The sequence below is a fragment of the Dyella amyloliquefaciens genome (assembly GCF_004296575.1).
In the GTDB taxonomy this organism is placed as follows: domain Bacteria; phylum Pseudomonadota; class Gammaproteobacteria; order Xanthomonadales; family Rhodanobacteraceae; genus Dyella; species Dyella amyloliquefaciens.
Genome location: NZ_SAYT01000007.1, coordinates 454,957 through 510,458 on the forward strand (window position 1 = coordinate 454,957; position 55,502 = coordinate 510,458).

General features: G+C 64.9%; 55 protein-coding genes, 2 tRNA genes and 1 pseudogene (2 of these 58 only partly in view). 22 read left to right on the top strand and 36 right to left on the bottom strand.

Going from position 1 to position 55,502, the window contains the following annotated elements; translation table 11 throughout:
- Positions 1–1,522 carry the 5' portion of a GGDEF domain-containing protein gene (locus EPB08_RS17900; protein WP_229238399.1) on the bottom strand. Its footprint begins 173 nt before the window's first position, so only the first 1,522 of its 1,695 coding nucleotides appear in the window; the start codon lies at positions 1,520–1,522; its stop codon lies off the left edge, out of view.
- A 333-nt stretch (positions 1,523–1,855) separates the two neighbouring features.
- Here EPB08_RS17900 and EPB08_RS17905 point away from each other — a divergent pair, with 333 nt between their 5' ends.
- A complete protein-coding gene (locus EPB08_RS17905) occupies positions 1,856–2,410 on the top strand; it encodes an NADPH-dependent FMN reductase (protein WP_130620456.1) in 555 nt (184 codons plus the stop codon).
- Positions 2,411–2,476: 66 nt separating this feature from the next.
- Here the strand turns inward: EPB08_RS17905 and EPB08_RS17910 are convergent, their stop codons facing one another.
- The 3 genes from EPB08_RS17910 to EPB08_RS17920 all read right to left on the bottom strand — a co-directional run bounded on the left by EPB08_RS17910 (position 2,477) and on the right by EPB08_RS17920 (position 6,250).
- Positions 2,477–2,797 (bottom strand): hypothetical protein, encoded by a 321-nt coding sequence (locus EPB08_RS17910; protein WP_130620457.1) that lies wholly within the window; start codon positions 2,795–2,797, stop codon positions 2,477–2,479.
- A gap of 154 nt (positions 2,798–2,951) precedes the next feature.
- Complete coding sequence (gene ppk1, locus EPB08_RS17915; RefSeq protein ID WP_130620458.1) at positions 2,952–5,144, bottom strand: polyphosphate kinase 1; 2,193 nt, start codon at positions 5,142–5,144, stop codon at positions 2,952–2,954.
- A 329-nt stretch (positions 5,145–5,473) separates the two neighbouring features.
- Complete coding sequence (locus EPB08_RS17920; RefSeq protein WP_130620459.1) at positions 5,474–6,250, bottom strand: AraC family transcriptional regulator; 777 nt, start codon at positions 6,248–6,250, stop codon at positions 5,474–5,476.
- 127 nt (positions 6,251–6,377) lie between these two features.
- Between EPB08_RS17920 and EPB08_RS17925 the strand changes: the two genes are divergently transcribed.
- Positions 6,378–7,604 carry an MFS transporter gene (locus EPB08_RS17925; RefSeq protein WP_130620460.1) on the top strand — a complete coding sequence of 409 codons (1,227 nt, stop codon included), beginning with the start codon at positions 6,378–6,380 and terminating at the stop codon, positions 7,602–7,604.
- Positions 7,605–7,620: 16 nt separating this feature from the next.
- Here the strand turns inward: EPB08_RS17925 and EPB08_RS17930 are convergent, their stop codons facing one another.
- The 7 genes from EPB08_RS17930 to amaB form a co-directional block, all read right to left on the bottom strand.
- A complete protein-coding gene (locus EPB08_RS17930) occupies positions 7,621–8,589 on the bottom strand; it encodes a glycoside hydrolase family 43 protein (RefSeq protein ID WP_130620461.1) in 969 nt (322 codons plus the stop codon).
- Between the two features lie 324 nt (positions 8,590–8,913).
- Positions 8,914–9,933: a UDP-N-acetylmuramate dehydrogenase gene (murB, locus tag EPB08_RS17935; RefSeq protein ID WP_130620636.1), complete on the bottom strand. Its 1,020-nt coding sequence runs from the start codon at positions 9,931–9,933 to the stop codon at positions 8,914–8,916.
- Between the two features lie 10 nt (positions 9,934–9,943).
- Complete coding sequence (locus EPB08_RS17940; protein ID WP_130620462.1) at positions 9,944–10,981, bottom strand: quinone-dependent dihydroorotate dehydrogenase; 1,038 nt, start codon at positions 10,979–10,981, stop codon at positions 9,944–9,946.
- Positions 10,982–10,983: 2 nt separating this feature from the next.
- On the bottom strand, positions 10,984–11,751 hold the full coding sequence (locus tag EPB08_RS17945) for a class I SAM-dependent methyltransferase (RefSeq protein ID WP_130620463.1): 768 nt from the start codon (positions 11,749–11,751) through the stop codon (positions 10,984–10,986).
- 5 nt (positions 11,752–11,756) lie between these two features.
- Positions 11,757–12,539, bottom strand: coding sequence for an SDR family NAD(P)-dependent oxidoreductase (locus EPB08_RS17950; RefSeq protein WP_229238400.1), 783 nt, complete (start codon positions 12,537–12,539; stop codon positions 11,757–11,759).
- A gap of 4 nt (positions 12,540–12,543) precedes the next feature.
- Positions 12,544–12,846 (bottom strand): DUF4190 domain-containing protein, encoded by a 303-nt coding sequence (locus tag EPB08_RS17955; protein ID WP_130620464.1) that lies wholly within the window; start codon positions 12,844–12,846, stop codon positions 12,544–12,546.
- Between the two features lie 60 nt (positions 12,847–12,906).
- The gene (gene amaB / locus EPB08_RS17960) at positions 12,907–14,442 is read right to left on the bottom strand and encodes an L-piperidine-6-carboxylate dehydrogenase (protein ID WP_130620465.1); all 1,536 of its coding nucleotides are present in this window, start codon (positions 14,440–14,442) and stop codon (positions 12,907–12,909) included.
- A gap of 114 nt (positions 14,443–14,556) precedes the next feature.
- Here amaB and EPB08_RS17965 point away from each other — a divergent pair.
- Positions 14,557–14,633: transfer RNA gene (locus EPB08_RS17965), tRNA-Arg, on the top strand.
- Positions 14,634–14,884: 251 nt separating this feature from the next.
- Here EPB08_RS17965 and EPB08_RS17970 read toward each other — a convergent pair.
- On the bottom strand, positions 14,885–15,526 hold the full coding sequence (locus tag EPB08_RS17970) for a response regulator (protein WP_130620466.1): 642 nt from the start codon (positions 15,524–15,526) through the stop codon (positions 14,885–14,887).
- 175 nt (positions 15,527–15,701) lie between these two features.
- Here EPB08_RS17970 and EPB08_RS17975 point away from each other — a divergent pair, with 175 nt between their 5' ends.
- Both EPB08_RS17975 and EPB08_RS17980 read left to right on the top strand, forming a co-directional pair.
- Positions 15,702–20,141 (top strand): ATP-binding protein, encoded by a 4,440-nt coding sequence (locus tag EPB08_RS17975; protein ID WP_130620467.1) that lies wholly within the window; start codon positions 15,702–15,704, stop codon positions 20,139–20,141.
- Between the two features lie 189 nt (positions 20,142–20,330).
- Positions 20,331–20,660, top strand: a complete 330-nt coding sequence (locus EPB08_RS17980; protein WP_130620468.1) for a hypothetical protein — start codon at positions 20,331–20,333, stop codon at positions 20,658–20,660.
- Positions 20,661–20,758: 98 nt separating this feature from the next.
- Here the strand turns inward: EPB08_RS17980 and EPB08_RS17985 are convergent.
- The 21 genes and pseudogenes from EPB08_RS17985 to EPB08_RS18085 form a co-directional block, all read right to left on the bottom strand.
- Positions 20,759–20,844: transfer RNA gene (locus EPB08_RS17985), tRNA-Leu, on the bottom strand.
- A 25-nt stretch (positions 20,845–20,869) separates the two neighbouring features.
- Positions 20,870–21,448: a cysteine dioxygenase family protein gene (locus tag EPB08_RS17990; RefSeq protein WP_130620469.1), complete on the bottom strand. Its 579-nt coding sequence runs from the start codon at positions 21,446–21,448 to the stop codon at positions 20,870–20,872.
- 67 nt (positions 21,449–21,515) lie between these two features.
- Positions 21,516–22,616 carry a homoserine O-acetyltransferase MetX gene (gene metX / locus EPB08_RS17995; RefSeq protein WP_130620470.1) on the bottom strand — a complete coding sequence of 367 codons (1,101 nt, stop codon included), beginning with the start codon at positions 22,614–22,616 and terminating at the stop codon, positions 21,516–21,518.
- Entirely contained in the window at positions 22,616–23,671 is a 1,056-nt protein-coding gene (locus EPB08_RS18000) for a tetratricopeptide repeat protein (protein WP_130620471.1), read from the bottom strand. Before EPB08_RS18000 ends, metX begins: the two co-directional genes overlap by 1 nt.
- Positions 23,668–24,153 (bottom strand): cytochrome c-type biogenesis protein, encoded by a 486-nt coding sequence (locus EPB08_RS18005; protein ID WP_229238401.1) that lies wholly within the window; start codon positions 24,151–24,153, stop codon positions 23,668–23,670. The genes EPB08_RS18000 and EPB08_RS18005 overlap by 4 nt, the downstream gene beginning before the upstream one ends.
- 29 nt (positions 24,154–24,182) lie before the next feature.
- Entirely contained in the window at positions 24,183–24,728 is a 546-nt protein-coding gene (locus EPB08_RS18010; RefSeq protein ID WP_130620472.1) for a DsbE family thiol:disulfide interchange protein, read from the bottom strand.
- Positions 24,725–26,698 carry a heme lyase CcmF/NrfE family subunit gene (locus tag EPB08_RS18015; RefSeq protein ID WP_130620473.1) on the bottom strand — a complete coding sequence of 658 codons (1,974 nt, stop codon included), beginning with the start codon at positions 26,696–26,698 and terminating at the stop codon, positions 24,725–24,727. The genes EPB08_RS18010 and EPB08_RS18015 overlap by 4 nt, the downstream gene beginning before the upstream one ends.
- Complete coding sequence (gene ccmE, locus EPB08_RS18020; protein WP_130620474.1) at positions 26,695–27,162, bottom strand: cytochrome c maturation protein CcmE; 468 nt, start codon at positions 27,160–27,162, stop codon at positions 26,695–26,697. The genes EPB08_RS18015 and ccmE overlap by 4 nt, the downstream gene beginning before the upstream one ends.
- A 19-nt stretch (positions 27,163–27,181) precedes the next feature.
- Positions 27,182–27,382, bottom strand: coding sequence for a heme exporter protein CcmD (ccmD, locus tag EPB08_RS18025; RefSeq protein ID WP_130620475.1), 201 nt, complete (start codon positions 27,380–27,382; stop codon positions 27,182–27,184).
- Entirely contained in the window at positions 27,379–28,137 is a 759-nt protein-coding gene (locus EPB08_RS18030) for a heme ABC transporter permease (protein ID WP_130620476.1), read from the bottom strand. Before EPB08_RS18030 ends, ccmD begins: the two co-directional genes overlap by 4 nt.
- Positions 28,138–28,141: 4 nt before the next feature.
- Positions 28,142–28,828, bottom strand: a complete 687-nt coding sequence (gene ccmB, locus EPB08_RS18035) for a heme exporter protein CcmB (protein WP_130620477.1) — start codon at positions 28,826–28,828, stop codon at positions 28,142–28,144.
- Complete coding sequence (gene ccmA / locus EPB08_RS18040; protein WP_130620478.1) at positions 28,825–29,463, bottom strand: cytochrome c biogenesis heme-transporting ATPase CcmA; 639 nt, start codon at positions 29,461–29,463, stop codon at positions 28,825–28,827. The genes ccmB and ccmA overlap by 4 nt, the downstream gene beginning before the upstream one ends.
- A gap of 83 nt (positions 29,464–29,546) precedes the next feature.
- A complete protein-coding gene (locus tag EPB08_RS18045) occupies positions 29,547–29,957 on the bottom strand; it encodes a DUF3293 domain-containing protein (protein ID WP_130620479.1) in 411 nt (136 codons plus the stop codon).
- Positions 29,950–31,347 (bottom strand): FAD-dependent oxidoreductase, encoded by a 1,398-nt coding sequence (locus EPB08_RS18050; RefSeq protein WP_130620480.1) that lies wholly within the window; start codon positions 31,345–31,347, stop codon positions 29,950–29,952. The genes EPB08_RS18045 and EPB08_RS18050 overlap by 8 nt, the downstream gene beginning before the upstream one ends.
- Before the next feature lie 150 nt (positions 31,348–31,497).
- The gene (gene phbB / locus EPB08_RS18055; RefSeq protein WP_130620481.1) at positions 31,498–32,259 is read right to left on the bottom strand and encodes an acetoacetyl-CoA reductase; all 762 of its coding nucleotides are present in this window, start codon (positions 32,257–32,259) and stop codon (positions 31,498–31,500) included.
- Positions 32,260–32,352: 93 nt separating this feature from the next.
- Positions 32,353–32,833 (bottom strand): annotated as a pseudogene (gene phaR / locus EPB08_RS18060) (polyhydroxyalkanoate synthesis repressor PhaR).
- A gap of 88 nt (positions 32,834–32,921) precedes the next feature.
- On the bottom strand, positions 32,922–34,484 hold the full coding sequence (locus EPB08_RS18065; RefSeq protein WP_130620483.1) for a DHA2 family efflux MFS transporter permease subunit: 1,563 nt from the start codon (positions 34,482–34,484) through the stop codon (positions 32,922–32,924).
- An 18-nt stretch (positions 34,485–34,502) separates the two neighbouring features.
- Positions 34,503–35,705: an HlyD/EmrA/EmrK family protein gene (locus tag EPB08_RS18070; protein ID WP_130620484.1), complete on the bottom strand. Its 1,203-nt coding sequence runs from the start codon at positions 35,703–35,705 to the stop codon at positions 34,503–34,505.
- Entirely contained in the window at positions 35,692–37,197 is a 1,506-nt protein-coding gene (locus EPB08_RS18075; protein ID WP_130620485.1) for an efflux transporter outer membrane subunit, read from the bottom strand. Before EPB08_RS18075 ends, EPB08_RS18070 begins: the two co-directional genes overlap by 14 nt.
- Positions 37,194–37,718 carry a MarR family winged helix-turn-helix transcriptional regulator gene (locus tag EPB08_RS18080; protein ID WP_130620486.1) on the bottom strand — a complete coding sequence of 175 codons (525 nt, stop codon included), beginning with the start codon at positions 37,716–37,718 and terminating at the stop codon, positions 37,194–37,196. Before EPB08_RS18080 ends, EPB08_RS18075 begins: the two co-directional genes overlap by 4 nt.
- 113 nt (positions 37,719–37,831) lie before the next feature.
- Entirely contained in the window at positions 37,832–38,605 is a 774-nt protein-coding gene (locus tag EPB08_RS18085) for a TatD family hydrolase (RefSeq protein ID WP_130620487.1), read from the bottom strand.
- Between the two features lie 139 nt (positions 38,606–38,744).
- On the opposite strand from EPB08_RS18085, the gene EPB08_RS18090 reads away from it, so the two are divergent.
- Together EPB08_RS18090 and EPB08_RS18095 are read left to right on the top strand one after the other, a co-directional pair.
- Complete coding sequence (locus EPB08_RS18090; RefSeq protein WP_130620488.1) at positions 38,745–39,329, top strand: glycine zipper 2TM domain-containing protein; 585 nt, start codon at positions 38,745–38,747, stop codon at positions 39,327–39,329.
- Between the two features lie 146 nt (positions 39,330–39,475).
- Positions 39,476–39,793, top strand: coding sequence for a glycine zipper 2TM domain-containing protein (locus tag EPB08_RS18095; RefSeq protein ID WP_229238402.1), 318 nt, complete (start codon positions 39,476–39,478; stop codon positions 39,791–39,793).
- Between the two features lie 75 nt (positions 39,794–39,868).
- On the opposite strand, the gene EPB08_RS18100 is transcribed toward EPB08_RS18095, so the two are convergent.
- Positions 39,869–40,291, bottom strand: a complete 423-nt coding sequence (locus EPB08_RS18100; protein WP_130620490.1) for a cell wall hydrolase — start codon at positions 40,289–40,291, stop codon at positions 39,869–39,871.
- A 473-nt stretch (positions 40,292–40,764) separates the two neighbouring features.
- Entirely contained in the window at positions 40,765–41,598 is an 834-nt protein-coding gene (gene ygfZ, locus EPB08_RS18105) for a CAF17-like 4Fe-4S cluster assembly/insertion protein YgfZ (RefSeq protein ID WP_229238403.1), read from the bottom strand.
- 94 nt (positions 41,599–41,692) lie between these two features.
- Between ygfZ and EPB08_RS18110 the strand changes: the two genes are divergently transcribed.
- The 14 genes from EPB08_RS18110 to lpxK all read left to right on the top strand — a co-directional run bounded on the left by EPB08_RS18110 (position 41,693) and on the right by lpxK (position 54,626).
- On the top strand, positions 41,693–41,860 hold the full coding sequence (locus EPB08_RS18110) for a DUF1674 domain-containing protein (protein ID WP_130620491.1): 168 nt from the start codon (positions 41,693–41,695) through the stop codon (positions 41,858–41,860).
- An 87-nt stretch (positions 41,861–41,947) separates the two neighbouring features.
- A complete protein-coding gene (sdhC, locus tag EPB08_RS18115) occupies positions 41,948–42,343 on the top strand; it encodes a succinate dehydrogenase, cytochrome b556 subunit (protein WP_130620492.1) in 396 nt (131 codons plus the stop codon).
- Entirely contained in the window at positions 42,340–42,753 is a 414-nt protein-coding gene (sdhD, locus tag EPB08_RS18120; RefSeq protein WP_130620493.1) for a succinate dehydrogenase, hydrophobic membrane anchor protein, read from the top strand. The genes sdhC and sdhD overlap by 4 nt, the downstream gene beginning before the upstream one ends.
- A 4-nt stretch (positions 42,754–42,757) precedes the next feature.
- Entirely contained in the window at positions 42,758–44,545 is a 1,788-nt protein-coding gene (sdhA, locus tag EPB08_RS18125) for a succinate dehydrogenase flavoprotein subunit (RefSeq protein ID WP_130620494.1), read from the top strand.
- Positions 44,546–44,566: 21 nt separating this feature from the next.
- The gene (locus tag EPB08_RS18130; protein WP_130620495.1) at positions 44,567–45,346 is read left to right on the top strand and encodes a succinate dehydrogenase iron-sulfur subunit; all 780 of its coding nucleotides are present in this window, start codon (positions 44,567–44,569) and stop codon (positions 45,344–45,346) included.
- Between the two features lie 202 nt (positions 45,347–45,548).
- Positions 45,549–45,797 (top strand): FAD assembly factor SdhE, encoded by a 249-nt coding sequence (locus tag EPB08_RS18135; protein ID WP_130620496.1) that lies wholly within the window; start codon positions 45,549–45,551, stop codon positions 45,795–45,797.
- A complete protein-coding gene (locus EPB08_RS18140) occupies positions 45,769–46,239 on the top strand; it encodes a hypothetical protein (RefSeq protein ID WP_205746387.1) in 471 nt (156 codons plus the stop codon). Before EPB08_RS18135 ends, EPB08_RS18140 begins: the two co-directional genes overlap by 29 nt.
- 69 nt (positions 46,240–46,308) lie before the next feature.
- Positions 46,309–47,556 (top strand): lipoprotein-releasing ABC transporter permease subunit, encoded by a 1,248-nt coding sequence (locus EPB08_RS18145; RefSeq protein WP_130620497.1) that lies wholly within the window; start codon positions 46,309–46,311, stop codon positions 47,554–47,556.
- Between the two features lie 4 nt (positions 47,557–47,560).
- Entirely contained in the window at positions 47,561–48,253 is a 693-nt protein-coding gene (gene lolD, locus EPB08_RS18150) for a lipoprotein-releasing ABC transporter ATP-binding protein LolD (protein ID WP_130620498.1), read from the top strand.
- Between the two features lie 110 nt (positions 48,254–48,363).
- Entirely contained in the window at positions 48,364–50,661 is a 2,298-nt protein-coding gene (locus tag EPB08_RS18155) for a DNA internalization-related competence protein ComEC/Rec2 (RefSeq protein ID WP_130620499.1), read from the top strand.
- A gap of 125 nt (positions 50,662–50,786) precedes the next feature.
- Positions 50,787–51,425, top strand: a complete 639-nt coding sequence (locus tag EPB08_RS18160; protein ID WP_130620640.1) for a MotA/TolQ/ExbB proton channel family protein — start codon at positions 50,787–50,789, stop codon at positions 51,423–51,425.
- Between the two features lie 3 nt (positions 51,426–51,428).
- A complete protein-coding gene (locus EPB08_RS18165; RefSeq protein WP_130620500.1) occupies positions 51,429–51,860 on the top strand; it encodes an ExbD/TolR family protein in 432 nt (143 codons plus the stop codon).
- Positions 51,857–53,632: a lipid A export permease/ATP-binding protein MsbA gene (gene msbA, locus EPB08_RS18170; RefSeq protein ID WP_130620501.1), complete on the top strand. Its 1,776-nt coding sequence runs from the start codon at positions 51,857–51,859 to the stop codon at positions 53,630–53,632. The genes EPB08_RS18165 and msbA overlap by 4 nt, the downstream gene beginning before the upstream one ends.
- Before the next feature lie 10 nt (positions 53,633–53,642).
- Positions 53,643–54,626, top strand: coding sequence for a tetraacyldisaccharide 4'-kinase (gene lpxK, locus EPB08_RS18175; protein WP_130620502.1), 984 nt, complete (start codon positions 53,643–53,645; stop codon positions 54,624–54,626).
- Between the two features lie 68 nt (positions 54,627–54,694).
- On the opposite strand, the gene EPB08_RS18180 is transcribed toward lpxK, so the two are convergent.
- On the bottom strand, positions 54,695–55,168 hold the full coding sequence (locus tag EPB08_RS18180) for a glycine zipper 2TM domain-containing protein (protein WP_130620503.1): 474 nt from the start codon (positions 55,166–55,168) through the stop codon (positions 54,695–54,697).
- Positions 55,169–55,313: 145 nt separating this feature from the next.
- Between EPB08_RS18180 and EPB08_RS18185 the strand changes: the two genes are divergently transcribed.
- Positions 55,314–55,502, top strand: the 5' portion of a protein-coding gene (locus EPB08_RS18185; protein WP_130620504.1) for a DUF6165 family protein. 210 nt of this gene lie beyond the right edge of the window; only the first 189 of its 399 coding nucleotides appear in the window; the start codon lies at positions 55,314–55,316; the stop codon falls past the right edge of the window.

The following is a 55,502-nucleotide window of genomic DNA, read 5'->3' on the forward strand; positions in this document are numbered from 1 at the left end:
CGATGCTCACGCTGAGCACCAGGCCGTCGTCGTTGACGGGAATGTCCAGGCGGTGCACGCGCCGGCAGAGCCGCGTGGCCACCTGCATGGCCTGCGCCTGCTCCACGCCATAAAGCATCGCCACGAACTCTTCGCCGCCATAGCGCCCCAGCAGGTCGTGCGGACGCAGTTCGTGGCGAAGCGCATCCGCGACGGCGATCAGGGCGCGATCGCCGGCGGCGTGCCCCTGGCGATCGTTGAGCATCTTGAAGTGATCCAGGTCCAGGAACAGCAAAGCCACCGGTTGGGTGGTGCCGCTGTCCAGCAGGCGGGAAACGCTTTCGGCCCATGCGCGACGATTGAGCACGTTGGTCAGTGCGTCGTTGTCGGCCAGTCCCTGCACCAGGTCGCGGTCGCGGCGCATGATGAGGGCGCGATCGGCCAGGCCCAGCGACAACACCACGGCCTCGAACGCGCCGGCGGCGAGGCAGGCGTCGCTCAGCCAGATCACGTCGGCCAGCGTGCCGCCGGCCTGGCTGTTGGAGAGGGCGGTCAAGGCGAGCAGCGGCGTCCATCCGGCCAGGAAGAACCATGCGGGCCGCGCGCCCCGTACGGCCGCCATCACGGCAGCCAACAGAAGCAGTACGGTGCCAATGATCAGCAGCGGACTGATCAAGGCCTGCGCCGTCTCTTGCAGCAGCGGAATCTGGCAACTGCGCAACAGCGCCACCAGCGGCATGCCCACGGCCAGTGCCAGCGTGGGGGTATGCAGCCATGGGGCGAAACGCGGTAGCTCGCAGAAGCGCGCCATGAACATGGCGGCAAACGCGAGCGACAGCGCCATGGCCGACGAACTGACCAGGGCGGCGCTGCCGGCCAGCCAGGTCACTTCCAGCGGATGGAACAGGTAACCGGTCTGCAGGCCCTGGATCAGGGCGTAGCAAAGCACGTAGCCCGCGTACCAGGCGAAGGTGGCATCGCGCAGCATCATGGCCAGGCAAAGCGCCATCAGCGACATGGCAAGCATGACCGCGAAGCATGCGCTGGCAAACACCAGCCAGTGTGCATCCTGCTGCAGGTATTCCTGCCACGACTGCAGCTGGAAACTCACCGGCATGGTGCGCACCGGTGCCGGGTCGAAGCGCACCAGGATGGGCGCGGACGCGGGCACGTCGGGACCGATGCGATAGGCCAGGCGACCGTTGCCGTGTGCCATGGGAGAGAAGTCGTCCAGCGACTGCGTGACCGTCTTGCCGCGTGCGTCGAACAGGGTCACGGACGAAAGCGGGGGCGGGTAGATGGTGAGTACGCGCTCCTCGCTCACCAGCGGCGGTTGCGGCTGCAGCACCACCCACGTGCCTTTGTCGTCATCGGAAAAGCGCTGCAGCAGCCTGGGGTCGAATGCCTGCAGCTCTCCTCGCCGAAACGCATCGAGCAGGATCTGCGGCGTGTCGCCCGCGTGCACTTCGCGCGAGGCGCCTTGCAACGGGGTGTCCGCGTGGGCTGCAGACGCGAGCAGGCCCATGGCGAGGATGCACAGCATCCACCATTGGCAACGCCTCGCTAATGCTGCGACCAGCCCTCCCATCCGCCGTACCCCTGTGTCGGCGCCTTGCTCCGTCGTGGAACGTGCGCGTGCGTCCGTGGCGTTTGCGGCCATCCCTGATGATGATCCCCGGTCGCGCGACGGCGCGTGGGGTAGCCAGCCTGTAGCGTACCTTGCACGGGGTGGCCTGCGGGGCAGCGACGGCTACGCCAAAAGGCATAGTCGAGGCCGGCCTTTGGGCCGGTTGCCGGTGCTCACGGTGGATTAACCCCTCGGGCTGCCATGCTTCCTTCCGCTTTCCCATTCCCCATGGCGACGGAGCAGACAAGCATGAGCAAGATCCGTGTGGCCGTATTGGTAGGCAGCCTGCGCAAGGAGTCCTTCAACCGGCATCTGGCCCGGGCCGTCGAGCGGCTGGCGCCCGGCGACTTCAGTTTCGAACACCTGCGCATCGACAACCTGCCGCTGTACGACCAGGATTTCGATGGCAACTACCCGGCCGAGTGCAAGCGGCTGAAGGACGAGGTATCCGCGGCGGATGCGCTGCTGTTCGTTACCCCGGAATACAACCGCTCGATTCCCGGCGTGCTGAAGAACGCCATCGATATCGCCTCTCGCCCCTGGGGCACGAACTCGTTTGCCGGAAAGCCCGGCGCGGTGATCGGCGTCTCGGTGGGGGCTACCGGCACGGCGTTGTCGCAACAACATCTGCGCAACGTGCTGGCTTACCTGGACGTGCCGACGCTGGGTCAGCCCGAAGTGTTCATCCAGAACAAGGAAGGCCTGTTCGACGCCGAAGGCCATATCGGCAACGAAGGCACGCAGAAATTCCTGCAAGGCTTCGTGGATCGCTACGTGGCGTGGGTGCGCCGCTTCGCGAAGTAGGCCAATGCACGAAGGCGCGCTACGAAATGCAGCGCGCCTTCGGCAGGCGACTGGAAAGCAGGATGCTCAGTGGGTGCCGGTGGTCCCGGTCGTTCCGGTCGTGCCCCCGGTACCGCTGGTGCCATCGTGACTGCCGCCACCGGAGAGCGCACCGGCAACGACGGCAACCCCCGCCACGGCGGCACCTACGTACACCGGCGTGAGATTGCCTTCGGCGGCGCCCGCCGCGCCGGCCCCCGGGATGATGCCGTCTTGCTTTTGCTGGTCGGAGGAAGCCTGCTCAGCAGCGGGAGCCTTCGCCTGACCCTGAGCGGCGGCGGTCGGTGTTTCAGCGTATGCGTGCGCGATCAGGCCGGCCATGACGATGGCGGCGACTAGCTTTTTCATGGGAGCTCCCTGTGGTGACCCGGATGGTCGAAACCGAACTCCGGGAACCTTAGGGAGCGAGCGACGAAGCCGAAGTCAGCCGCGAGATGCGGCGCGGCTGAGGGAACAGCCTGTGCGGCCGTAGGTCAACGACGGCGTGTTGTCAGCCGACCACTCAGACTTCGATGGCGGCGCCTGACCCGCAAAGCTTGTCCAGCAACTGCGCCTGCACGTTGCGCGTGGCCTGGTTCGGGCCCGGTTGCATGCGCGTGTAGCGGCCATCGGGGCGTAGCAGCCAGGTGCTGGAGTTGTCGGACAGATACAGCTCGAGTTCCTTTTTCAACCGGTTCTGCAGCTTCTTGCCCTCGATGGGGAAGCCGGTTTCCACGCGGCGGTCCAGGTTGCGTTCCATGAGGTCCGCGCTGGCGAGGTAGAACTTCTCTTCGCCGTTGTTGAGGAACCAGTACACGCGACTGTGTTCCAGGAAGCGACCGACGATCGAGCGCACGCGGATGTTGCTCGACACACCGGTTACGCCAGGGCGCAGGCAGCACATGCCACGCACGATCAGGTCGACCTTTACGCCCGCCATGCTGGCCTTGTACAGCGCGCGGATCATCTTGGCGTCGGTCACCGCGTTCGCCTTGATGATGATCTGCGCCGGCTTGCCTGCTGCCGCGTGCACAGTTTCCTTTGCGATCAACTCAAGCAGGGTCTTCTTCAGCGTGAACGGCGCATGCAGCAGCTTCTTCATCTGCAGCAGCTTGCCCATGCCGGTGAGCTGGCTGAACAGCTTGTGCACGTCCTCGCACAGCGCGTGATCGGAAGTGAGCAGGCTGTAGTCGGTGTACAGGCGCGCATTGCCAGTGTGGTAGTTGCCGGTGCCCAGATGCGCGTAGCGCACCAGCTCTTCGCCTTCGCGACGCTGGATCAGCATCAGCTTGGCATGCGTCTTCACGCCCACCACGCCATAGATCACCATGGCGCCGGCCTGCTGCAGGCGCGAAGCCAACGACAGGTTCGACTCTTCATCGAAACGCGCACGCAGCTCCACCACTACGGTCACTTCCTTGCCCGCGCGCGCGGCATCCACCAGCGCGTCGACGATCTCGGAATTGGCGCCGCTGCGATACAGCGTCTGCTTGATCGCCAGCACGTTCGGATCCTTCGCGGCCTGATGCAACAGATCCACCACGGGCGCGAACGACTCGTAGGGGTGCAGCAACAGCACGTCCTGGCGGCTGATCACCGCGAACAGGTCCTCGGCTTTCTTGAGCGCCTTGGGGATGGACGGCGTGAACGGCGGATACTCGAGGTTCGGATGATGCGTTTTGGTGATCAGGCCGAACAGGCGCGAAAGATTGACCGGACCGTTGACCTCGTACATCTCCGCAGCGGTGAGGCCGAACTGGCGCAGCAGGTAGTCGGTGAGTTCCGGCGGGCAGTTGTCCGCCACCTCCAGGCGCACGGCATCGCCGAAGCGTCGCGAATAGAGCTCGCCGCGCAGCGCGCGCGCCAGGTCTTCGACGTCTTCCGGATCGATGGTGAGGTCGGCGTTGCGGGTCAGGCGGAACTGGTAGCAGCCACGCACCGACATGCCCGGGAACAATTCCTCGGCATGCGCGTGGATGATCGAGGAAAGCAGTACGAAGTTCTCGCCGCCTTCGCTCACGTCGTCGGGGAGGCGGATCAGGCGCGGCAGCACGCGCGGCGCGGGTACGATAGCGAGGCCGGAGTCGCGCCCGAACGCGTCGGTGCCTTCCAACTGCACGATGAAGTTGAGGCTCTTGTTGACCAGCAGCGGGAACGGATGGGTGGGGTCCAGTCCGATCGGCGTGACCAGCGGCGCCACTTCATGCCTGAAATAGCGGCGCACCCACATCTTCTGTTTGTGCGACCACTCGTTGCGGCGCACGATGCGGATGCCCTGGCGTGCCAGCTCCGGCAGGATGCGGTCGTTGAGGATCGCGTACTGCCGCTCGATCTGCTTGTGCGTGATCTCGCTGATCTCGGTGAGCGCCTTGCGTGGCGCAATGCCGTCGGAGCCGACGATCTCGTGGTCGAAGGCGATCTGGCTCTTCAGGCCGGCCACGCGGATCTCGAAGAACTCGTCCAGGTTGCTGGAGAAGATCAGCAGAAACTTCAGCCGCTCCAGGATCGGCTTGCTCTCGTCCAGCGCCTGGTCGAGCACGCGGATGTTGAACTGCAACTGCGACAGCTCGCGGTTGATATAGAGATTGGGGTCGTTCAAGTCCGGTGTGGGAACGGGGGGAGCCGCTGCCGTAGTGTCATTGGCGGGCAGCACCTGCGTGGAGGGCGCGGAGCTGTCCTCACGAACTGCACTGGGTTGGACGACATCGTTACTCATCGGCTCACCGTTCGACGGGCGGATGCGCGGCAGGCGCGCGGGTCCGCAAAGGGGCATAGTACGGCGCCGAATAAGACCGGGCCATGGCAGCGCAGCAAGCACTCACGCGCTGTCACGCGACCGACATGTTGCGGATTGCATTTGACACATTCGTGACAATGCCGATGGCGATGTCATGGGTTCGTGACGTTGACCTTCACGATTCCCCTGGATTGCGCGTAGCCCTGTAGGAGCGCACCCAGTGCGCGACCGCAGAGTTTCGTCAAAGTCGCTCCGTAGGCTTTTCGCGCACTGGGTGCGCTCCTACATAAAAACGAAGAGGCGCGGCATCAGGACATGCCGAGGTAACGACTCGGCGCCACGCCAAGCACGCGCCGGAATGCTGCCGTGAACGCACTCGGATTTCCGTAGCCCAGATCCATCGCCACCTGCGTGATGGCTTCCCCGTTGCCCAGCCGCGTGAGCGCGGCGAGCAGGCAGGCCTGTTGGCGCCATGCGGTGAAACTCATCCCGGTCTCTTCGCGGAAGGTACGGGTGAAGTGTCGGCGGCTCATGCCGGCGCGTCGCGCCATGTCGTCGATCCTGGTCTCCTGCGAAGGATGGTCGAGTAGCTCGCGGCACAGCGCGGCCAGCCGTTTTTCGTGTGGCAGCGGCGTGCTGAGCGGAAGTGCGGGCATGCGCCGGATCTCGTCCAGCAGCAGCGCCATGACCCGGCCATCGCGGCTGTCGAGGTCGTATTCGGCCGGCAGGTCCACGGCTTCCATCAGCAGCTCGTGGAGCAGGGGAGACACGGCGATCACCTGGCAGCGTTCCGGCAGGCTGGCCGCCCGGGCCGCTTCGGGGGTCACGTAGACGCTGCGCGTGGCGACCGGTCCGCCCATGTGCACCTCGTGGGAAACCCCCGGCGGAATCCACAACGCGCGTCGTGGCGGTACCACCCAACTGCCCTCGCTGGTGATGGTGGTGAGTACCCCGGTGGAGGCGTAGAGCAGCTGGCCGCGCCGGTGCGAATGGGCGGGAAGCACGTAGTGGGGTGGGTACTCGTTGCCCGTCGCGATCACGTCGCGCGGGGTGTTCTCGTAGGCATCGGCACGGGTGTTGCGCACGGGGATGGCCCAAATTCATAAGTAGTTGACCCGTTGATGAATGCGGGCCGGCTTTGGCCACTCTAAGGTGACGACCCTGGCCATGCAACCTGCGGCGGCTTGCCGCAGACCACCGATCCGAGTCCCTATGCAAACCCGCGTCGAAGAGATTTCCCCCACCGCCGTGCTGCCTGCCCGCACGGAGCACGGCACCGAATTCCGCATCCTGGGCGCGATCAGCTTCTCGCACCTGCTCAACGACATGATCCAGTCGTTGATCCTGGCGATCTATCCGATCCTCAAGGATGGCTTCCATCTGAGCTTCGCCCAGGTGGGCCTGATCACGCTGACCTACCAGCTCACCGCGTCGTTGCTGCAGCCGGCGGTGGGCATGATCACCGACAAGAAGCCGATGCCGTATTCGTTGCCGATAGGCATGGGCTTCACCCTGTGCGGGCTTCTGTTGCTCGCCACCGCCCCGAACTTCGCGGTGCTACTGGTGGCCGCGGCGTTGGTGGGCACGGGTTCCTCGGTGTTCCATCCGGAATCTTCACGCGTCGCGCGCATGGCGTCGGGCGGACGTCACGGTCTCGCCCAGTCACTGTTCCAGGTGGGCGGCAATACCGGTGCCTCTCTCGGCCCGCTGCTCGCGGCATGGATCATCGTGCCGCATGGTCGTGGCAGCGTCGCCTGGTTCTCGCTCGCGGCATTGCTGGCCATGGTGGTGCTGATGCAGGTGAGCCGCTGGTATCGCGACCACCATGCGGAGCGGGGCAAGCCCAAGGCGCGGCATGCTTCGGCGGTGTCGCTGACGCGCTCGCAGGTCGGCGCATCGCTGTTCGTTCTCGGCGTGCTGATCTTCTCCAAGTATTTCTACCTGGCCAGCATCAGCAGCTATTACACGTTCTACCTGATGCACAAGTTCGGCGTGTCGGTGCCCAACGCGCAGACGCACCTGTTCGTGTTCCTGTTCGCCGTGGCCGCGGGTTCGCTGATCGGCGGCCCGGTGGGTGACCGCATCGGGCGCAAGTGGGTGATCTGGGCGTCGATCCTCGGCGTGGCGCCGTTCTCGTTGCTGCTGCCGCACGTCGACCTGTTCTGGACCGGCGTGCTGACGGTGATCATCGGACTGATCCTGTCGTCCGCGTTCTCGGCGATCCTGGTCTATGCGCAGGAGTTGATCCCGGGCCGCGTGGGCATGATCTCGGGCCTGTTCTTCGGCTTCGCCTTCGGCATGGGCGGCATTGGTGCCGCCGTGCTGGGCCATATCGCCGATGCGCGTGGCATCGAGTACGTCTATGGACTGTGCGCCTACCTGCCGTTGATCGGCATCATCACGGCGTTCCTGCCCAACCTGGAACGCCGCCACGCCTGATCCCGTCGCACGCGCCTCACAGCGCGTGCGGTGGCACGCCTTCGTTGGTCATGGTGACCGGCAGGATGTGGCCCTGCGCATCGAAGTCCATGCGGTCGATGCTGACCTCGCGATGGTTCCCGTTGGTGTCGCCCAGCGGGTGGCGGTGATAGACGATGAACCAGCTGTCGTCGCGCGCCACATGGAACAGCGAATGGTGCCCCGCGCCGGTGGCGATCTTCGGATCCTGCTGCAGGATCTTGCCAATGCGCTTGAACGGACCCAGCGGTGAGTCGCCGATGGCGTAGGCCACCGAATAGTCCGGACCGGTCCAGCCGCCTTCGGACCACATGAAGTAGTACTTGCCGTTGCGCTTGAACATCAGCGGGCCTTCGACGTACTTCTCCGGTGTGATCTCGTGCCAGGTCTTGCCGTCCGCGGCCGGCTCCACGCCGCTGAAATCGGGCTTGAGCTTCACCACGTTGGCGTGCTTCCAGCCGCCGTAGATCAGGTACCAGCTGCCGTCATCATCGTGGAACACGAACGGATCGATCGGTTGCGCGCCATTGTGGAAGGCGTCGACCAGCGGTTTGCCAATCAGGTCCTTGAAGGGACCTTCGGGATGATCCGCCACCGCCACGCCGATGCCGCCCACTTCCTTGTCGCTCTGGATGTCGTTGGCGGAGAAGAAGAAGTAGTACTTGCCGTCCTTCTCCACCATGGCCGGCGCCCACATCGCCTTCTTCGCCCACGGCACGTCGGCCATGCGCAGCACGCCTTCGTGCCTGGTCCAATGGACGAGGTCGTTCGAGGAGAACGCGTCGAAGCGCGTCTGCAGGCTGTAGCGCTCGGACGTCGTCGGATAGATCCAGTACTGGCCCTGGAAGATCGCCGCTTCCGGATCGGCGTACCAGCCCGGAAATACCGGATTGCCGGCGTGCGCGAACGGGGTGAAGGCCAGACAGGCGGCGAGGGTGGCTTGGATCAGGGACGTGCGAAGGCGCATGCAACGAGCTCCGGCAACGAGGGGAGCCTGCAAGGCTAACGCATCGCGTCGCGCATCCGACCTGCCAGAAGTCTCATCCGCGCGCTCGGTTTTGTGTGGGAGCGCACCCTGTGCGCGACCTCAGACTGCCGGCGCTCCGCTCCGTGAGGTCGTCGCGCACAGGGTGCGCTCCCACAAGGGAGCCGTGAGTCCTGAAGATTAACGGGCCGAGGGCTCTCGTGTAGGAGCGCACCCAGTGCGCGATCACCCGACGAAGCGGTGCGCCGAAAGTCTGCAGTCGCCCACAGGGTGGGCTCCCACACGGGGCGATGGCCGTCCCCCGCATCAAACCACGATGGGTTCGGGCTCCAGCACCACGCCGAATTTCTCGTGGACGCCCTCGATCACCCTCTGCGCGAAGGACCACAGATCGGCCCCCGTGGCGCGCCCATGGTTCACCAGCACCAGGGCATGGCGATTGGAAATGCCCGCGTCGCCGTCGCGCTCGCCCTTGAAGCCGCTTTGCTCGATCAGCCACGCCGCAGAGAGTTTCCAGCGACCATCGGCCCCGACCCACGACACCAGCTCAGGATGCTCGCGCTTGACGGCCTCGCCGAGCGACGCCTCCACGATCGGATTCTTGAAGAAACTGCCCGCGTTACCGATCACGGCGGGGTCGGGGAGTTTCTTCGTGCGCAGATGCACCACGGCCTCGGCCACATGGAACGGCGCGGGCTTGTCCACGCCCATGCGCGCCAGCTCCTCGCGGATACCGGCATAGTCCAGCCTCAGCTCGCGCGAACGGGGCAGGGCAAAGCGCACGGCGGTAACGATGTATCGGTCCGGCTCGTGCTTGAACACGGAGTCGCGATAGGCGAACGCGCAGGCCGCGCGATCCAGTATCGCCACGCGCTGTTCCTGCGTGTCCCAGGCCTCCACGCTTTCGATGAACTCGGCGACTTCCGTGCCGTACGCGCCGATGTTCTGGATCGGTGCAGCGCCGACGGTGCCGGGAATCAGGATCAGATTTTCCAGCCCGGCAAAGCCCCGGCCCAGCGTCCAGCGCACGAAATCGTCCCAGCGCTCGCCGGCGGCCACGGCGATACGCGCGACGTCGCCATCCTGCTCCACCTGCACACCGTGCGTGGCCATGGCCAGCACGGTGCCGTCGAAGTCACCGGTGAACAGCATGTTGCTGCCTTCGCCCAGCACCAGCAGCTTGCCCTGGCTTACCGCGGGAAAGGCCAGCAGTTCAGGCAGCTTGGAGGCGTCACGGATCTCGGCCAGCAGCCTTGCGCGTGCATTGACGCGCAGCGTGTTGCGCGTACCCAGCGGGGCGCTCTCGATCAGCGTGTAGCCGCCCATATCGATGCGTTCAACCGCCATGGGTGTCCTCGCGCTGGCGGCGGATCTCATCCACGCATTCGGCGATCAGCGCCGGACCGCGGAAGACCATGCCGGAATAGATCTGCACCAGCGAAGCGCCGGCATCGAGCTTCTCGACCGCGTCGCTGCCATCAAGGATGCCGCCCACGCCGATGATGTCGAGCTTGTCGCCGACACGCTTGCGCATGCCGCGAAGCACCGCCGTGGAGCGCGCGAACAACGGCTTGCCGGACAGGCCGCCCGTTTCGTTGCCATGCGGGTCGCTGGCAACGGCCGAATGGTCGATGGTGGTGTTGGTGCAGATGACACCGTCGACCTTGGCGACCAGCAACACTTCGGCCATGGCGTCGAGCTCGGTTTCGCTGAGGTCGGGCGCGATCTTCAGCAGCATCGGCTTGCGCTTGCCGGTCTGCGATCCCAGGCGCTCCTGTGCCTCGCGCAGCGTCTCGATGAAGCGGCGCAGCGTGGCTTCTTCCTGCAGGTCACGCAGGCCCTGCGTGTTCGGCGAAGAAATGTTGACCGTGATGTAGCTGGCGAGTGCGTACACGCGCTCCAGGCAGAACAGGTAGTCGTCCACCGCCTTTTCGTTCGGCGTGTCCTTGTTCTTGCCGATATTGATACCGAGCACGCCCTGGTATCTGGATCGCTGCACGTTGCGCACCAGCGCATCCACGCCCGCGTTGTTGAAGCCCAGGCGGTTGATTACCGCCTCGTGGCGCGGCAGGCGGAACATGCGCGGCTTGTCGTTGCCCGGCTGCGGGCGCGGCGTGGTGGTTCCGACCTCGACGAAACCGAAGCCCAGCGCCCCCAGCCCATCGAGATGATCGGCGTTCTTGTCCAGGCCGGCCGCGAGACCGACCGGATTGGGAAAGCGGATGCCGAATGCCGTGGTCGGCAGGTCGGCCGGCGGCTTGGCAACGAGGTGCGAAAAGTTGCTGCGCTGGGCCACGTCCAGGCCATACAGCGTCAGGCCATGCGCCGTTTCCGCGTCGAGCGCGAACAGCAGGGGGCGGATCAGGTTGTACATGCTCAAGGCAGCGTGCCCACGTAGATGACGGTGTCGTAGTCGAAACTGATGTGGCCGTCGACGGCGCAGCTGTCGAACAGCTCGCGCAAGGCGCGCATCATCGGTTCGTGTTGCGGGTGACCTTCGCGAGGCGCGTAGGAGGAGGACATCAGCCGTCCGCGCACGCCATCGAAATCGAGCAGCTGGCCGTGGTCGAAACGCCCCATGCCCAAGTAGCCGATGCCGAACCACGCGCGCATCTGTGGCTCGTCGCCATAGCGTTCGGCCACGCTGGTGTAGTCGGTGCCGTACTCCCGCAACAGCGCCTCGTAACCTTCGAGGAACGGCGTGCCCACCAGCCGACGCGAGTTCCAGACGATGGCCACCAGTCCGGACGGCTTGAGGATGCGCTGAAATTCCTCGCGTGTCGCCGCCTGGTCGAACCAGTGGAACGCCTGCGCGACCGTCACCAGGTCGACGCTGGCATCATCCAGCCGCGTGGCGGTCGCATGGCCTTCGATGGTGCGGAAGCGCTCGTTGTCGCCCAGCCACTGCTCCGCGGCCTTGCGCATCGGCTCGTTCGGCTCCACCGCGATTACGCGATAGCCACCATCCAGGAACAGCTTGCTGGAGATGCCGGTACCCGCGCCCACATCGGCCACCAGCCAATGCGGGTTCACGCCGTAGGTGCGCTGCAGCCACTCCAGCATCGCCACGGGATAGTCGGGGCGATAGCGCACATAGTCGGCGACGCGATCACTGAAACGTCCGGTGGAGTTCAGGTCAGTCATGGTCATCAACCCGACAGCAGCTGGCCGCCGTCCACGCAGAGCGTCTGGCCGGTGATCCAGTTGGCGAATGGAGAGGCGAGGAACAAGGCGACGTTCGCGATCTCCTCCGGCTTGCCGTAGCGGCCGAACGGAATCTTCGCCAGCGTCTGCTGGTAAAGCTCCGGAGCTTCCGCCTTGCGGCGATCCCACAGGCCTTCCGGAAACTCGATGGAACCCGGCGCGATGGCATTCACGCGAATGCGGTGCCTGGCCAGGGTCATGGCCTGCGAGGTGGTGTACTGGTTCAGCGCGGCCTTGGCGGCGGCGTACGGCGCGCTGCGCGTGCTGGGGTGGAACGCGGCAATCGACGACGTATGCAGGATGCATGCATGCGGCGACGCCTTGAGATGGGGCAGGGCCGCATGCGACGCACGCACCGCCGCCATGATGTCGACGTTGAAGCCGGCCAGCCAGCTGGCGTCATCGTTGGTGAAGCCGTAGCCGCTGGCATTGTTCACCAGCACGTCGATGCCGCCGAGCACTTCCGAGGCTTCGCGGATGTAACCGTCGATGGCTTCCGCATCAGCGAGATCGCAGCGTCGCGTATGTGCGGTCACGCCGTAGGCGGCGATGGCATGGCGCACTTCGTCCAGTGCTGTTTCGCCGCGCGCGCACACCGACACCGAGGCACCGGATTGCGCGAAAGCGAGCGCGATGCTGCGGCCGATGCCCTTGCTGCCGCCCGCCACCACGACGCGATAACCGCGGAAGTCGAAGGGCGAGGGCATCGTGGCGTCTTGCGCGTTCATGCCGTCACCAATGCAGTGAGTGGATGCCGACGCCAAAGCCAAGCACGAGGATGGCGATGACGACCGCGGCGGCAAGCAGGGCGATGGCGAGGTGTACGTAGCCGAGCACCAGTCCGGTGACGGCCAGGCCATCACCCTCCATGGTGCCGGGTTCGGCACGCCGGATTTCACCCCGTGCCAGATGCCCGCAGACGATGGCCACGATGGCGCCGATGAAGGGCAGCACGAGCCAGCAGACAATGCCGAAGATCAGGCTGACGACCGCCAAAGAGTTGGTGCTTCGATAAGTGGGCGACTGATAGCTCATGACGATGCACGCTTGGCGGTGGATAGCGGCAACCGGCAGCTGCCGGTCGCCGGTGCTTTCTTACAGGTCGAACTTGATGCCCTGCGCCAACGGCAGCGAGTTCGAGTAGTTGATGGTATTGGTCTGGCGGCGCATGTAGACCTTCCACGCATCCGAGCCCGACTCGCGACCACCGCCGGTTTCCTTTTCGCCACCGAAGGCGCCGCCGATTTCCGCGCCCGAAGTGCCGATGTTGACGTTCGCGATGCCGCAGTCCGAACCGGCTGCCGACAGATACTGCTCGGCCGACTTCAGGTTCTGCGTGAAGATGGCCGAGGACAGACCCTGCGGCACGCTGTTCTGCAGGTCGATCGCCTCATCCAGCGTCTTGAACGGCATCACGTAGAGGATCGGGGCGAAGGTTTCGGTCTGCACGACCTCGTCGCTGTTCTTCACGCCGGTAATGATGGTCGGCAGCACGAAGTTGCCCTTGCGGTCGGTCAGCGCGGTGCCGCCGGTGCGCACCGTGCCGCCGGAGGCCTTGGCCTTCTCCACGGAGGCAAGGTAGGCCTTCACGGCCTCCGGGCTGTTGAGCGGGCCCATCAGCGTGGTGGCCAGCGTGGGATCGCCGATCTTGCCTTCCACCTGCTTGTAGGCGGTGATCAGCTTGTCCGTCACTTCGTCCACGATCGACTCGTGCACGAACAGGCGGCGCGTGGTGGTGCAACGCTGGCCGGCCGTGCCGACGGCGCCGAACACGATGGCGGGGATAGCCAGCTTCAGGTCCGCGCTTTCGTCGAGGATGATGGCGTTGTTGCCGCCCAGCTCCAGCAGCGAACGTCCCATGCGCTTGGCGACGCGCTCACCCACGTGACGGCCCACCTTGGTGGAACCGGTGAAGCTGATCAGCGGAATGCGATGATCATCCACGAAGGCCTGCGACAGATCGGTGCCGGCATCGTTGAACAGGAAGAAGATGTCCGGGAAGCCGGCTTCCTTCAGCGCTTCGTTGACGATCTTCATCGTGGCGATGGCCGACAGCGGTGTCTTCGGCGACGGCTTCCAGATGCAGATGTCGCCGCAGATGCCGGCGAGGAACGCGTTCCACGCCCACACCGCGACAGGGAAGTTGAACGCACTGATGATGCCGACCAGGCCCAGCGGCTGGTACTGCTCGTACATGCGGTGGCCCGGACGCTCCGAGTGCATGGTGTAGCCGTAGAGCATGCGGCTCTGGCCCACCGCGAAGTCGGCGATGTCGATCATCTCCTGCACTTCGCCGTCGCCTTCGGGCTTGATCTTGCCCATTTCCAGCGCGACCAGCGAACCCAGCGCGTCCTTGTGCTTGCGCAGCGCTTCGCCGCACAGGCGGATCGCTTCACCGCGGCGCGGTGCCGGCGTGGTACGCCACACCTTGAACGCTTCCTGCGCGCGCTTGACGATGATGTCGTAGTCGGCGGCGCTGGAGGCATGTACGGCGGCGATCACTTCGCCGGTGGCCGGGTTGACCGGCTGCAGCGTGCCGGCGTCGGTCGTCTTGGACCACTCGCCTTGACCCAGGTACGTGCCCGAGTGAGAGGCGCCGAGACCAAGTGCGGTGAGGATTTCGTGGGACATGCTTGACTCCGGACCGTGGCGCTGAGGAAGGCGCCGGGATGAAAACCGTCATTCTAGCAGGCCCCCTGCCACGGATCGCCTTGGCTGCCGATCCATGCCAAAATCCGCGCTGTTGCCCCCGTAGCTCAGTTGGATAGAGCGTCCCCCTCCTAAGGGGAAGGTCGTACGTTCGAATCGTATCGGGGGCACCATTCGAAGCATCTGCAAAGGGCCGGCTCATGCCGGCTCTTTGCTTTTCGCCATGGCGTGGCCGCATGAACGAGGATTCATGCTGCAGCAGCACATTGAGCCTCGCTGTCATGCCGCGCGAGCTACCAGCAAGCACTTCGCCACCGGGCGGACCGGCGTTCCTCGGGAGAGGCTGCCGAAGGCTTGGATATGCCGCCGGGGAGCGACAGCCATTCAGGCCATGGATGTGGCTTGTCTACGAACCGCTCGCGGCTTACGTCAGCATCCCGTGCTCGCGCGCATAGGCGTAAACGTCCAGGTCGCTCTTCAGGCCAAGCTTCGCCATCGCATCCATTTTCTGGCGGCTGATGGTCTTCACACTGCGGCTGAGCTGGCTTGCGATTTCGGAAACCGTGAAACCGGAAGCGAACAGGCGCAGCACTTCGGTCTCACGCTTGGAAAGCACCGGCTGCATTGAGAGATTGCTTCCGGAACGCGCCATGTCCAGCGCCTTGCGAATGCCTGCACTCAAGTAGTCACGCCCGTGGGAAACCGCCTGTACGGCCAGCGTCAGTTCGGTCAGTGCATCGGACTTGCCGAGCAGGCCACGCACACCGGTCGCGAGGATGGAATTCAGCACGCCAGCGTTGTTGACCATGGTGAGCACGATCACCGGCAGCGTGGGCCAGCGCCGGTGGATGAGTCCGAGCATGTGCAGACCATCGGCGACTTGTCCGCCAGGCATGCTGAAATCGGTGAGGACGATATCGCAGGCATGCGCGTGGATCGCCTCGACCAACTCCGCGGGCGAGCTGACATCCGCTACCACGGCGGCCTGTGCCTGGCTCTCCAGCAGCGTACGGACTCCGCTGCGGACAATGGGGTGGTCATCGGCCAGAATGATGCGCAAAGTCATGGCTGTTCAGGTCGCACGCCGGTGAGGGCTGTAGGTTAGCCGATTGCGCATGGCATGCAGAGGCGATAAAGCCCTACTCGTTGCCGGGCCATCTTCAGACAATTCTTATAGAGCATGATGTAGTCGGGTCACTAAGCTCCATCCCTCCTTGGCTGGCTGGAATCCGGGCGCACCCATGGACGTCAACGACGTTTTTCACAGTGACGCGACATCTGATCGCCCTCGATATCGCTGGTTCAGCACCAGCACTCCGCTATGGCGTTGGCTTATCGGGCTCACCCTGGTTTGCTGGCTGGCAGCATCGGCCCCAGCCTTCGCGGCACAGGAAGGCCGCGGACAGGACGGTACGACTTCAACCGTCAAGGAATCGAACGCCAGCGGGCTGTCGCTGACACCGGAAGAAGACGCCTGGCGTCGTCAGCATCCGGTCGTCGAGGTAGGTGTTTACGCGGGCGATCATCTGCCGGCGGAGACGTGGGTGGCGGGCCGTCCCGAAGGCTTCGGCGTGGACTATGCCCGGCTGCTGGCAGGCAAGATCGGCCTTCGACTGTCGTTCCACCCCTATACCGATACCAACATCGCGTCTGCCGCGCATCCGGTCGCTGCTTACGACCTGCTCACGGCGATGTCGACGCTGCAGGCCGAGACCGTCGGCTTCGACATGCTCAGGCCGTATGGCTCGGGTCCGTTGATCCTCGTCGGCCGCAAGGATGACGAGCGCATCAGGACCGAAAGCGACCTGGAGCATTCACGCATTGCCATCGAGCGTGATTTTCGCCGCGTTGCCGATCTGCTGGCCAGGCGGTTTCCGGGGGCCACGCTCGTGTTTGCCGATGATGGTCGGCAGGCCTTGAATCTGGTTGCGACAGGCAGAGCAGATGCCTACGTGGGGGCCACGTCATCGCGCACGCAGATGTTGCTGCTCGAGCGTAGTGACGATGACCTGGTTGCCCTCGGGCCACTGGATCTTCCGTCAATCAGTATCGGACTGGCCGTGCCGCACGACCGCGCCATGCTGTTGCAACTGTTGCGCAAGGCCGAAGCCGCCGTAACGGTCGAGGAAATCGCGCGACTGCGCATGCGCTGGGGCCTGAACAACGACAGCACCACGCCATTGGTTCGCGAGCCGACCACATCGGAACGTGACTGGCTGCGTGCCTTGCCGCCGCTGCGCGTGGGTTACGAAATCGATCGCTATCCGTACACGTTCCGGAACAGCCGCGGACAGTTCGACGGCCTGGCGGCGGACTATGTCGTGCTCCTGCAGAAGCAGCTCGGTCTGCAGATCGAGCCCGTGCCGGCCAGGGACTGGAGCGAGCTCCAGCGCATGGTGCGTTCGGGAGAGATCGACATGGTGGCCGCTGCCATGCCGGACGACTTCGGCGCGCAGTACATGGTGTTCAGCCGCAGCTACGAACATTTTCCCGCCGTGATCGTGGCCCGGGTCCATGGTCCAACCCTGCTGGGGCCGGAGGATCTCGCCGGGCACAAGGTGGCCGTGCGCGATGAGGCCGGCTTGCTGTCGCACCTGCGAGCGCTCTCGCCGGGCACGCACTGGCTTTCCGTGGGCAGCAACGAGGAAGGACTGGCCATGGTGGCCTCGGGTCGCGCCGACGCCTATGTGGGCACCTTGCCCGCACTGGACGCGCTGATACGCGACCGCTACGCGGCGACCCTGCGCGTCGTGGGACCCGCTGGCGTGGACCAGGACTTCACCGTAGGTGTCGCCAACCGCTATGAGCGCCTGGCGCCCATGCTCAATCGCGTGCTGGCCAGTGTGAAGGACAGCGAGCGGCAATCGACCCGTGGCCGATGGTTGACGGCGCAATACCACTACGGCGTGCCGTGGGCATGGGTGCTGGCGGGGATGGGCGTGGCCTTGCTGGTTGTCGGCCTCGTGAGTGTCTCCTATCTGCGGCAGCATCGCGCCATGCGTGCACAACGCCTGGCTGAGCAGGCGCTTGCTGCGCAGCTCAAGTTCCAGCAGGCGCTGCTCGAGACGATTCCCTATCCGGTCTTTGTGAAAGACGAAGGTGGGCGCTACATCGCTGTCAATCGCGCCTACGAAGAAATGTTCGGCTGCTCGCGCGATACGCTGCTGGGTCACACCATCGTGGAAACGCGGCATGCCTCCGGCATGGATGCCAAGGCGTTGCACGAGGCCGACATGCAAGTGATTGCGCACAATCAGGGCGGTCATCGTGAGCTCTACATCGGGCCCAAGGAGGAGTGCGGGGCCGCGCGAGACGCGTTGCTGTGGAGGCATACCTTCGAACGAGGGCCGGGCCAGGGCATGGGCCTGCTCGGCACCCTGGTGGACGTGAGCGATCTGCGCCGGGCCGAAGCCCGCGCACTGGCCTCCGAACAGAAGCTCATCGATACGAACGAAAGCCTGCCTGGCGTCGTCATGCGCGTGCGCTATGCACCGGATGGATTGAGCAGCTTCGACTATGTCGGCGGTGAAACCGTAGCGTTGTTTGGCCTGACCCACGACGAATTGCTGCAAGGCCTGCGTCGCCCCTTCGACGTGATGATCGAGGAAGACAAGCCCCGCGTACGCGCGGCGATCGAACAGGTGCAGGCGGGGCAGGGCGCGCACAGCGTGGAATACCGCGTGATGTCACCAGCGGGCACTCGCTGGGTCCGAGCGTCATTCGGTCCGCCGCGCAATGAAGCGGATGGCGTGGTCAGTTGTAGCGTCTTCTGCATCGACGTCACTACCGAGAAAGCGCAGGCCCAGGCCTTGATCGAGGCCAAGGCAGCGGCCGAAGCGGCCGTGGTGGCCAAGAGTGCATTTCTCGCCATGATGAGCCACGAAATCCGCACGCCGATGGCGGGCGTGCTCAGCCTGGTCGAACTGCTTGGCAAGACGCGGCTCGATGGCGAGCAGGCGCATATGCTCGAAATGGTGCATGACTCGGCCGATGCACTGTTGCAGATCCTGGACGACATTCTCGATTTCTCGCGGATCGAGGCGGGTCGCCTGCAATTGCATGAACATGCCTTCGACCTGCGCCTGATGACGGACGGCGTGCTTGGCTTGTTCGCTTCCCTGTCGCGCGAGAAGGGCGTGCGGCTTTACGCCAGCCTCGACTGGCGCCTGGCGGCCGAATATCGGGGCGACATGACCCGTGTACGGCAGATCATCACCAACCTGTTGAGCAACGCACTGAAGTTCACCGCCAAAGGGCGCGTCGAACTGCACATGGAGCTGCTGGAAGACTCCCTCGAAGGCCATCGTCTTGGCATCACTGTTTCGGACACTGGCATTGGCATGTCGCAGGATCAGCTGGACCGCCTGTTCCAGCCTTTCGCGCAGGCGGAAGCCTCCACGTCCCGCCGTTATGGCGGCACAGGGCTTGGCTTGACCATATGCCGTCGCCTGGCGCACATGATGGGTGGTGAAATCCGGCTCGCCAGCACGCCTGGCTTCGGCACCCAGTCGACCTTCGAAGTTCGACTTCCGGTGGAGCAGTCACTCCGGCCTCAACCAGGGCTGGCTGGAAAAAGAGCGCTGCTGTGCACCGGCGACATCCTGTTGGAGCGTGAACTGTCGAACACCATGTCGGCACTCGGCATGTCCATCGTGGGGGCGGACCCGAAGGACCTTGCCGAATACGATCCGGAGGACATCGACCTCTATGTGGTCGACCTGGACGTAGCGGCACGCGGGGAGTTCCCCGAAGGAGCGCATGCCATCCGCCTGCTGGATGTTCCCGACCCGCGTGGCTTCTACCTCGAACACGGTGACGTGATGCTGGGTGGCCAGCCACTGCTATGGCGTTCTGCCATCGATGCCTGCCATGTTGCGCTGGGCCTGCCCCTGCCGCCTCACGCCAACGTCGAGGCTGGTACTCCACGACGCCACGATGCGCGCATCCTGGTGGCGGAAGATCATCCCATCAACCGTGCCGTCATCAGTCGTCAGCTGGATCGCCTGGGTTATCCGCACACCATTGTTGATAACGGCCAGGAGGCATTGCGAGCGTTGGCGACGTCGCGCTACGACCTGCTGATCACGGACTGCCATATGCCGGTCCTCGACGGCTACATGCTGGCGCGGAGGATTCGCGACATCGAGAAGGGAAGTGGCACCCATCTGCCCATCGTGGCGCTTTCCGCCAGCGCCTTACCGGAGGAAGTCTCCCGTTGCCGCGAGGCGGGCATGGATGAGTTCCTCGCCAAGCCCGTGCAATTGGCCGAACTCGCGGCGATGATGTCGGCGTCCCTCGCGGGCAAGGAGCGCGATGCATCCCGTGCCGATAACCGCACGCCGGCTGCAGAGACGGGACAATGGCGGCTGCTGCTGGAAGCCTATGGCTCGCCGGCGCGGGTGCGCGACGTGTTGCGCAGCTTGATCGACGCTACCCGGCGTGACTTCGTGGAACTCGATCGCGCCATCGAGCGCGGCAGCTCCTATCGGCAAGGCGAACTGCTTCACCGCATTCGCGGTGCACTGCGCCTTGTCGGTGAGGGCGCCCCCGATGATGTGGGGGACAATAAGCACCAACGCGACGAGCTGAAGCGTTACCTCGGCGAGCTCGAAGCGCTGCTCGATCGGTCCGAACATTGGCTTGAGAACGGGCATGGTGCTGACAGGACGCCGGTGCGGTGAACGTGACGCCGCGCGGCGGGCATCGCAAGATATAACGATCGCACCCGTGACCTTTGCCACGTTCCGTGACTTGTAAGTCATGCGTAAGCTTCTGGTGTCATTGCCTTCCGCGCCCTTGATGGCCGTGTCCCCACACGACCATAGTTTCCCCCTGACACGCGTGGCGAGGCCCGGAAATGGAGTCCGCGCATGGCCATGCTCGTCGGTATCTATCTTCTGCAAGTCGAGTCCGTTGAAGTCCCTCGCGATGGCGCGAGTTCATGGACGGCTACATGGACACTTCTGCGCTCCCCGTCAGGCAATCATCTCGACTGGGAGTTGCTGGTGCAGCGCGATACGCCGCGCACTTTTCCTCGTGAAGCAGACGCCTTGCGCGCCGGTCAGGACGAAGGCACGACATTCGCGAGAATGCTGCAGGGAGACGATGGTCTCGAGCCGATGATCGCCGAAGAACTTCAAGTGAAAGCTCCCTTGCGGGAGACAGTGGCTCCCGCAAGGCGATCATTCGCGCTCCACTGATGGCGCCTTGCGCGTTCCTCTCGTTGAGGAAGCGTGGTGGGCATTCAGAGCACGCATGAAAAAGCCCGCATGAAGCGGGCTTTTTTCATCGAGCTATTTGGTACCGGTGATAGGACTCGAACCTACACTCTGTCGCCAGAAGCGGATTTTGAGTCCGCCGCGTCTACCATTCCGCCACACCGGCATTGCAGCGAGGCATTATGCCGGGTTCAGTGCACCGGGTCGAGACCCAGTTGACGATCGCTGCGCTGGTAGTGGTCCTGGCCGAGCGGCTGGAACACGGCGCAGTGGGTCATCTGGCCTGAATAGATGTGGAGGCTGACGGCCACGGCATCATCGCTGGGGTTGCGGATGGTGTGGTACTCGTGCGGCGGGATCAGGCTGCCGGCGGAACCGGGGCCTGCCTGGATGGAACCTACCGGCTGGAAGCGGTAGTGGCCATCTTCGTCGGCCAGGCGTTCGTACTGCACCACCTCGAGCGCGCCACTCCAGACACCTTCCACGCACCACATGCCGCAATGATCGTGAATGGGCGTGCCCTGGCCCGGGCCCCAGGTCATCGCTACCACGCAATAGCCATGCTCTTCGCTGCGGTACAGCTCGCGGCGCGCGTAGCGGCCTTCCGCGGTCTCGAACACGCAGTCGGGCAACTTCACTTCCTTGCCGCGAATGAGCTTGCACAGGCTGTTGCGCAGGCTGTCGGTAACAGCGCGGGTGGAATCCTCAGCGACGGCGGCGTCGATGGCGTCGATTAGTTGGCGGGAGCCAGGAAAATCCAGGGTGAGCATGTCGTTCTCGGATGATGGTGCTGCCCATCCATCTTAGCAGCGCCGGCAGGTGCTCGCAGGCGCCCGCTCAGAGGCGCCCCAGGAAACCGCCAATGGCGCGGCTGTAGTTGGGGATGTCGACCAGGAAGGCGTCGTGCCCCTGCGGCGAATTGAGGGCCACGAAGTCGACCTCGGCGCCTGCGGCGCGCAGGCCATCGGCGATCTGCTCTTGCTGCTCCAGCGGGAACAGGATGTCCGTGCTGACGCCGATCACCATCGCCTGCTCGATACGGATGCGCTTGAGGCCTTCCATCACGCTGCCATTGCCGTACTCGGCGATATCGAACCAGTCACTGGCGCGCGAGAGGTAGAGATAGCTGTTGGGATCGAAGGTATGCACGAAGCGTTGTGCATGGCCTTCCAGGTACGACTCGACTTCGAATTCCATGCCGAACGGGTTGTCGTCACGCTGCTCGGGATCGAGACGGATGCGCGCGAAGCGGCCATTCCACTCCATGGCCGAGCGGTAGGTGATCACGCCCAGCTTGCGCGCGATGCTCATGCCCGCTTCGGGGTAGTGTGCGTGGTCGTAGCGGCCGTTGTCCCAATCGGGATCGAGGCGGATGGCCTCGCGTTGCAGCGAGCGGATGGCGATGGCGAACGGCTGCGCCTGGGGCGCCGTATCCACGCTGATATGCGCGCGCACGCTGCCCGGGTGCAACACCATGTAGGCCAGCGCGCTCATGCCGCCCATCGAGCAGCCGATGAGGCAGGCCAACTGGTCGATGCCCAGGCTGGTGACGGCGGCGTGCGCCGCATTGGCGACGTCTTCCAGCGACAGCTCGGGGAAGTCGAGGCGGTAGGCTTCGCCCGTGGCCGGGTTGATCGAAGCGGCGCAGGTAGAGCCTTTGTCGCTGCCCAGCGAGTTGACGCAGATGACGTACCAGCGTGAGGTATCGATGGCCTTGCCGGGACCGATCATCGCCTCCCACCAGCCGGGCGAGGGGTCTTCGGCGTTGGAGGTGGCGTGGGCGCTGGGCGAGAGGCCGGTGAGGATCAGTACGGCGTTGTCGCGCGCCGGGCTCAACTCGCCCCAGGCTTCATAGGCGACGCGCGCGCCGTGGAGTTCGCCGCCGCGCTTCATCGCGAATGGCGAGGGCAGGGCAAAGTAACGGCGCGCGTCGTTCATCAATGAACCTTGTCGATGGTGATCCTGATCGGGTTGCGCGTAGTGACGTCGACCACGCCGGCGTCGCCTTCGAGGTCGCCCGCCTGCGGCATGGCCTGCCCGTGCTTGCTGATACGGGCACCGACGAACACGCGCGATGCCGAGGATAGTTTGAACTGGGGCGTCATGCCCATCGCATCGGTGAGCGTCACCGTGGCAGGCAGCGCTGCGGCATCCAGCTTCGCCACGGCCAGCGGCATGGGCGGTCCTTGCTCGGCCCGGGCATAGACGAACAGCGTGTCGCCAGGGCTCAGCTTGTCCTTGAGGGTCGGCGACAGGCTCACCTGCACCTGCAGCGCGGGGCCTTGTGCTTCGTCGGCTGCAGCGGCGGGTGCTTCCGGGGCAGTCTTGCCGCCATTGCCTGCACGTGCGTCGGCCACGGCAATCTGCTCGGTGACGGCTTTGGCCACGCTGGAGCCGGGATCAAGTTGGGGCTGCAGCTGACGCCAGGTGGCGGCCGCTTCGGCGTAGTGGTCGCGCTGGAACTGGCTGATGCCCAGCAGCCAAAGTCCGCGTTGGCTTTGCGGGTCCAGCTTCACCGCGCGCTCCAACAGCTCGACGGCGCGCCCCTCGATGCGATGGTCTTCGCGTTGCAGCGAGTCGGCTTCGGCCCAGCCGACCATGGCGGCACTGTTGTTGGCGTCGAGGTGCAGCACCTGGTCGTAGGCATCACGCGCTTCGCTGGCGCGGTGCATCACGCTGTAGGTCTGCGCCAGCAGCATCCAGCCCTGCAGATCGTCCGGCTGCTGCGCGAGGTGATCCTTCAGCTCGGCGACGGCCTGATCGATATTCATGCTCTTGGGTTGCTGCTGCACGCCATTGAGCGCGACCGGCGTGCCCACCGCGAGATACAGCCCGATGGCTGCGATCGGCAGGACGAAGGCCAACGCCAAAGCGAGCGCAAAGACCCGGCGGGAGCGACCATGCTGGCGGCCATGGCGCATCAGGGGCCAAAGCAGCAGCAACAGCGCCGCGGCGATCATCGCTGCGGCGATCAGGAAAAAAGCCAGCTTCACCAATCGTCCCCTTCGTCGTTCGGCTTGTCGTCCGTGACTGCGACCGGCGCAGCGCGGCCACGGCGACGTATCGTCACCACCACCACCACGGCGCCGGCCAGCAGGATCGCCAGCGGGCCGAACCACAGCAGCACCGTGCTGGACTTCACCGGCGGGTCGTACAGCACGAAATCGGAGTAGCGATCGACGAGGTATTGCTTGATCTCGTCGTCGCTCTTGCCTTGTTGCATCAGGTCGAACACTTCGTGGCGCAGATCGCGCGCGAGATCCGCGTTGGAGTCGGCAAGGTTTTCGTTCTGGCAGACCAGGCAGCGCAGCTCGCGCGTGAGCGCCTGGAAGCGGACTTCCTGGGCATGGTCCTTGAACGGGAGGGGGTCGATGGCCTGGGCCAGCGACGTGCTCGCGAACAGCAGCAGCCCCAACTGCAGGAGCGCACCCAGTGCGCGATTACGGAGTCGCCGCTGCGTAGGCTTTTCGCGCACTGGGTGCGCTCCTACAAAAGCAGGTTTGCTCACGGGGCAGGCTCCTTCGCCAGTGCCGCGATCGCGGGCTTCAGTTCCTTCTCGATGGCTTCGGGCGTCAGAGGGCCGATGCGCTTGTAGCGGATCACGCCTTTGCCATCGACGAGGAAACTCTCGGGAGCGCCATACACGCCGAAGTCGATCGCCGTGCGACCTTCCTGGTCGACGATGACCATGTCATACGGATTGCCATGCTTCGCCAGCCACGCCTTGGCGTCTTCCGGCGCATCCTTGTAGTTGTAGCCGACGATGGGCACGCCGATGGACTTGCCCTGCGTCATCAGCACCGGGTGCTCCTCGCCGCAGGCGATGCACCAGCTGGCGAACACGTTGATGAGATAAGGCTTGCCCATCAGGTTGTCGCGGCTGACCGTCTGGGACGGATCATCCAGCTTCGGCAGCACGAAGGCGGGGGCCGGCTTGTTGATCAGCGGCGACGGTACTTCGCGCTGGTCGTGCTGGGCGTTCCACCAGATGCCGAAGCCGAACAACGCCACCAGCAGCAGGAAACCGAAGAACGGCACGAGGCGGCTCATGCGCGCGACTCCTGCAGGGCCGAGGCCGGGACGGTTTCGGTTTCAGCGACGCGCTTGGTACGGAAGCGGCGATCCGCGGCGGCGAAGAAGCCGCCGAGCATCATGAACAGGCCACCGGCCCAGATCCAGCGAACGAAGGGCTTGTCGTAGAGACGCAGTGCCCACGCGCCTTCGGGCTGCGTGCGATCCATCGGCTCGCCCAGCGCCACGTACAGGTCGCGGAACAGGCCGGGGTTGATGGCCGATTCCGTCTGCACCTGGCCGCGCGTGTAGGTGCGCTTCTGCGGATGCATCACGGCGATCTCGCGACCCGAGCGCATCACCGTCACCGTGCCCTGGTCGCCCTGCCAGTTGGGGCCGGTGGTGTGCTGCACGCCGTCGAAGCGGAAATCGTAGCCACCAATGGTGGAGGTCTCGCCCGGGCTCATGCGTACGTCGCGCTCGACACTCAGCGCATTGGTGAGCAGCACGCCGGCGAGGAACACGCCGACGCCGAAATGCGCCAGCAGCATGCCAGCCATCTCGGCCGGATAGCGGCGGCCTGCCGGCATTTCGCGCCAGCGCTTGAACACATACAGCAGGGTGCCGAAGCCGCACCACACCGCGGCGGCCGTGCCGGCAATCGCCTTGCCTTCGCCGTCGGTGATGAAGGCAGCGACGATCGCGCAAGCCACCGTGGCGAGACCGGCACGCCACATAACACGCTTGAGGATCGGCGTATCGCTCTTGCCCCAGCGCAGGTAAGGGCCGAACGGCAACAGCACCACCACCGGAATCATCAGCAGGGTGAACAGGAAGCCGAAGTAGGGCGGGCCGACCGAGATCTTGCCGAGGTTCAGCGCATCGCCGAGCAGCGGGAACAGCGTGCCCAGCAGCACCATCGCGGCAGCCACCGTCAGCATCAGGTTGCCGATGAGGATCGCCGTCTCGCGCGATACCACGTTGAACGGCTTGCCACCGGCGACCTTGGGCGCGCGCAGCGCATAGAGCAGCAGCGAGCCACCGACCACCACGGCGAGGAAGCACAGGATGAACAGGCCGCGCTTCGGATCGGAGGCGAACGCATGCACCGAGGTGAGCACGCCCGAGCGCACCAGGAACGTGCCCAGCAGCGACAGCGAGAAGGCGAAGATCGACAGCAGGATGGTCCACGCGCGCAGACCGCCACGCTTTTCCGTCACGGCCTGCGCATGGACCAGCGCCGCGCCCACCAGCCACGGCATGAAGCTGGCATTCTCCACCGGATCCCAGAACCACCAGCCGCCCCAGCCCAACTCGGCATACGCCCACCAGCTGCCGGCGACGATGCCCGCGGAGAGGAAGCCCCAGGCCACGTTGGTCCAGGGGCGCGCCCAGCGCACCCAGGCCTGCTCCAGCTCACCGCCCAGCAGCGCGGCGATGGAGAACGCGAACGCCACCGAGAAACCCACGTAGCCCATGTAGAGCACGGGCGGGTGGAAGGTCATGCCCGGGTCCTGCAGCACCGGGTTGAGATCGCCGCCATCGGGCGGCATCGGCAACAGGCGCATGAACGGATTGGAGGTGAAGATGATGAAGGCGAGGAAGCCCACCGATACCAGGCCGAGCACGCCGAGTACGCGCGCGATGAACACCTCGGGCAGGCGACGGCTCAAGACGGCCAATGCCAGCGTCCACAGGTTGAGGATGAAGATCCACAGCAGCAGCGAACCCTCGTGCGCGCCCCACACCGCCGCGACGCGGTAGTACCAGGGCAGCGCGAGATTGGAGTTGTCGGCGACGTATTGCACCGAGAAATCGAACTGCAGGAATGCCCACACCAGCAACAGGAAGGCCATGGTGACGAACACCGCCTGGCCCGTCGCGGCGGTACGCGCCACGGCCATCAGCGCGCGGTTGTTGCGCCACGCGCCGACCAGCGGCAACACACCCTGCGCGAACGCCAGCAGCAGGGCGAGGATCAGGGCGAGTTGCCCGAGCTCCGGAGTCATTGCGGTTTGTCCTGGCCGGCGGCCTCGTTGACCTGTTTGCCCTCGTGCGCCTTGGCCATGGCGTCCTTCAACTCCTTGGGCATGTAGGTTTCGTCATGCTTGGCGAGCACTTCGGTCGCGATGAAGCGCGCGTTGTCCATGTGACCCGTCGCGATCACCGACTGGTTGTCGCGGAACAGGTCGGGAAGGATGCCGGTGTATTCCACCGGCATCGAACCGCTCGCATCGACCACGGTGAAAGTGACCTTCAGCGAATCGCTGCTGCGCTGGATCGAGCCGGCCTTCACCATGCCGCCGAGGCGGAACGACTTGTAGCTGCGGGCCTCGCCGGTCTGCACCTGGCTGGGGGTGAACAGGTAATTCATGTTCTGCTGCAGCGCGAAGACGGTCAGTCCGACCGCGACCACGGCTGCTGCGACCACGAGGAGAACAATGATGAGCCTGCGCTTGCGGGTGGGATTCATAAGACTCTGTAGGTGCCGGTCATGGCACTGAAGGGTTGCGTTGCTGCCGTGCAGCCTGCCGCGCCAAGCGGCCGCGCAGTTCGCGCAGCTGGCGGCGACGGCGGAAGCTGGGGCTGAGGTAGTCGGCGGTCAGCACGATGAAGAACAGTGCGAATGAAGGCCACACATAGGCGGCATAACCGCCCATGGCGAGGAAGTGGTCCCACGAGAACGGCGTCATCGCAGGCCCTCCTTCTCTGCAATCTGTCGCACCCAATCCTTGCCGCTTTCCAGCGACAGCAGGTCGGTGCGCACGCGGCCGAACAGGCTGGCGATGTAATAGAACTTGGTAGCGGCCATCATGGTAAGCAGGGGCCACAGCATGTCGCCGCTCATCTTGGACGGACCGAGGATGCGTACGGTGGAACCCTGGTGCAGCGTGTTCCACCAGTTCACCGAGAAATGCACGATCGGCACGTTGATGATGCCGATGATGGCGAGGAAGGCTGCGGCACGTGCACCCTGGCGGCGATCTTCGAAGGAGTGATACAGGCCGATCACGCCGAGATACAGGAACAGCAGCACCAGCTCGGAAGTCAGCCGCGCGTCCCAGGTCCACCAGGTGCCCCACATCGGCTTGCCCCACAGGGAGCCGGTGACCAGGGTGATGAAGGTGAAAGCCGCGCCGATCGGCGCCGATTCCATCGCGACCACCTCAGCCAGCTTGATACGCCACACCAGCGAGATGAACGCCGCCACGGCCATCACGCCGTAGATGAAAAGGCTCATCCAGGCACTGGGCACGTGAATGAAAATGATGCGGTAGGCATCACCCTGCTGGTAATCGGCGGGAGCGAGGACCAGTCCGCCATACAGCGCCACGGCACCGAGCAGCAGCGCCAGGGCCAGCGCCCAGGGACGTAGCACTCCAGCGAAACGGTAGAAGTTCGGCGGCGAGCTGAGCTTGTGAACCCAGAGCGGGATCCAGTTGGCCATCGTCTTATGCGTCCAGAGCTATCCGAAGGGCGGCGGCGCAGGCGAGCGGCGCCAGCACCAGGGCCATGACCAGCGCGGCCCCCAGCCAGGCGATGGGAGCGAGCCACGGCAGCCCCTGTTGTGCCGCGGCGACGGCGCCGGCGGCGAAGATCACCACTGGCACGCAAAGCGGCAGCAGCATCAAGGCCAGCAGCATACCAGAGCGCCGGCTGCCGGCCGTCAGCGCCACCAATACCGCGCCCAGCAGGCTGAGCAGCGGCGTGGCGAGCAGCAACGCGTAGACCAGCACCGGCATCACCGGCGCCGGCAGGTGCAGCATGCCGGCCAGCAGCGGTGCGACCACGATCAGCGGCAGCGCAGTGGTGATCCAGTGCGCCAGGATCTTCATGGCCAGCATCATCGCCAGCGGTTGCGGCGAGAGCATCAACTGCTCCAGCGAACCGTCCTCGATATCGCTGCGGAACATCGCGTCCAGCGCAAGCAGCATGGCCAGCAGCATGGTCAGCAACACCACGCCGCCGGCAATGCGCTGCAACAGTGCGTCTTCAGGACCCAGCGCGAACGGAAACAGGGTGACCACGATCAGTGCATAGAGCACCGGCATGGTGATGTCGCCACGGCGGCGCCAGGCCAGGGTGAGGTCGCGGCGCAACGTGGCGGCGCAGGCGGAGGCAAGCGTCGCGTGACTCATGCGTGCATGCGTACCCGTGTCGGTTCGCCGCCCAGAAAGCTCACCGCGCCATGGCTGGTCACCAGCGCGGCGCCGCCTTCGGCAGAATGCTCGGCCAGCAGGCGGTTCACCAGCTCGATGCCGGTGCGGTCGAGATTGGCGTAGGGCTCGTCCAGCAGCCACAGCGTGGCAGGCAGCAACAGCAGTCGAGCAAGGGCGGCACGTTTCTTCTGGCCGGCGGACAGGCGTCGCACGGGTTCGTCTTCGTAGCCCGCCAGCCCGATGCTGGACAGCGCGCTCGCCACGTCCCGGCCGTCGCGCATGCCGTAGGTACCGGCAGCGACGGCGAGGTTCTCGCGGGCGCTGAGATCGCCCTTGAGACCCAGGTGATGACCCAGGAACAAGGTGTCGCCCAGGTGCTCGATGCGCCGCCAGGGGCGGCCGCGCCAGCTCAGCTCACCTTCGTCCAGATGCAGCAGGCCGGCCAGGATGCGCAGCAAGGTGGTCTTGCCGCTGCCGTTGTCGCCCTCGACCAGGGCCACTTCGCCTTCGCGCACGCTGAAATCCAGGGGGCCGAACACGGGTTCGTCCTGGCGGTAGAAGGCGAGGCCCCGTGCTTCCAGCAGGATCGGGGTGGTGGCAGACAGGTTAGTCATCGCGCGATTGTCCGCAAACGCTGACAGGGTTGTCCATGCGGCGTGCTGCCGCCAAGCGACTCGGAAGGGGTGGGTGCATCCGGTCAGGGCGGCAATCGCAGTTGTGCCGTTCCGTTGCCTCGGCCGTAGACGTAGCCATGCTGGCCGAAGCGGCGGGCCAGCGCGTCCAGCGGACCCGCCTCGGGACCCACTACGAACAGGCTGCGCTCTTTCCAGCCGTTGGAACCGATGCCAACGCCTGCTGCGATCTGACGAGTGGCCGGCGACTCGCGGAGCGCGCGCAGCAGTAGCCGTTGGGCCTGACGGTTATGCGCCCGCGAGAGCGGCTGCGAGCGCGGGTTCCAAGCCGTGATGAATCCCCAGGGGTACTCATTCACCCATGGCGCGAGCGATGCAGGCAGCGGTTGACCGATGCGGATGCTTGCGTACCCGCCGCCAGCGAGACGCACCCGGTAATCGGTGCCCCGGTAGGCGGCAATCAGCGCCTCATCCATGCAGGTCGGGCAGTGGCGGCAAGGTAGCCTGCAGCGTGGCTGCGGCCGCGCCCAGGTCGACCGAGCTCGCCTGCGTCGAGCCGCGCAGCAGCTGTTCCAGCAGCACGTCCTGGGCACGCCCACGCTCATAGGCGTACGCATAGGGCAGGTGGGTGAAGGTGACCATGCGGTAGCGCGCCATGAAGTGCTGCGGCACGCGCTCGGCCAGCAGGGCGCCCAGCTCGCGCTTGGCCAGGTAGTGCGGGTCCGCCACCGAGTCGCGCATTTCCACATAGTTCTCCAGCGCCATGGCAGCGATCGCGTCGCTGTTGGGCTGGCGGATGCGCTGGAATTCGGCGAACACCTCGGCGGTGTCGCCCGGCGCCTCGGCCATCAGCGAGGCCAGCACCACGGTGTCCTCGAAGCCGCAATTCATGCCCTGGCCGTGGAACGGCACGATGGCATGCGCGGCGTCGCCGACCAGCAGGGCCCGGCCACCGAGGTGCCATCGCTGCAGGTACAGGGTGGACAGCGTGCCGACCGGGTGACTGTCGTAGTCGTTGGCGAAATCGGGAACGAGCGGGAGCACGTCCGGGAAATCGTGCTCGAAGAACGCACGGGCGGCCTGGGCGTCGGGCAGTGTCGCGAAGCTGGGGTGCGCACCCTGCGCAGGCAGGAACAGCGTGACGGTGAAGCTGCCCTCGGTGTTCGGCAGGGCAATGCACATATAGCCGCCGCGCGGCCAGATATGCAGGGCATGCGGCTCCAGCGCGAACTGGTCGTGGCCGCCGCTGCGGTCGACCAGGTCGGCAGGCAGGGTGCCAGCCGGAGGGATTTCGAGTTCCTTGTAGGCGTGTCCCAATGCTTCGACGCGCTCGCCCAGCGGAGAGTGCTGGTTCATCGCCGCGCGCAGGGCCGAGCCTGCGCCGTCGGCACCGATCACCACCGGGGCGTCGATTTCGCGCGTGACTCCCGCTTCATCGGCAAGGCAGATGCGTCCGGCATCGAAGTCAGCATCGACCAGCGATTGTCCGAAATGGAAACGCACACCGGCCGCTTCGGCGGCATCCAGCAACAGCATGTTGAGTGCGCCGCGCGAGACGGACCAGATCACTTCGCTGTCGTCGACGCCGTAGCGCTGGAGCCCCGAGCGGCCATCGCGCGTGTGCACCATGCGGCCGCGCATCATCACCGCGCGCTGCAGTACGTCGTCGGCGAGGCCGGCCTGGCGCAGGGCGTGCAAGCCACGTTCGGCCAGCGCGAGGTTGATCGAGCGGCCGCCTACGAAACCGGCGATGCGCGGATCCGGGCGCTTCTCGAATACGTCGACCTTGAAACCACGTCCCGCGAGTTGTTGGGCCAGCAGTGCACCAACGAGACCGCCGCCGATAAGGGTGATTTGCTGCGCCATGGGGCTCCGCTGAAAGTGGTCAACGCGTAGGGCGCCAAGAGTAGCGGGTTGCCATCATGCAGGCGAAGCGGTCATCCGGCGGCAGCCATGGGCGGTGCGCAACACCTTTCGGGCCCGGCTTTTCGAGCGGTGCTGTCGACCGGGACGGCCTCAGAAGCTCATGAAGTACCCGCCGTTGACCGGCAGGTTCGCGCCCGTGATGTAGCCGGCGTCGTCGGCCGTCAGAAAGGCCACGGCACGCGCGATGTCGCCGGGCGAGCCCAGGCGGCCCACCGGAATGTCCGAGATGATCTGCGCACGGATGTCTTCAGGTACGGCAGCCACCAGCGCCGTGTCGCAGTAGCCAGGGGAAACGGTGTTCACGGTGATGCCCTTGCGGGCTGTCTCGCGCGCCAGCGCCATGCCGAAGCCGTGCACGCCGGCCTTGGCGGCCGAGTAGTTGGTCTGGCCGAACTGGCCGGTCTGACCGTTTACCGAGCTCAGGTTCACGATGCGGCCGAAGCCTCGCTCGCTCATGCCTTCGACCACGTTGCGGCACATGTTGAACACGCCGTCGAGGTTCACCCGCATCAGCTCATGCCACTGCTGCGGAGTCATCTTGCGCAGGCTGGTATCTCGCGTGATGCCGGCGGCGTTGACCAGGATGTCCACGCTGCCATGCTGTTGCTGCACGCGCTCCACAAGTGCGGCGCAGCTGTCGAACTGGCTCACATCCGCGGGCTCGAACTTCACTGCGCCATCGAGATCGGCGAGTTCACGCTGGAAGGCATGCAGCCGTTCCGCGCGTGCGGGCAGATCCACCGCAATAACTTGACGGCCGGACTCCGCCAGCTGGCGACAGATCTCGGTACCGAGACCGCCGATGCCTCCGGTCACGAGGGCAACGCGCGGGATGCGGGCGGAAGAGCTCATGTGAAGGACTCGTGCACATGCCGCAGAGCAGCACGTGTTGTGCTGCAGCGGCGTCTAAAACGGAACGGCCGGCTTAAGTTGCCGGCCGTAGGTTCAGGGCTTCTTGTTGCCGCGAGGCGGCTGACCCTGGTTTGCGGTATTGAGCAGGCCGCTCTGCATGTTGCGCCAGGCTTCCATGTTGCGCTCGGTCAGGTCGTTGAGCATCGACCAGGGCGTCTGGCCCAGCAGGCTGTTGAGCTGGGTGCGGAACTGCTGCTGCTGGTCGAGGAAGACCTGCAGGCTGCGTTCCAGGTAAGGCCCCATGAAGCCCTGCAACGAATCACCGTAGAAACGGATGATCTGGCTGAGCAGTTGGGGCGACAGCATCGGCTGCCCCTTCTCCTCATGCTCGGAGATGATCTGCAGGAGCACCGAGCGAGTCAGATCCTCGCCGCTCTTGGCGTCGCGGACCTCGAAAGTTTCGCCGTCCAATACCAACTGACGGACCTCTTCCAGCGTGATGTAGCTGGAGATTTCCGTGTCGTAGAGCCGACGGTTCGGATACTTCTTGTATGGTGCGGATCGTTTGTGCCATGCACACAAACTAGCAGAAGGTATTGCGCCGCACCAGTCATCCCTTACGAAAGTCATGCTGCACCGGCGAGTGCAGCATTCGTTAAATATCAGTGACCTACCGCGCCACCCGCGGCGCCGAACGGGGGCTTGGCGAACCAGAGCACGGGGATCAGCAGCACGAACAGGATCGTGCACATCCAGAAGATGTCGTTCACGGCCAGGGTCAGGGCCTCCCGGCTCACCAGCTGGTCAGCGATGCCCAGGGCCTGGGTCTGGCCGAAGCCGCCGTGGCGCAACCCCTGCAAAACCTGCGTGGCCGCCGGATTGGAGGGCGCCACGTATTCCGTCAGCGTGGCGTGGTGCAGGATGCCGCGGTGCTGCCACAGGGTGACGGTCACGGCAGTTGAGACGCTGGAGCCCAGGGTGCGGAAGAAGTTGGCGAGACCGGAGGCACTGGCGATCTGATCGGCCGGCAGCCCGGCGAGGTAGATCTGGTTGAGCGGGATGAAGAAGCAGGGAATGGCAATGCCCATCACGAAGCGGGGCAGCACCAGCGAACTGAACGACGCGGAGCTGTCGAAGGTGGAGAACCAGTACGAGGTGGCCGCGAACATGACGAAGGAGAACGTCACTACGGCGCGCAGCTCCAGCCGGTCCATGTTGCGTCCCAGCACCGGGGACAGCAGGAAGGCGAGGATGCCCACCGGCGCCGTGGCCAGGCCCGCCCAGGTGGCGGTGTAGCCCAGCGTCGTCTGCAGCCACAGCGGGAACACCACGTTGATGCCGAAGAAGGCGAACATCCCCAGCGACAGCGCTGTCACGCCCACGGTGAAGTTCCGCTGGCGGAACAGGCTGAGGTCGATCACCGGATGCTTGGCGTGCAGCTCCCACACCACCAGGAAGACCAGGCAGACCAGCGCGGTCAGGCCCAGCGTGGTGATCATCGGCGAGGAGAACCAGTCATGGTCGTTGCCGTTGTCCAGCATGAACTGCAGGCAGCCGACGCCCGCCACCAGCAGCACCAGTCCGATGACGTCGATGGGCGACTGGAAGGTCTTGGTCTCACGCTTGCGCAGCAGCGACCAGGTAATGACGCCGGCCGCAATGCCGACGGGCAGGTTGATGTAGAAGATCCACGGCCAGGAGAAGTTGTCGGTGAGGTAGCCGCCCAGGATCGGGCCGAAGATCGGCGCCACCACCACGGTCATCGCCCATAGCGCCAGCGCGATGCCCTGCTTGGCCTTGGGATAGCTGGCCAGCAGCAGGGTCAGCGACAGCGCCACCATCGGGCCGGAACCGGCACCCTGCATCAGGCGCGCGACCACCAGCATCGGCATCGACGTGGCCAGGCCGCACATCATCGAGAACACGACGAAGAGGAATACCGAGAAGACGAAGGTCTTCACTTCGCCGAAGCGTCGCGCGATCCAGCCGGTGAGCGGCTGCATGATCGCGCTGGCCAGCGAGTAGGAGCTGATGGTCCAGGTGCCTTCACTCGCACTCACGCCGAGGCTGCCGGCGATATGCGGCACCGCGACGTTCACGATGGTCATGTCCAGCACCTCCATGAAGGTGCTGAACGCGACTGCGATGGTCAAAAGGACCAGCGCGGTGCCGTGCAAGGGCGGCAAGCCCTCGGCGGTCTTCTGGTCGTTCGATTGGTCGGCCATGTCGGCGTGTCCGTCGTGTCAGTTCGCGTCGCCCTGGCGAACGTTGGCCTTGATGATCTTCTCGGCCTCCGCATCCGCCTTGGTGGCCATCTGCTCGTAGACGTCGGTCTGCGCGATCGGCTGGCCGCTGCCCTGGGGCGCCATCATTGCGCCCTTGTCGTTGGTGATGTCCACGGTCACTTCGGTGGACAGGCCCACGCGCAGCGGATGCTGGTCGAGCTCCTTGTCGTCCAGCGCGATGCGCACCGGTACGCGCTGGATCACCTTGATCCAGTTGCCGGTGGCGTTCTGCGCGGGCAGCAGCGAGAACACGCTGCCGGTGCCGGCGCCCAGGCCAATCACCTTGCCGTGGAATTCCACGCTGCCGCCGTAGACGTCGGATTCGATCGTCGCCGGCTGGCCCACGCGGATGTGGCGCAGCTGGTTTTCCTTGAAGTTCGCGTCCACCCACAGGTCATGCAGCGGCACCACGCTCATCAGCTGCTGGCCCGGCTGCACGCTGTTGCCGAGCTGCACGCTGCGCTGGGCGACGTAACCCGTCACCGGCGCGTAGATGCTGTTGCGCTGCGCGGCGATCCACGCGGCGTGGAAATTCGCGCGCGCCTGTTCCACCGCGGGATTGTTGGCGACCACCGTGCCTTCGATGGCGGCATGCGCGGCCTGTGCCTGCGCCTGCGCCGCGCCAAGCGCGGCCTGGGCCTGGTCGACGCCGTCGCGCAGATGCTGCACTACTTCCGGCGCTTCCGCTTGTTCGGCGATCAGCGGCTGGCGGCGGGCCAGGTCTGCCTGTGCCTTCTTCAGGTCCACCTTGGCCCTGGCCACCTGGGCATCGGCGCTGGTGGCCGAATCCGTCTGTTGGCGCACCTGGCGCACGGCCTGTGCCAGCGCGCTGCTGGCTTGCTGCAGGCGCACGTCGGCATCAGTGTTGTCGAGCTTCACCAGCACCTGGCCGGCTTCGACGCGCTGCGTGTCGTCGGCAAGGATGGCGATCACGGTGCCGGGCACCTGTGCGGAGATCGCCACCTGGTTGCCGCCCACGTACGCGTTGTCGGTCTTCTCGCGCGTGGAGAACACGAACATCCACAGCAATACCCATGCGACGCCAGCAAGAATGAACACCGTGGCGACGATCAGCAGCGCGCGGCGGCGCTTGGCCGGATCCTTCGCGGCCATGCCGCTGTCGTTGTCCTGCGGTTTGGCGTTGGAATCAGTGGCGCTCATGGGTGGCGTCTCCGGAAGGGTTCGATGCGGAAGATGAGGTGTCGCTGGCGGCCTGTTCCGGCGTCACGGCGCGATAGCCGCCGCCCAGCGCCTTGATCAGCGAGATGTCGGTGGACAGGGCCTGCGCCTGCAGGCTGACGTCGTCATCCTGTTGCTGCAGCAGCTGTCCCCTTGCGGCGAGGGCTTCGCGCACGTCGCTCACACCACGGTGCACGCGCGACTGCGCGTTGGCCAGCAGTGTTTGATTGGCGGCAATCTCGTGCGCCTGCTCCTTGCGGCGACCTTCGATCTGCTGCGCGGTGAGGCTTTGCGTGGCGACGTCGCGTGCCGCGCTGAGCACGGTGCTGTTGTACTGCGCGACGGCTGCGTCGAGCTGCGCCTTGCTCACGCCGTAGTTCGCCTCGAGCAGGCCGCCGGTGAAGATGGGCAGGTGCAACGCCGGCGTCAGGGCGAACACACGGTTGCCGGCATTGAACATCTTGTCCAGGTCGATGCTGGAGAGCCCCGCCATCGCGCTGATGCTGATGTCAGGATAGAACTCCGCGCGCGCCACGTCGGTCTGCCGCAAGGCCGACTCGACCTGCCAGCGACTGGCGGCGATATCGGGGCGGCGCGCCATAAGGTCCACGCCCACGTTGTCGGGAAGCCCGCTGGTGGCGGAGGGCAGGGCATGCGGCTCAAGCGAAGGCAGTTGTGCCGGCGCGACGCCGACGAGGCTGGCCAGCGCGGCCTGGCGAATCTTGGCCGAGCTCTGCAGCGCGACCAGCATCTGCCGCGTGCCGGCGAGTTGGGCCTGGGCCGATTGCACGGTATCCGGGCGATCCACGCCTTGGCGCACGCGCAATTCCGCGATTCGCAGCAGTTGCTCCTGTATCTGCACGCCCTGTTGCGCGATGTTGATGCGAGCCTCGTCCGCGAGCCAGCCGAAATACGTGTCGGCCACCGTACTCTGGATGGCGAGTGCCGCCGCGCTGTGCTGCGCCTCGGCGGCATGGGCCTGGTCCACGGCCGATTCGATGGTCGCGCGCTTCTTGCCCCACCAGTCGAAGTCGTACTGCGCCTGCACGCCGATGTCGCCCTGGTTGTACCAGGTGAAGCCGAGGAACTTCGGCGGGATCAGCCCGTTCTCGCTCAGCTTCTGGCGTTCGACCTGCGCGCTGCCGCTCACGTTGAGTCCAGACTGCGCCGTGGCGGCACGAATGGACTGCTGCGCAGACGCGACGCGGGAACGCGCCTGTTCAAGATCGGGCGAATCCTTCATCGCCAGCGCGACAAGCGTGTCCAGCTGGGGATCGTTGTACTGGCGCCACCATTCGGCATCGGGCCAGCCAGCACGATGGCCGGCATCGAGGCCCGCGAGCGGGACGTCATCGCGAATGGCCGGGTGACCCAGCTTCGCCGGGATCGAGCAGCTGGCGATGGCCATGGCCACGGCGCACGCGAGCAGTGATCGCGTAACCAGGCCGTGGCGAATCGGAACACGTGAAGTCATGGACTGGGATCCGAAGATTGAAGAGAGTCGATATTCAGCGCGACCTGGCGCAGCAGGCGCTCGAGGGTGCGCTTGTCGCCAGCGCTCAATGAGGCGTAGGCACCGAGCACCCTGGGAAAGAGCGGGGGAAGAATTTTCCGCACCAGGCGCTTTCCGGTCGGGGTGATGTTGAGCAGGATGCGACGCCGGTCTTCCGCGCTGTGCGAGCGCGCGGCAAGCCCGGCCTTGACCAGCGCGTTGCCGATGCGCGTCATGTTGGTGGCGCCTTGCTGCGCGAACCCGCACAACTCGCTGGGCGTCGCGCCATCCGGGCTGCTGTAGAGAGCCATCAGGGTGCGGAAGTCGCTGTCGTTGAGGCCGTGCGGTTTGAGGTACGCCTCGACTTCGCCGAGCAGGGTGCCGCCCACCAGCAACAGCAGGCGGGTCAACCGGACCTCCTGCTGCGGAGCTTCCGGGATCATCTCGCCCACGCGGGCGATCCCGGCATCCATGCGGCTGAGCCCTTCGCGCAGATTGCTCATTTCATCAAGGAATAGTTCACTGGTGAAATATAACGGTACTCGTTCACGCCTGAAGATCACAAGTGCCGCGTCAAGGTGGAGCGAATCGGGGGTCTACGAGGCGATGCGGTAGGTCAAGCGTGGGTGAAGCCGAACAGCATGGCCGCATTGGCCGTGGTGGCGGCGGCAACCGAAGTTTCGCTTTCGCCGCGCAACTGTGCGATCACCTGAAGCACCTCGGTGATGTTCGCCGGCTCGTTGCGTTGGCCTCGATGGCAGGCGCCCGGCTGGTCGGGTGCGTCCGTTTCAAGCAGCAGGTGTTCGATGGGCATGGCGGCGATGATCTGGCGCAGGCGCTGCGCCCTTTCGTAGGTCACCGGGCCGCCAATGCCGATATGAAAGCCGATGTCCCACAATCGCTGGGCCTGCTGCAGGCTGCCGGAAAAGCTGTGCACCACGCCGCGAAGGCCACCAAGTCGCTTCATGGTCGAGGTCACTTCGTCCATCGCGCGTCGGGCATGGACGATCACCGGCAGGTCGAAATCGCGCGCTATGCGCAACTGGCGATGGAAATATTCGCGCTGCTGTTCAGCATCCAGTTGGGGGACAAAAAAGTCGAGACCGATCTCGCCCACCGCGACGGCTCGATGAGTCTCCAGCTGCATCACCAGCGCGTCGAGGTGCTCCGGTCGGTGCTCCGCGAGGTACATGGGATGCAGGCCATAGGCGGGGTGCACCTGCGCATGGGCTGCGCTAATCGTGGCGATACGCGACCAAGAGGCCTGGTCGACCGCAGGGACCACAATGTGCTGGATGCCGGCCTCGCGGGCGCGCTCGAACATCGCCTCCCGGTCGGCTGCGAAACCCGCGTCGTCGATATGCGCATGGCTGTCGGTGAGTTCGAGCACAGATTAAGGCTTCCTATCCGCTCAAAATGGTCGGCTGCGGTCTAAGCGAGCATTCAGTGAATCAAGGGTTCAATGACGGCACGTAAGGATCGAATCAGGCGGTTGCGGGGTGCTCCGCCGATCCAGACAGGAGAGCATTATGAACAGGTTGGTCGCTTCAGCGCTGCATGTGGGCATGGGCGCTGTGTTGGTATTTGGTCTTTCGGCGTGCAACCGCGACGCCAATGCCGACGGTGGCGTGGGTTCCACGGCGCAGCAGGCCGCAGGCCAGGACGGGGCGAAGTACGCCCGCGTGGTGAGCGTAACGCCGGTGCGCGATCAGGCATCGGCGCCGCAGCAGGTGTGTCATGACGAAGTCGTGACGCAGCACAAGCCGGTGCAGGACACCCATCAGATTGCAGGTACCGCCATTGGTGCGGTTGCCGGTGGCTTGCTCGGCAATCAGGTCGGCGGCGGCAAGGGACGCACGCTCGCCACGGTGGCGGGTGCGGTCGGCGGCGGCTACGCCGGTCACGAAATCCAGGCGAATCATCAGCGCAATGCCACGACACAGTCCACGCAGCGTCGTTGCGAAACCGTGCCGGGTAATGGTGGCGACAAGGTGGTGGCGTACGATGTGAGTTACGAGTACAACGGTGTTACTCGCACTGTGCGCATGGATCACGATCCGGGCGACAGGCTGCAGGTACAGGAAGGTGTGGTAGCCGTTTCCGACGCTCACTGAGGATTCACGCCATGCGGACATTGCTTAGACATTTGGCTGTCGTTGGATTGATTTCAGTTCTAGGGATTCTTTCCGGTTGCGAGACACCGCCCCAGCGGCAGGTGGTCTATAGCGGTAGTTCAAGTCGTTGCGAGCAATGTGGCGTGGTGAGTGACATACGCCAGGTCCAGACACAGAAGGGTTCTTCCCCGCTGGGCATGGTGATCGGTGGTATCGCCGGTGGCGTGATCGGCAATCAGTTCGGCGGCGGCAGCGGCAAGACCCTGACGACGGTGGCTGGTGCGGTTGCCGGTGGTGCCATCGGCAACCAGGTCGGCAAGAACAACAGTAGCCCGGACGTGGCCTGGCAGGTGACGATCAAGCTGGACGATGGTCGCTACGCCACGGTGACGCAAGGTGCTGATCCGCAGGTGCGCCCCGGTGACTACGTGCAGATCCGCAACAATCTTGTCTATCGGCTCTGACGTTTAAGACGTATAGACGTCCAAATAAAAAGGCCCTCATGCGAGGGCCTTTTTTCATGGGTGATGGTTGTGTGGTCAGTTGACCGCGTAGAAGGCGTGGTCGCCGATGGTCTTCACCACGCGCTTGGTCGACCATGCAGGTGCCACGGCCAGCGTGGCGAAGTGGTCGGCCTGCGGAACGTAGACGGTGCGTTCGCCCTTCGGAAGGCTCCAGTTGCTGATGGAGTCGCCGGCGATTTTCCACGCCTTCGTCCACGAGTTGAGGTCGGTGACCTCGAAGGTGCTTGCGGTCGTTGTCAGTGCAAACTGACGCGGAGAAGTAACCACGTCGCAAACACTTCCGCCCCAGGTGCCGCGATCGCGACGCCGAAGGGCAACCTCGGCCACTGCATACTGCCCGATGGTCGATTCACTGCGTGCCTCGAGATATACCGTCGTGGCCAGGCAGGTCTGGTCCGCGAGGGGCTGGGGTAGCACGGACGCTAACCACAACAGCATCGAAAGTTTCATTGTCTGCCTCCAGCGTGCTGTACGCGCGAAGCCGGTGATGCGTGACTTCGAGCGCCGTTGCGATGGACGGGCGGGCAGGCCGTTCCATCTGGATTGAACACCTTGGCCGAAACTTGTGGTCAAGGCGGTTTGCCACGGGATTGTGGCCAGTCGAGCGGCTGATCCGGCGCCGCTCTCTACTTGTACGTGCTGCAATGGCTTGGTTACGGGTACGACGACCGCGTTGCCTGCAACTACACCGCGTCTATGGCGGCAGGTACTCCGGCGTTATCTGCCGGGTCGCGCTGATCCGGACCCCTCCGGTTCGTCGCGTATGTCGGCACCCTTGGGCATCGGGCGCCACTGAATTGGCTGGCGGAGACTAGTGGCGAGTTTCCGATCTGGCAAGTGCCTGGCAGTTCAGATTCACATTGTGCTCACGCTTGCTGAAGCGATCGCGAATCCCTTCGCAAGCAATTGCTTCATGCCGGCCAACTCTCTTCGATATGCATCGTGATGACGTTGCCATCGATATCGAACGTGCTGTTTTCAAGTGCTCCAGCGAGTTCGTCATCGATGACGGCGAGTGCCAGGGCGCGTGCCCCTTCGCCGGCGACTTGGAGCAAATGGACGGCTCCTTTATCGCCATGGCGCAGCAAGGTGCCCCCAGTCAAGTGCTGCGACAATACGACGCAATGCATATGCCGCTTGTGTCCGCCGCGATAGTGCAGGCGGGCCACGATCTCCTGTCCCGGGTAACAACCTTTGTCGAATGACACTGCCCGCAGGCGCTCGAGCGAGAGGGCGGGTGGCAGCAGCGCTCCTAGTGCATCGGCGGGCAGCCATGGCCAGCCAGCGAGAACCTGCGACAGGCGCCAGTCGTCGCTCTCTTGGTTGGCGCCCACGACGAGACTGTGGTCGCCGCAGCCGAACGTGTAACCATCGCCTTCACGAGTGACAGCGTAAGTGTCGAGCGCAGGGCCGGTGCCGAGGGAGATTGGTGCATGGGCGGTCAGTCTGACTTTGGCGCGGAATACGAAGCGCTGCAGTGACTGCGCCATGGAAGCGGTATCGCCCCCGCGCAACAGCAAGAGCAATCCGTCGTCGGCAACGCGGGCAAGGTGGAACAGGGCGAGCACCCGGCCTTGCGCATCGAGCCACGCATTGAATTGCCATTGCCCGACGGCAAGCGTATGGACGTTGCCGCTGAATTGGGCCTGGGCGAACGCAAGGGCGTCGGCGCCTTCGATGGACAGGGTCTGAGCAGAGTGGTGTGTAGCCATAGATGGGCGAGGTGAGGGCAGGGCGCTGGCCATACAAGTGTGGTCTGCTTACTGTCAGACGATCACGTCGCCGTCAAGGTTGTGCTGAATTTACGCAAGTATTACGCTTTTACAGCTTTCACATACCATGTCCGATACGTCCTCCCAGCCAAAGTCCTCGCCGGCTTCCGCTCCTGCGGAACAAGCGACCGTGCCTGCCGTTCCGGCGACGGAAAAGACCCCGGCTGAGCGGCCGGCCCCGGATCCCACCCGCTACGGCGATTGGGAAAAAAACGGGCGCTGTATCGACTTCTGATCTTCGCCGCGCCGGCTCCGCGCCGGCGTCGCTGGAGATAGGGAAGGGCGGTAAAGGGCATCAGCGATTCCACCCAGGATAGCCGCCATGGCAGACACGCAACGACCGCTCTCTCCACACATGGGCATATATAAGTGGCAGGTACAGATGGTGACATCCATCTTGCATCGCGCTACTGGCATCGCCCTCTCCGTTGGAACCCTGATCGTACTGTGGGGAGTGTTCTCCCTCGCCACTGGCGAAGACAGCTACAGCCAGTTCAGGACCTGCATCGGCAGCCCGATCGGGCTGATCCTCATGTTTGGTTGGACCTGGGCGCTGTTCTATCACCTGTGCAATGGCATCCGTCATCTGCTGCAGGACGGCGGCATGGGTTATGCCATTCCGCAGTTCGTGCGCTCCAGCTGGCTCTCGATCATCGTGAGCATCGTGCTGACGGTGCTGGTCTGGGCCTACGTGCTGACTTCCGGAGGTGCGGCATGAGCGCGAACGGCCAGAAGCATGACGTGCGCAACGACATGCGCAATCCGCTCAAGCGAGCCCGCGGCCTTGGTTCGGCGCAGTCTGGCGTCGGCCATTGGTGGACGCAGCGCGTCACCGCGACGGCGCTGGTGTTCCTCGGCATCTGGTTCGTGCTGACCGTGCTCGGCATGATCCACGCCGACTACGCCACGGCCCGCTCGATCGTCGCCAAGCCGTGGAACGCAGTGCTGCTGGTGGCCTTCGTGCTCACCATGTGCTGGCACGCCGTGCTCGGCCTGCAGATCGTGATCGAGGACTACGTGCATACGCGCTGGAAGGAAGTTGCCCTCCTGGTGCTGGTGAAGTTCATTGCAGTGCTCGGCACGCTGGCCACGTTGATGGCCGTGCTGCGCGTGGCGCTGGGAGCCTGATTCCATGGAAAGCTACAAGATCCAACAGCATAAGTACGACGTCATCGTGGTCGGCGCCGGCGGCGCGGGCCTGCGCGCCACCTTCGGCCTGGCCGAGAAGGGCCTCAAGGCCGCGTGCATCACCAAGGTGTTCCCGACCCGCTCGCACACCGTGGCGGCGCAGGGCGGTATCTCCGCCGCACTCGGCAACATGGGCGAGGACGACTGGCGCTTCCACTTCTACGACACGATCAAGGGTTCCGACTGGCTCGGCGACCAGGATGCGATCGAGTACATGTGCCGCGAGGCGATTCCGGCCATCATCGAGCTGGAACACTACGGCGTGCCGTTCTCGCGTACCGAGGAAGGCAAGATCTACCAGCGTCCGTTCGGCGGCATGACCACCCATTACGGCAAGGGCACCGCGCAGCGCACCTGCGCCGCGGCCGACCGTACCGGTCACGCCATCCTGCATACGCTGTACCAGCAGGCGCTGGCGCATGACGCCACGTTCTTCATCGAGTACTTCGCCATCGACCTCATCTTCGACGAAGAAGGTGTGTGCCGCGGCGTGCTCGCGCTGGACATGAACGAAGGTACGCTGCACTTCTTCCGCGGACAGTCCGTGGTGCTGGCGACCGGTGGCTACGGCCGCGCCTACTTCAGCGCCACCTCGGCGCATACCTGCACCGGCGACGGTGGCGGCATGGTGCTGCGCGCGGGCCTCGCGTTGCAGGACATGGAGTTCGTGCAGTTCCACCCGACCGGCATCTACGGCTCGGGCTGCCTGATCACCGAAGGCGTGCGTGGCGAGGGCGGTTACCTCACCAACTCCAACGGCGAGCGCTTCATGGAGCGCTATGCCCCGAACGCCAAGGATCTCGCCTCCCGTGACGTGGTCAGCCGCGCCATGACCATGGAAATCCGCGAAGGCCGTGGCGTGGGCGAGCACAAGGACCACATCCACATCAACCTGATGCACCTGGGCGCCGAAGTGATCCACGAGCGCCTGCCGGGCATCGCCGAGTCGGCGCGCATCTTTGCCGGCGTGGACGTGACCAAGGAGCCGATCCCGGTGATCCCGACCGTCCACTACAACATGGGCGGCATCCCGACCAACTACCACGGCGAAGTGGTGCAGAAGCGCGGCGACGACGTCGACGCCGTCGTGCCGGGCCTGTTCGCCATCGGCGAAGCGGCCTGCGTGTCGGTGCACGGCGCCAACCGCCTGGGCTCCAATTCGCTGCTCGACCTGGTGGTGTTCGGTCGTGCCGTGGCGAACCGCTGCGCGGAGATCGTCACCCCGGGCGCGCCGCACAAGGACCTGCCGGCCAGCGTGCTGGACAAGGCGCTGACCCGTTTCGACGGCCTGCGCAACGCCAAGGGCAGCCAGCCGACCGCGAAAATCCGTGCGGAAATGCAGCGCACCATGCAGTCCGATGCTGCCGTGTTCCGCACCGGCGAATCGCTCCAGGAAGGCTGCGAGAAGATCTCCAAGGTGCGCGATTCGTTCAAGGACGTGGGCGTCAGCGATCGTTCGCTGGTGTGGAACTCCGACCTGATCGAAACGCTGGAACTCGCCAACCTGCTCGACCAGGCCGTGGCCACCATGTATTCGGCGGCCCAGCGCGAGGAGAGCCGTGGCGCTCACGCCCGCGAGGACTTCCCGGACCGCGACGACCACACCTGGCAGAAGCACACGCTGGTGGCGGTCGATGAGAACGGCAAGGCCAGCTTCGACTTCCGTCCGGTGCACATGTACACCATGACGAGCGATGTCGAAGTCGTCCCGCCGAAGAAGCGCGTTTACTGATACCCGGACTGGAGAGCCATTGTGGCCGAGTTTTCGCTACCCAAGAATTCCAAGGTCCAGCCGGGCAAGCACTTTCCGGCGAAGGACGCGAAGAAACCCCGCACGTTCCGCATTTACCGCTGGTCGCCGGACGACGGCCAGAACCCGCGCATCGACACGTACGAGGTTGACCTCGCCGCGTGCGGTCCGATGGTTCTGGACGCCCTGCTGAAGATCAAGAACGAGATCGATCCGACGCTGACGCTGCGCCGTTCGTGCCGCGAAGGCATCTGCGGTTCGTGCGCCATGAACATCGACGGCACCAACACCCTGGCCTGCACCAAGGCCATCGGTGACTGCGAGTCGGGCGATGTGAAGATCTACCCGCTGCCGCACATGCCGGTGGTTAAGGATCTGGTGCCGGACCTCACGCACTTCTACGCACAGTTCGCCTCGATCAAGCCGTGGCTGCGTACGCAGAGTGCGGCGCCGGACCGCGAGCGCCTGCAGTCGCCGGAAGACCGCAAGAAGCTCGACGGCCTGTACGAGTGCATCCTGTGCGCGTGCTGCTCGACCAGCTGCCCGAGCTACTGGTGGAACGGCGACCGCTACCTCGGTCCGGCCATCCTGCTGCAGGCCTACCGCTGGATCGTGGACAGTCGCGATGAAGACACCGGCAACCGCCTGGACGATCTGGAAGATCCGTTCAAGCTGTACCGCTGCCACACCATCATGAACTGCGCGCGCACCTGTCCGAAGGGTCTGAACCCGGCCAAGGCGATTGCGGAGATCAAGAAGCTGATCGTCGAGCGTCGCTCGTAAGCGTCTCGTTTTCCCTCTCCCCTTCGGGGAGAGGGCAGGGTGAGGGGTGGGTGCTCGCGAAAGAGCTTCCACTTGCCAAGACTGAGGCAAGATTGACCCCTCACCACCATAAAGGTGGCACTGCCTCGGTCCTCTCTCCCGAGGAGGGGACTACCTTCGGGTCGCCCGGAGGGGAGAGGAAGAAAGTCGGAGGCAACCCGCAATGGACGAAGCCCGTATCAAACGCCTCCGCTGGCGCACCCGCCGCGGCACCCGTGAGCTCGACGCGCTCTTTGGCGGCTGGCTCGACGAACGCTTTGCCGCTGCCGACGAAGCACAGCGCCAAGCCTTCGATGAACTCCTCGATGTGCAGGACCCGGACCTGTGGGACTGGGTGATGGGCCACGCCAAGGCGACGCGCCCCGACTGGCAGGCCATCATCGATGACATCCGCTCCCGCCATCGGCTTTGAATACCGGCCCTCGCGCTGGCTGGGACGTGTCCTTGTCCCCATGGTCTCGCTGGCTGTCGCCGCCGCTTGGCTGAGCGCGATTCCTTATCTACTGAAAGCCTTGGTGACCGCCTTGTTGGTCGCCGCCGCATGGCGATCCCTGGCGATGTTCGTGCGCTCGCCGGTAAGGGGCACGGGGTGGAGTCAACGGAGCGGTTGGACCGTCCGTATGGCCGATGGCGAGGACAAGCCGGCGTCATTGCTCGCGTTTCGCGTGGCCGGCGAGCGAATGATCTGGTTGCGCCTGGGCGTGCCGGGGCACGGCGCTGTTTCCATGCTGCTCGCCCCCGACAACAGCGATGCCGACATCCGGCGGCGGCTTCGCATGCGCCTGGCGCTGGCCGATAGGGCCACTTCCCATGCGCCGGGCACTCTGCCGGCTGAACGCGGTCCTACGGTTTAGCCGCGTCTCAGGCGATAATCATCGCCATTCGGGCGGCCAGCCCCCAAGAACCCACAAGCGACCGCCCTAATGTTCCGACCGCTCGAGTTATTCATCGGCCTGCGATACACCCGCGCCAAGCGTCGCAACCAGTTCATCTCCTTCATTTCGACGGTTTCCATCGTGTGCATCGCCATCAGCGTGACCGCGCTGATCACGGTGATGTCGGTGATGAACGGCTTCGATGACGAGTTGCGCTCGCGCATCCTCGGCGCCATCTCGCACGCCACCGTATCCGGCATGCCGGGACAGAGCGTGCAGGACTGGCCGCGCGCGGTGCAGATCGCCGAAGCCAACAAGCACGTGAAGGGCGCGGCGCCCTACGTGGAAACCGAAGCCTTCCTGCAGGCGCGTCGCCCCAGCGGTGCGGTGGTGCGCGGCATCGAACCCGCGCAGGAACCCAAGGTGTCAGACATCGGCCAGCACATGGTCGAAGGCCAGTTGAGCGACCTGACGCCGGGCAGCTGGAACATCGTGCTGGGTCGCGAACTGGCGATGACGCTGGGCGTGGCCGTGGGCGACAAGGTCATCATGGCCGTGCCCGCGTTCCATTCTTCGCCCATCACCGGCAGCGTGCCGAACCTGCGCAGTTTCAAGGTCGCCGGCGTGTTCGAGATGGGCATGCAGGAGTTCGACTCCGGGCTGGCCCTGGTCAACATGGCCGATGCCGAGCGCATCAACCAGATCGACGGCCCCACCGGCATCCGTCTGCGTCTGGACGACATGTTCAATGCGCGCAGCGTGGCGCACGAGCTGGCTGACCAGCTGGGCCAGGTCTATCGCGTGGAAACCTGGATGGACAGCCACGCCAACTTCTTCTCCGCCATCTCGATGGAGAAGAAGGTGATGTTCATCATCCTCTCGCTGATCATCCTGGTCGCGGTGATCAACCTCATCTCGATGCTGATGATGCTGGTCACCGACAAGCAGGCCGACATCGCCATCCTGCGCACGCTGGGCTCCACGCCGCGCAGCATCATGGGCATGTTCATGGTGCAGGGCGTGCTGGTGGGCTTCGTGGGCATTGGCTTCGGCGTGACGCTGGGGTCGCTGCTGTCGTGGAAGCTGCCGGGCATCGTCAAGTGGATCGAACACGTCACCGGCATCACCTTCCTCTCGCCGGACGTCTATTACATCAGCGAGCTGCCGAGCAAGCTCGATGCTGGCGACGTGGGCTGGGTGGCCTTGATCACCTTCCTGTTCTCGCTGCTGGCCACCCTTTACCCCGCATGGCGTGCGTCGCGCACCCAGCCTGCGCAGGCGCTGCGCTATGAGTAATGCCATGAACAACAATATCGTCCTGCGCGCCAGCAACATCGCCAAGGTCTACGAAGAGGGCGACCTGAAGACCGACGTGCTTGCCGACGTGAGCTTCACGCTGAAGCGTGGCGAGACGCTGGCCATCGTGGGCGCCTCGGGCTCGGGCAAGAGCACGCTGCTGCACATCATCGGCGGCCTGGACACGCTGACCCGCGGCGAAGTGGAAGTGGAGGGGAAGAATCTCTCGCGTCTTTCCGATGCCGACCGTGGCCGCGTGCGCAATCGCTCGATGGGTTTCATCTACCAGTTCCATCACTTGCTGCCCGAGTTCACCGCGCTGGAGAACGTGTGCATGCCGCTGCTGATCCGCGGCGTCGCGATCGCGGAAGCGGAGCGCCAGGCTAGCGAGCTGCTTGGCCGCGTGGGCTTGAGCAAGCGTCTCGGCCACAAGCCCGCCGAGCTGTCCGGTGGCGAGCGCCAGCGCTGCGCGGTGGCACGTGCCCTGGTGACGCGTCCGGCGGTGGTGCTCGGCGATGAGCCCACCGGTAATCTCGATGAAGGCAATGCAGCGCAGGTCTACGACCTGATGCTGGAGCTCAATCGCGAGATCGGCACCAGCTTCATCCTCGTCACCCATGACAGCCGACTCGCCCAGCGCATGGATCGCACGCTGGAGCTCCACAACGGCAAGTTGGTCGACAAGATCTACGCCTGATCTTCCGGCAAGTCGAGCGTCGGCGAAAGGAGCCGACGCCTACATGCTTTTCCGGCGTCGCGCGGGGATTCGCACACTAAGCTGGCCCCTTCCTTTGGAAGGGGATCAGCGTGCGCAAGGATGGTGCGATCACGCCGGCGATCATGCTGTTGATCGGCGTGCTGGTGGTGCAGTGGCTGCCGGCCTTGCCGCCACGCTGGTTCTGCCTGGCCTTGGCAATGATGTCCCTTTTGACGTGGCGCTTCGCTCCGAGTTGGCGCTGGCTGGCGTGGTGTGCATTCGGCGTTGCCTGGGCGTGCTGGCGGGGCGGCATGGCGATGGATGCCCGACTTCCGCGAGAGCTGGAAGGCATGGATGTACACATCGTGGGGCGCGTTATCGACCTTCCGTCGATACGCGACGACGCCACCGGCTTTCTGATGATGATCGAGAGCGCGACGTTGGCCGAACGTGATCTGGCGCTGCACGGACGCCTGCGCGTTAACTGGTACGACAGTGCTCCGTCATCGTTGTCGCCGTGTAGCCGCTGGCAACTCGTGGTGAGATTGAAGCGGCCGCGTGGCCTGATGAATCCCGGCAGTGCGGATGGCGAACGCAGCGCCCTGGAACGGGGCATCGTGGCGACGGGATACGTTCGCGACGATCCCGACAATAGACTCCTGCAAGTCGACCACTGCATCGACGGCGTGCGCGCGGCGATCAGCAGCGCCATCGCCGGGCGGGTGGACGACCCGCGTGACTCGGCGCTGCTGCGGGCCTTCGCGGTAGGCGACACGCGCGGGCTCACGCCACGTGACTGGGCCGTGGCGCGCGCCAACGGCATTCCCCACCTGCTTGCGATCTCGGGATTCCATGTCGGCGTGGCGGCCGTGTTTGGGGTGTGGTTGGCGAGGCTGCTCTATATGCTCTGGCCAACGCTTGCCTTGCGGATGCCGCGCATGCCGGTGCAGGCCGCATCGGCCTTGCTGGCGGCGGGTATCTACAGCGCGCTGGCAGGGTTCGGATTGCCCACCGTGAGAACCTTGCTGATGATCGCCGTGGTCGCGCTCGCCCGGGGATTGCGTCGCGCACCGAACGGATTGCAGTCGTTGGCCCTGGCTTTGTTCGTGGTGGTGCTGTTCGATCCGCTGTGCGTGCTGGCGGCGGGATTCTGGCTGTCTTTCGTTGGCGTGGCATTCCTGATGCTGTGCATGACGAATCGTGGTCATGGGTTGCGTGGCTTCGTGCACGACCTGACCTCGACGCAATGGCTGATGACGGTATCGCTGCTGCCGCTGACGATGTGGTTCTTCGGTCAGGCCTCGCTGGTGGGGGCCCTGTCCAACCTCGTCGCCGTGCCGTTCGTCAGCTTCGTGATCGTGCCCTGCACCCTGGCGAGCATGCTGCTGCTCGGGTTATGCCCGCCGCTGGCGTCGCCCGTGTTGTGGGTGGCCGGGCACCTGGTACATGCGCAATGGTGGTTGCTGGATGAAATGGCGACATGGCCGGGTGCCCTCTGGTACCTGCCGGAAGTGACGCTATGGGCCTTGTTGCTTGCCATGCTGGGGGCGCTCTGGCTGTTCATGCCCAGAGGCGTGCCCATGCGCTGGATGGGTGGCCTGCTGTTCCTGCCGCTGGTGCTGCCGATCCGCGATGTGCCGACACACGGCGGGTTCCAGTTGTGGGCCCTCGATGTAGGGCAGGGGCTGTCGGTGCTCGTACGCACCGAAAATCATGCGCTGGTCTATGACGCTGGTGCGAAGTTTCCTTCCGATTTCGACATGGGCGAGGCGGCGGTGCTGCCATCGCTGCACGCGTTGGGTATCCGGAAGCTGGACCTGTTGGTGGCCAGCCATGCGGACAACGATCATTCGGGCGGCATACCCGCGGTGGCTGTCGAGTATCCGGAGGCGGAGCGCTACTCCGGCGAGCCCGAGCGCCTGACCCTGCCGATGAAACACTGTGTGCCAGGGCAGTCGTGGTCCTGGGACGGGGTCGTGGTGAGCGTGCTGCCATCAGGCGCGGCGGGTGCGCCAGCCAATGATCGGTCCTGTGTGCTGCTGGTCGAGGGGAGCGGTGGACGAGCCCTGCTCACCGGTGACATCACCTCCCGCATCGAGCCCACGGTGGCCGCCGCCATCCCGCCTGGGCCTCCGCTGGTGCTCTCGGTGCCACACCACGGCAGCCGCACATCGTCCAGCGCTGCGTTTCTGGCCGGCACGGAGCCCGTATTGGCGCTGATTTCCTCCGGGTGGCGCAACCGTTTCGGCCATCCCCATCCGCTGATCGTGAAGCGCTACGAGGACGCCGGCATTCCTTGGTTGAATACGGCTGTCGGCGGCGCCATTGAGGTGGTCTTTCCGCCGGACGCGGCGCCTTACGTGGCAGCGCAGTGGCGGCAGCGTCAATCGCGCTACTGGCGCGAGTGAGGCTGAGACTGGGTCGAGGCCTTCCCGCAACTGCCACCGGTGCCGCGGAACGGTCGGGCGAGACTGTTATGATGCCCCCCTCCTAAACGATCGAGTGGTCCGGAGTCGTTGTGCTGGAAATCCTGATGGCTGGTGGCTGGGCGATGCTGCCCATCCTGATCTGTTCGGCGGTCGCGCTGGCGATCGTGCTGGAGCGTTGCTGGACCTTGCGCCGTCGCTCGGTGCTGCCGCCCGGTCTGGGCGAGGAAGTGCGCAACTGGGCGCGCTCCGGCCAGCTCGATCCCAACCATCTGAATACCCTGGCCAGCGGTTCGCCGTTGGGTGAACTGCTGGCTTCCGCGGTAGCAGTGCGCAACCGTCCGCGCGAGCTGATCAAGGAGCGCATCGAGGACACCGGCCGTCATGTGGTGCATCGCATGGAGCGCTACCTCAATACACTCGGCACCATCGCGCTGATCGGCCCTCTGCTGGGCCTGCTCGGCACCGTAATCGGCCTGATCCGCATGTTCATGGAAGTGATGCGCGGTGGCGTGGGCGATCCCATGAAGATGGCCGGCGGCATCGGCGAGGCGCTGATCTGTACCGCCACGGGTCTGATCGTGGCGATTCCGGCCTATGTGCTGCACCGCTATTTCCGTTCCAAGGTGGCCGGCTACTGCGTGGAGATGGAGAAGCAGGCCACCCAGCTGCTCGACGAACTGACCGTCAACCAGTCCGCCGTCCGCGCGCGTACTCCGCGCACCACCGAGTCGAGCGCGAGCTGACGCATGCGTATCGGCAATGACCGCCGGCAGGATGATTTCGAGATCAACGTGATTTCGTTGATCGACGTGCTGCTTACCCTGCTGATGTTCTTCGTGCTCACCACCACCTTCATCCAGCACTCGCGGATGCAGGTGACGCTGCCCAAGGCCAGCGCCGAGGAGCGCGACATGCAGGTGCCCGCGCTCACCGTCGTGGTGGATCGCGACGGCCATTTCTACGTCGGCAGCGACGAGGTGCTGGGCGAGGGCATCGAGCCGCTCAAGCAGGCCATCGCCAACGTGGCCGGGGACGATCGCGAGCGTCAGGTGACCATCCGTGCGGATGCGATGACGCCGCACCAGAACGTGGTGACGGCCATGGACGCGCTGGGCCAGCTGGGCTTCACCAAGCTCTCCATTGCCACGACGCCTAGTCAGGAAGACAAGGCTCAATGAGCGAAGGCAAGAAGAACGTAGCTCTCTGGGATGCTGCAAGCCGCCAGGTCTACAAGCGGCTGCTGGGCTACTCGGCCCGCTACTGGCCGGTCATCCTGATTTCCATGATTGGCTTCGCCCTGGATGGCGGTGCGCTGGCTTATTTCACCAGCAAGCTGCAGCCGATCATGGACAAGTTGCTGGAACAAAAGGACCCGTACCTCATCCGCTGGATGCCGCTGTGGATCATCGGCATCTTCCTGGTGCGTGGCGTGGCGATCCTGATCAGCAACTACGGCATGGGCTACGTGTCGCGCAACGTGGTGCAGTCGATGCAGCGCGATGTGTTTGCGGCCTATCTGCGCTTGCCCGCGTCGTTCTTTGGCAGCGAGCATTCCGGCCACCAGATATCGCGCATCACCTACACCAGCGAGCAGATTGCCGGTGCGTCCACGGACGCACTGAAAGTGACCGTGACGGAGAGCATCACCGTCATCGGCATGTTCGCGGTCATGCTGTACAAGAGTGTTTATCTCACCATGGCGCTGCTGATCCTGGTGCCCGCCATCGTGCTTATCGCTTCGGCCGTCAGTCGCCGCTATCGCACGGTCAGCCGGCGTATCCAGGGCATGATGGGTTCGGTCACCGGCACCGTGGAAGAGGCCGTCAAGGCTCATCGCGAAGTGCGCATCTACGGTGGTCAGCAGCAGGCGGACGAGCACTTCAAGCAGGTGTCCGACCGGGCGCGCTATCTCAACCTCAAGATCGTCGCCACCAGCGCCATCTCGGGCTCGTCCACGCAGACCGTGGCGTCATTGGCGCTGGCCGGCATGGTGTACCTGGCTTCGCGTCCGTCCCAGATCGATCACATCTCTCCCGGCGTATTCATCGCCGTGCTCACCGCCATGGGCGGCATGCTGTCATCGCTCAAGCGGCTCACCAACGTGCAGTCCACGATGCAGACGGGCATTGCGGCGGCGGAGAACCTGTTCGCAATACTCGACATGCCGCCGGAAGTGGACAGCGGCACCCAGGTACTGGAACGCACCAAGGGTGACCTGCGTTTCGAGCAGGTCGGGCTGATCTATCCGCGGGACCATTTCGAAGCCCTGCGTGGGGTGGACCTGCGTTGCGCGCCCGGCACCGTCACCGCCCTGGTGGGGCGTTCGGGCAGCGGCAAGAGCAGCCTGGTCAGCCTGCTGCCGCGATTCAACGAGCCGACCAGCGGGCGCATTCTGCTCGATGGCGAGGACTACACGAGCTACACCCTGGCCTCCTTGCGTCACCAGATCGCCTGGGTGGGGCAGAACGTGGTGCTGTTCGACGGCACCGTGGCCGAGAACATCGCCTATGGCGAGCTGGCTGGCGCCAGCGAGCAGGACATCATCGCTGCGGCCGAAGCGGCCCATGCGATGGAATTCATTGCCAAGTTGCCGGACGGCATCCACGGCCAGATCGGCGAAGGCGGGAACCGGCTTTCCGGCGGCCAGCGCCAGCGCATCGCGATTGCCCGTGCGATCCTCAAGAACGCGCCGATTCTTGTCCTGGACGAGGCCACCAGCGCGCTCGATACGGAATCCGAACGACTGATCCAGCAGGCGCTGCAGCACCTGATGCGTGACCGCACCACGCTGGTGATCGCACACCGCCTGTCCACCATCGAGCACGCCGACCAGATCGCGGTAATGGATCAGGGACGCATCGTGGAGCAGGGCACGCACGGCGAATTGTTGGCGCTGGACGGACAATACGCGGCGCTGCATCGCATGCAGTTCCACCAGAGCGGCGACTGAGGGACACGCGATGGCCTTGGCCGACCGCCTTGAATCGGCGTGGTACGGCACCGGCCGCGCGCCATGGTGGACCGGGCCGCTCGCGGCGTTGTACGGCGCATTGACCAGCCTGCGGCGCGGGTTGTACCGGCTTGGCGTGCTGCGCAGTACGCGCCTTTCGGTGCCGGTGGTCGTCATCGGCAACCTCAGCGTCGGTGGCACCGGCAAGACCCCCGTGACCATCGCCATCGCAGACTCATTGCGTCGCCGCGGTTATCGGCCGGGCGTGGTGAGTCGTGGCTATGGCGGATCGCAAAGAGAACCCGCATTGCTGGGCGAGTCGCCGGATCCCTCCGTCGTGGGCGACGAGCCTAGCCTGATCCGTGCCAGCGGCGCTGCCGTCGCGGTGGGGCGCAAGCGGCCTGCCGCGGCAAAACTGCTGATCGACGCCGGCTGCGACGTGGTCATCGCCGATGACGGCCTGCAGCACTACGCGCTGGCTCGCGATGTCGAGATCTGCGTGATCGATGGTGTGCGCCGCTTCGGCAACGGCCGCCTGCTCCCGGCGGGACCGTTGCGTGAACCGCTGTCCCGGTTGGAGCGGGTGGACTTTCGCATCTGCAACGGCGGTGCCGTCGCGCCAGACGATGTTCCCATGCAGCTGCAGGGAGGCCAGGTAAGGGCGCTGGTGGATGGGCAGGAGAAGCCGCTTGCCGATTTCGCCGGGCAGGAGGTGCACGCGGTGGCCGCCATTGGTCATCCGCAGCGATTCTTTGCCAGCCTGCGCTCGCAAGGCCTGCAGGTCATCGAGCATGCGTTTCCGGACCATCATGCTTTCACACGCGGCGACCTCACGTTCGGCGACGACAAGCCGGTGCTGATGACCGAAAAGGATGCCGTGAAGTGCCGTTCGTTCGCCCAGGCGCACTGGTGGGTGGTGCCGGTACGGGCGGTGCTCCCGCAGGCATTTTTTGACGAGCTTGATGGGCGCTTGAGGCAGGCCTCCGCGCGCTGAGCACGGAAGAGCCCGCAAGAAAAAAGCCGGCCACATCGGCCGGCTTTTTCGTTGGAGCCGAATCGCGCTTACTGGATGCGAACGATGTTGCCGTTCGGATCGATCTGCACGAGGTCACCGGTGCGGATCGCGCTGGCATCGGGCACGGTCACGTTGCTGTAGGCACCGTTGCCCATGCGGATGCGCAGGGTGTAGCTGGCGTTCGGACGACCGCTGTTGGCGCCGATGCGGTTGCCCGCGTAGCCGCCGCCCACTGCGCCGGCCACCGTGGCGAGGGTGTTGCCCTTGCCCTTGCCCACCTGGTTGCCCAGCACGCCACCGGCGATGCCGCCGATGATGGTGCCGGCCATGCTGTGGTCGTTGCCCTGGGTAACGTTCTGGTCGATGGCTTCCACGGTGCCGCACTGGTCGCAGCGAATGAAGATGCCGTCGTTGCGGACCAGCACATTGCCATTGCTGCGGCTGGACTGGGCGCTTGCGGCCATCGGGCCGGCAGCCAGCAGGGCGGCCAGCGACAGCACGAGAATACGGGGGTTAAGCATGAACTCTCTCTCCTTGGGTCGGGTTCGGCATCAGTCTATCCATACAGACTGAACCGGCGGACAAGTCCCCGCTATGATGTGCGCTTCGACCTGTCGGCACCGTGACTGAAACAGCACGGCGTCCACCGTCATTTGCGGAGTTCCCATGAGCCTCATCCAAGTTCCGGTTTCCTACGGCGAGCTGATCGACAAGATCACCATCCTGGAGATCAAGTCCAAGCAGATCTCGGACGCCGCCAAGCTGGCCAATGTGCGTACGGAGCTGGACCTGCTCAACGCCACCTGGGCGTCACATCCGGCGTCCAAGACCGACATCAGCGACGAGCGTGCCCGC

Coding starts and splice junctions, on each gene's coding strand:
- EPB08_RS17905 (WP_130620456.1), top strand. CDS start 1,856: ATGAGCAAGATCCGTGTGGCCGTATTGGTAGGCAGCCTGCGCAAGGAG.
- EPB08_RS17910 (WP_130620457.1), bottom strand. CDS start 2,797: ATGAAAAAGCTAGTCGCCGCCATCGTCATGGCCGGCCTGATCGCGCAC.
- ppk1 (WP_130620458.1), bottom strand. CDS start 5,144: ATGAGTAACGATGTCGTCCAACCCAGTGCAGTTCGTGAGGACAGCTCC.
- EPB08_RS17925 (WP_130620460.1), top strand. CDS start 6,378: ATGCAAACCCGCGTCGAAGAGATTTCCCCCACCGCCGTGCTGCCTGCC.
- EPB08_RS17930 (WP_130620461.1), bottom strand. CDS start 8,589: ATGCGCCTTCGCACGTCCCTGATCCAAGCCACCCTCGCCGCCTGTCTG.
- murB (WP_130620636.1), bottom strand. CDS start 9,933: ATGGGCGGCTACACGCTGATCGAGAGCGCCCCGCTGGGTACGCGCAAC.
- EPB08_RS17940 (WP_130620462.1), bottom strand. CDS start 10,981: ATGTACAACCTGATCCGCCCCCTGCTGTTCGCGCTCGACGCGGAAACG.
- EPB08_RS17945 (WP_130620463.1), bottom strand. CDS start 11,751: ATGACTGACCTGAACTCCACCGGACGTTTCAGTGATCGCGTCGCCGAC.
- EPB08_RS17950 (WP_229238400.1), bottom strand. CDS start 12,539: ATGAACGCGCAAGACGCCACGATGCCCTCGCCCTTCGACTTCCGCGGT.
- EPB08_RS17955 (WP_130620464.1), bottom strand. CDS start 12,846: ATGAGCTATCAGTCGCCCACTTATCGAAGCACCAACTCTTTGGCGGTC.
- amaB (WP_130620465.1), bottom strand. CDS start 14,442: ATGTCCCACGAAATCCTCACCGCACTTGGTCTCGGCGCCTCTCACTCG.
- EPB08_RS17970 (WP_130620466.1), bottom strand. CDS start 15,526: ATGACTTTGCGCATCATTCTGGCCGATGACCACCCCATTGTCCGCAGC.
- EPB08_RS17975 (WP_130620467.1), top strand. CDS start 15,702: ATGGACGTCAACGACGTTTTTCACAGTGACGCGACATCTGATCGCCCT.
- EPB08_RS17980 (WP_130620468.1), top strand. CDS start 20,331: ATGGCCATGCTCGTCGGTATCTATCTTCTGCAAGTCGAGTCCGTTGAA.
- EPB08_RS17990 (WP_130620469.1), bottom strand. CDS start 21,448: ATGCTCACCCTGGATTTTCCTGGCTCCCGCCAACTAATCGACGCCATC.
- metX (WP_130620470.1), bottom strand. CDS start 22,616: ATGAACGACGCGCGCCGTTACTTTGCCCTGCCCTCGCCATTCGCGATG.
- EPB08_RS18010 (WP_130620472.1), bottom strand. CDS start 24,728: ATGAGCCGCCTCGTGCCGTTCTTCGGTTTCCTGCTGCTGGTGGCGTTG.
- EPB08_RS18015 (WP_130620473.1), bottom strand. CDS start 26,698: ATGACTCCGGAGCTCGGGCAACTCGCCCTGATCCTCGCCCTGCTGCTG.
- ccmE (WP_130620474.1), bottom strand. CDS start 27,162: ATGAATCCCACCCGCAAGCGCAGGCTCATCATTGTTCTCCTCGTGGTC.
- ccmD (WP_130620475.1), bottom strand. CDS start 27,382: ATGACGCCGTTCTCGTGGGACCACTTCCTCGCCATGGGCGGTTATGCC.
- EPB08_RS18030 (WP_130620476.1), bottom strand. CDS start 28,137: ATGGCCAACTGGATCCCGCTCTGGGTTCACAAGCTCAGCTCGCCGCCG.
- ccmB (WP_130620477.1), bottom strand. CDS start 28,828: ATGAGTCACGCGACGCTTGCCTCCGCCTGCGCCGCCACGTTGCGCCGC.
- ccmA (WP_130620478.1), bottom strand. CDS start 29,463: ATGACTAACCTGTCTGCCACCACCCCGATCCTGCTGGAAGCACGGGGC.
- EPB08_RS18045 (WP_130620479.1), bottom strand. CDS start 29,957: ATGGATGAGGCGCTGATTGCCGCCTACCGGGGCACCGATTACCGGGTG.
- EPB08_RS18050 (WP_130620480.1), bottom strand. CDS start 31,347: ATGGCGCAGCAAATCACCCTTATCGGCGGCGGTCTCGTTGGTGCACTG.
- phbB (WP_130620481.1), bottom strand. CDS start 32,259: ATGAGCTCTTCCGCCCGCATCCCGCGCGTTGCCCTCGTGACCGGAGGC.
- EPB08_RS18065 (WP_130620483.1), bottom strand. CDS start 34,484: ATGGCCGACCAATCGAACGACCAGAAGACCGCCGAGGGCTTGCCGCCC.
- EPB08_RS18070 (WP_130620484.1), bottom strand. CDS start 35,705: ATGAGCGCCACTGATTCCAACGCCAAACCGCAGGACAACGACAGCGGC.
- EPB08_RS18075 (WP_130620485.1), bottom strand. CDS start 37,197: ATGACTTCACGTGTTCCGATTCGCCACGGCCTGGTTACGCGATCACTG.
- EPB08_RS18080 (WP_130620486.1), bottom strand. CDS start 37,718: ATGAGCAATCTGCGCGAAGGGCTCAGCCGCATGGATGCCGGGATCGCC.
- EPB08_RS18090 (WP_130620488.1), top strand. CDS start 38,745: ATGAACAGGTTGGTCGCTTCAGCGCTGCATGTGGGCATGGGCGCTGTG.
- EPB08_RS18100 (WP_130620490.1), bottom strand. CDS start 40,291: ATGCTGTTGTGGTTAGCGTCCGTGCTACCCCAGCCCCTCGCGGACCAG.
- ygfZ (WP_229238403.1), bottom strand. CDS start 41,598: ATGGCCAGCGCCCTGCCCTCACCTCGCCCATCTATGGCTACACACCAC.
- EPB08_RS18110 (WP_130620491.1), top strand. CDS start 41,693: ATGTCCGATACGTCCTCCCAGCCAAAGTCCTCGCCGGCTTCCGCTCCT.
- sdhC (WP_130620492.1), top strand. CDS start 41,948: ATGGCAGACACGCAACGACCGCTCTCTCCACACATGGGCATATATAAG.
- sdhD (WP_130620493.1), top strand. CDS start 42,340: ATGAGCGCGAACGGCCAGAAGCATGACGTGCGCAACGACATGCGCAAT.
- sdhA (WP_130620494.1), top strand. CDS start 42,758: ATGGAAAGCTACAAGATCCAACAGCATAAGTACGACGTCATCGTGGTC.
- EPB08_RS18135 (WP_130620496.1), top strand. CDS start 45,549: ATGGACGAAGCCCGTATCAAACGCCTCCGCTGGCGCACCCGCCGCGGC.
- EPB08_RS18140 (WP_205746387.1), top strand. CDS start 45,769: ATGACATCCGCTCCCGCCATCGGCTTTGAATACCGGCCCTCGCGCTGG.
- EPB08_RS18145 (WP_130620497.1), top strand. CDS start 46,309: ATGTTCCGACCGCTCGAGTTATTCATCGGCCTGCGATACACCCGCGCC.
- lolD (WP_130620498.1), top strand. CDS start 47,561: ATGAACAACAATATCGTCCTGCGCGCCAGCAACATCGCCAAGGTCTAC.
- EPB08_RS18160 (WP_130620640.1), top strand. CDS start 50,787: ATGGCTGGTGGCTGGGCGATGCTGCCCATCCTGATCTGTTCGGCGGTC.
- EPB08_RS18165 (WP_130620500.1), top strand. CDS start 51,429: ATGCGTATCGGCAATGACCGCCGGCAGGATGATTTCGAGATCAACGTG.
- msbA (WP_130620501.1), top strand. CDS start 51,857: ATGAGCGAAGGCAAGAAGAACGTAGCTCTCTGGGATGCTGCAAGCCGC.
- lpxK (WP_130620502.1), top strand. CDS start 53,643: ATGGCCTTGGCCGACCGCCTTGAATCGGCGTGGTACGGCACCGGCCGC.
- EPB08_RS18180 (WP_130620503.1), bottom strand. CDS start 55,168: ATGCTTAACCCCCGTATTCTCGTGCTGTCGCTGGCCGCCCTGCTGGCT.